Annotated in this window: 55 protein-coding genes (2 of these 55 only partly in view); 18 read left to right on the top strand and 37 right to left on the bottom strand. The window is 67.4% G+C overall.

Annotated elements, in window-relative coordinates; genetic code table 11:
• Nucleotides 1-706, bottom strand: the 5' end (the start) of a protein-coding gene (locus FFS49_RS06480; RefSeq protein ID WP_039367407.1) for a methyl-accepting chemotaxis protein. 1,094 nt of this gene lie to the left of the window's left edge; only the first 706 of its 1,800 coding nucleotides appear in the window; its start codon is at nt 704-706; its stop codon lies off the left edge, out of view.
• A 342-nt stretch (nt 707-1,048) separates the two neighbouring features.
• Nucleotides 1,049-1,303: a DUF3562 domain-containing protein gene (locus FFS49_RS06475; protein ID WP_039367404.1), complete on the bottom strand. Its 255-nt coding sequence runs from the start codon at nt 1,301-1,303 to the stop codon at nt 1,049-1,051.
• A gap of 555 nt (nt 1,304-1,858) precedes the next feature.
• On the opposite strand from FFS49_RS06475, the gene FFS49_RS06470 reads away from it, so the two are divergent.
• A complete protein-coding gene (locus FFS49_RS06470; RefSeq protein WP_105815263.1) occupies nt 1,859-2,293 on the top strand; it encodes a hypothetical protein in 435 nt (144 codons plus the stop codon).
• A 117-nt stretch (nt 2,294-2,410) separates the two neighbouring features.
• Here the strand turns inward: FFS49_RS06470 and FFS49_RS41905 are convergent, their stop codons facing one another.
• The 6 genes from FFS49_RS41905 to FFS49_RS06440 form a co-directional block, all read right to left on the bottom strand.
• A complete protein-coding gene (locus FFS49_RS41905; RefSeq protein ID WP_171026726.1) occupies nt 2,411-2,560 on the bottom strand; it encodes a hypothetical protein in 150 nt (49 codons plus the stop codon).
• 284 nt (nt 2,561-2,844) lie between these two features.
• On the bottom strand, nt 2,845-3,780 hold the full coding sequence (locus tag FFS49_RS06465) for a universal stress protein (RefSeq protein ID WP_105815264.1): 936 nt from the start codon (nt 3,778-3,780) through the stop codon (nt 2,845-2,847).
• A 219-nt stretch (nt 3,781-3,999) separates the two neighbouring features.
• Entirely contained in the window at nt 4,000-5,382 is a 1,383-nt protein-coding gene (locus FFS49_RS06460; protein ID WP_105815265.1) for an amino acid permease, read from the bottom strand.
• 443 nt (nt 5,383-5,825) lie between these two features.
• A complete protein-coding gene (locus tag FFS49_RS06450; protein ID WP_105815266.1) occupies nt 5,826-6,851 on the bottom strand; it encodes a DedA family protein/thiosulfate sulfurtransferase GlpE in 1,026 nt (341 codons plus the stop codon).
• A 185-nt stretch (nt 6,852-7,036) separates the two neighbouring features.
• Nucleotides 7,037-7,543: a cupin domain-containing protein gene (locus tag FFS49_RS06445; RefSeq protein ID WP_105815267.1), complete on the bottom strand. Its 507-nt coding sequence runs from the start codon at nt 7,541-7,543 to the stop codon at nt 7,037-7,039.
• A 363-nt stretch (nt 7,544-7,906) separates the two neighbouring features.
• A complete protein-coding gene (locus tag FFS49_RS06440) occupies nt 7,907-8,377 on the bottom strand; it encodes a universal stress protein (protein WP_039367391.1) in 471 nt (156 codons plus the stop codon).
• Between the two features lie 322 nt (nt 8,378-8,699).
• On the opposite strand from FFS49_RS06440, the gene FFS49_RS06435 reads away from it, so the two are divergent.
• On the top strand, nt 8,700-10,808 hold the full coding sequence (locus tag FFS49_RS06435) for a PAS domain S-box protein (protein WP_105815268.1): 2,109 nt from the start codon (nt 8,700-8,702) through the stop codon (nt 10,806-10,808).
• Nucleotides 10,805-11,452 (top strand): response regulator transcription factor, encoded by a 648-nt coding sequence (locus tag FFS49_RS06430; RefSeq protein ID WP_039367385.1) that lies wholly within the window; start codon nt 10,805-10,807, stop codon nt 11,450-11,452. Before FFS49_RS06435 ends, FFS49_RS06430 begins: the two co-directional genes overlap by 4 nt.
• A 108-nt stretch (nt 11,453-11,560) precedes the next feature.
• Here FFS49_RS06430 and FFS49_RS06425 read toward each other — a convergent pair whose 3' ends face one another.
• From FFS49_RS06425 to FFS49_RS06390, 8 genes are all read right to left on the bottom strand, one after another.
• The gene (locus tag FFS49_RS06425; RefSeq protein WP_039367382.1) at nt 11,561-11,965 is read right to left on the bottom strand and encodes a lysozyme inhibitor LprI family protein; all 405 of its coding nucleotides are present in this window, start codon (nt 11,963-11,965) and stop codon (nt 11,561-11,563) included.
• Nucleotides 11,966-12,111: 146 nt separating this feature from the next.
• A complete protein-coding gene (locus tag FFS49_RS06420; protein WP_105815269.1) occupies nt 12,112-13,299 on the bottom strand; it encodes a DUF4919 domain-containing protein in 1,188 nt (395 codons plus the stop codon).
• Nucleotides 13,300-13,509: 210 nt separating this feature from the next.
• Nucleotides 13,510-13,839, bottom strand: a complete 330-nt coding sequence (locus tag FFS49_RS06415) for a DUF4148 domain-containing protein (protein WP_105815270.1) — start codon at nt 13,837-13,839, stop codon at nt 13,510-13,512.
• A gap of 223 nt (nt 13,840-14,062) precedes the next feature.
• A complete protein-coding gene (locus FFS49_RS06410) occupies nt 14,063-14,944 on the bottom strand; it encodes a PilZ domain-containing protein (protein ID WP_105815271.1) in 882 nt (293 codons plus the stop codon).
• Between the two features lie 79 nt (nt 14,945-15,023).
• Nucleotides 15,024-17,612 (bottom strand): transglycosylase domain-containing protein, encoded by a 2,589-nt coding sequence (locus FFS49_RS06405; protein ID WP_105815272.1) that lies wholly within the window; start codon nt 17,610-17,612, stop codon nt 15,024-15,026.
• A 174-nt stretch (nt 17,613-17,786) separates the two neighbouring features.
• A complete protein-coding gene (lhpH, locus tag FFS49_RS06400; protein WP_039367367.1) occupies nt 17,787-18,794 on the bottom strand; it encodes a trans-3-hydroxy-L-proline dehydratase in 1,008 nt (335 codons plus the stop codon).
• A gap of 65 nt (nt 18,795-18,859) precedes the next feature.
• Nucleotides 18,860-19,981 carry a branched-chain amino acid ABC transporter substrate-binding protein gene (locus tag FFS49_RS06395; RefSeq protein WP_071332623.1) on the bottom strand — a complete coding sequence of 374 codons (1,122 nt, stop codon included), beginning with the start codon at nt 19,979-19,981 and terminating at the stop codon, nt 18,860-18,862.
• Between the two features lie 121 nt (nt 19,982-20,102).
• Nucleotides 20,103-20,840 carry a GntR family transcriptional regulator gene (locus FFS49_RS06390; RefSeq protein ID WP_105815273.1) on the bottom strand — a complete coding sequence of 246 codons (738 nt, stop codon included), beginning with the start codon at nt 20,838-20,840 and terminating at the stop codon, nt 20,103-20,105.
• A 262-nt stretch (nt 20,841-21,102) separates the two neighbouring features.
• On the opposite strand from FFS49_RS06390, the gene lhpI reads away from it, so the two are divergent.
• From lhpI to FFS49_RS06375, 3 genes are all read left to right on the top strand, one after another.
• Entirely contained in the window at nt 21,103-22,038 is a 936-nt protein-coding gene (gene lhpI, locus FFS49_RS06385; protein WP_137950998.1) for a bifunctional Delta(1)-pyrroline-2-carboxylate/Delta(1)-piperideine-2-carboxylate reductase, read from the top strand.
• 168 nt (nt 22,039-22,206) lie between these two features.
• Nucleotides 22,207-22,611, top strand: a complete 405-nt coding sequence (locus FFS49_RS06380) for a response regulator transcription factor (protein WP_105815275.1) — start codon at nt 22,207-22,209, stop codon at nt 22,609-22,611.
• Nucleotides 22,612-22,627: 16 nt separating this feature from the next.
• A complete protein-coding gene (locus FFS49_RS06375; protein ID WP_039367352.1) occupies nt 22,628-23,407 on the top strand; it encodes a helix-turn-helix domain-containing protein in 780 nt (259 codons plus the stop codon).
• Nucleotides 23,408-23,446: 39 nt separating this feature from the next.
• Here the strand turns inward: FFS49_RS06375 and FFS49_RS06370 are convergent, their stop codons facing one another.
• From FFS49_RS06370 to FFS49_RS06345, 6 genes are all read right to left on the bottom strand, one after another.
• Nucleotides 23,447-23,797: a hypothetical protein gene (locus FFS49_RS06370; protein ID WP_039367349.1), complete on the bottom strand. Its 351-nt coding sequence runs from the start codon at nt 23,795-23,797 to the stop codon at nt 23,447-23,449.
• Between the two features lie 155 nt (nt 23,798-23,952).
• Entirely contained in the window at nt 23,953-24,192 is a 240-nt protein-coding gene (locus FFS49_RS06365; RefSeq protein ID WP_039367346.1) for a hypothetical protein, read from the bottom strand.
• A gap of 16 nt (nt 24,193-24,208) precedes the next feature.
• The gene (locus FFS49_RS06360; protein WP_039367343.1) at nt 24,209-24,499 is read right to left on the bottom strand and encodes a DUF1488 domain-containing protein; all 291 of its coding nucleotides are present in this window, start codon (nt 24,497-24,499) and stop codon (nt 24,209-24,211) included.
• A 138-nt stretch (nt 24,500-24,637) separates the two neighbouring features.
• A complete protein-coding gene (locus FFS49_RS06355; RefSeq protein WP_105815276.1) occupies nt 24,638-25,036 on the bottom strand; it encodes a DUF488 family protein in 399 nt (132 codons plus the stop codon).
• Between the two features lie 161 nt (nt 25,037-25,197).
• On the bottom strand, nt 25,198-26,400 hold the full coding sequence (locus FFS49_RS06350) for an amino acid aminotransferase (RefSeq protein WP_105815277.1): 1,203 nt from the start codon (nt 26,398-26,400) through the stop codon (nt 25,198-25,200).
• A 46-nt stretch (nt 26,401-26,446) separates the two neighbouring features.
• A complete protein-coding gene (locus FFS49_RS06345; protein WP_039367334.1) occupies nt 26,447-27,832 on the bottom strand; it encodes an amino acid permease in 1,386 nt (461 codons plus the stop codon).
• Between the two features lie 319 nt (nt 27,833-28,151).
• Between FFS49_RS06345 and FFS49_RS06340 the strand changes: the two genes are divergently transcribed.
• Nucleotides 28,152-28,625, top strand: coding sequence for an Lrp/AsnC family transcriptional regulator (locus FFS49_RS06340; protein ID WP_039367332.1), 474 nt, complete (start codon nt 28,152-28,154; stop codon nt 28,623-28,625).
• 30 nt (nt 28,626-28,655) lie between these two features.
• Here FFS49_RS06340 and FFS49_RS06335 read toward each other — a convergent pair whose 3' ends face one another.
• Nucleotides 28,656-29,567, bottom strand: coding sequence for an EamA family transporter (locus tag FFS49_RS06335; RefSeq protein ID WP_105815278.1), 912 nt, complete (start codon nt 29,565-29,567; stop codon nt 28,656-28,658).
• 349 nt (nt 29,568-29,916) lie between these two features.
• Between FFS49_RS06335 and FFS49_RS06330 the strand changes: the two genes are divergently transcribed.
• On the top strand, nt 29,917-31,590 hold the full coding sequence (locus tag FFS49_RS06330; RefSeq protein WP_105815279.1) for an alkaline phosphatase family protein: 1,674 nt from the start codon (nt 29,917-29,919) through the stop codon (nt 31,588-31,590).
• Between the two features lie 95 nt (nt 31,591-31,685).
• Entirely contained in the window at nt 31,686-33,107 is a 1,422-nt protein-coding gene (locus FFS49_RS06325) for a cytochrome c peroxidase (RefSeq protein ID WP_105815280.1), read from the top strand.
• A 34-nt stretch (nt 33,108-33,141) separates the two neighbouring features.
• On the opposite strand, the gene FFS49_RS06320 is transcribed toward FFS49_RS06325, so the two are convergent.
• The 5 genes from FFS49_RS06320 to FFS49_RS06300 all read right to left on the bottom strand — a co-directional run bounded on the left by FFS49_RS06320 (nt 33,142) and on the right by FFS49_RS06300 (nt 37,533).
• Nucleotides 33,142-33,873 (bottom strand): class I SAM-dependent methyltransferase, encoded by a 732-nt coding sequence (locus FFS49_RS06320; RefSeq protein ID WP_105815281.1) that lies wholly within the window; start codon nt 33,871-33,873, stop codon nt 33,142-33,144.
• A 79-nt stretch (nt 33,874-33,952) separates the two neighbouring features.
• Nucleotides 33,953-35,263: an FAD-binding oxidoreductase gene (locus FFS49_RS06315; protein WP_105815282.1), complete on the bottom strand. Its 1,311-nt coding sequence runs from the start codon at nt 35,261-35,263 to the stop codon at nt 33,953-33,955.
• On the bottom strand, nt 35,260-36,015 hold the full coding sequence (locus FFS49_RS06310) for an amino acid ABC transporter ATP-binding protein (protein WP_039367318.1): 756 nt from the start codon (nt 36,013-36,015) through the stop codon (nt 35,260-35,262). Before FFS49_RS06310 ends, FFS49_RS06315 begins: the two co-directional genes overlap by 4 nt.
• A complete protein-coding gene (locus FFS49_RS06305; RefSeq protein ID WP_105815283.1) occupies nt 36,012-36,668 on the bottom strand; it encodes an amino acid ABC transporter permease in 657 nt (218 codons plus the stop codon). Before FFS49_RS06305 ends, FFS49_RS06310 begins: the two co-directional genes overlap by 4 nt.
• 88 nt (nt 36,669-36,756) lie before the next feature.
• The gene (locus tag FFS49_RS06300) at nt 36,757-37,533 is read right to left on the bottom strand and encodes an ABC transporter substrate-binding protein (RefSeq protein ID WP_105815284.1); all 777 of its coding nucleotides are present in this window, start codon (nt 37,531-37,533) and stop codon (nt 36,757-36,759) included.
• Between the two features lie 161 nt (nt 37,534-37,694).
• Here FFS49_RS06300 and FFS49_RS06295 point away from each other — a divergent pair, with 161 nt between their 5' ends.
• Nucleotides 37,695-38,486, top strand: a complete 792-nt coding sequence (locus tag FFS49_RS06295) for an IclR family transcriptional regulator (RefSeq protein WP_046547749.1) — start codon at nt 37,695-37,697, stop codon at nt 38,484-38,486.
• A gap of 54 nt (nt 38,487-38,540) precedes the next feature.
• Here FFS49_RS06295 and FFS49_RS06290 read toward each other — a convergent pair whose 3' ends face one another.
• Both FFS49_RS06290 and FFS49_RS06285 read right to left on the bottom strand, forming a co-directional pair.
• Nucleotides 38,541-38,993: a type VI secretion system amidase immunity protein Tai4 gene (locus FFS49_RS06290; protein WP_047850030.1), complete on the bottom strand. Its 453-nt coding sequence runs from the start codon at nt 38,991-38,993 to the stop codon at nt 38,541-38,543.
• Nucleotides 38,990-39,421, bottom strand: coding sequence for a type VI secretion system amidase effector protein Tae4 (locus tag FFS49_RS06285; RefSeq protein ID WP_224755674.1), 432 nt, complete (start codon nt 39,419-39,421; stop codon nt 38,990-38,992). Before FFS49_RS06285 ends, FFS49_RS06290 begins: the two co-directional genes overlap by 4 nt.
• Before the next feature lie 46 nt (nt 39,422-39,467).
• On the opposite strand from FFS49_RS06285, the gene FFS49_RS06280 reads away from it, so the two are divergent.
• The 4 genes from FFS49_RS06280 (at nt 39,468) to FFS49_RS06265 (ending at nt 43,576) form a co-directional block, all read left to right on the top strand.
• Entirely contained in the window at nt 39,468-40,178 is a 711-nt protein-coding gene (locus FFS49_RS06280; RefSeq protein ID WP_105815285.1) for a GntR family transcriptional regulator, read from the top strand.
• A 72-nt stretch (nt 40,179-40,250) separates the two neighbouring features.
• Nucleotides 40,251-41,057, top strand: a complete 807-nt coding sequence (locus FFS49_RS06275) for an SDR family oxidoreductase (RefSeq protein WP_105815286.1) — start codon at nt 40,251-40,253, stop codon at nt 41,055-41,057.
• Between the two features lie 35 nt (nt 41,058-41,092).
• Nucleotides 41,093-42,025 (top strand): 3-keto-5-aminohexanoate cleavage protein, encoded by a 933-nt coding sequence (locus FFS49_RS06270; protein ID WP_105815287.1) that lies wholly within the window; start codon nt 41,093-41,095, stop codon nt 42,023-42,025.
• 222 nt (nt 42,026-42,247) lie between these two features.
• On the top strand, nt 42,248-43,576 hold the full coding sequence (locus tag FFS49_RS06265) for an MFS transporter (protein ID WP_105815288.1): 1,329 nt from the start codon (nt 42,248-42,250) through the stop codon (nt 43,574-43,576).
• Between the two features lie 65 nt (nt 43,577-43,641).
• Here FFS49_RS06265 and FFS49_RS06260 read toward each other — a convergent pair whose 3' ends face one another.
• The 5 genes from FFS49_RS06260 to codA all read right to left on the bottom strand — a co-directional run bounded on the left by FFS49_RS06260 (nt 43,642) and on the right by codA (nt 49,152).
• Nucleotides 43,642-44,964, bottom strand: a complete 1,323-nt coding sequence (locus FFS49_RS06260) for a TIGR00366 family protein (RefSeq protein WP_039367294.1) — start codon at nt 44,962-44,964, stop codon at nt 43,642-43,644.
• Nucleotides 44,965-45,322: 358 nt separating this feature from the next.
• Nucleotides 45,323-45,670 (bottom strand): DUF1493 family protein, encoded by a 348-nt coding sequence (locus FFS49_RS06255; RefSeq protein ID WP_039367292.1) that lies wholly within the window; start codon nt 45,668-45,670, stop codon nt 45,323-45,325.
• Nucleotides 45,663-46,100 (bottom strand): STM2901 family protein, encoded by a 438-nt coding sequence (locus FFS49_RS06250; protein WP_039367291.1) that lies wholly within the window; start codon nt 46,098-46,100, stop codon nt 45,663-45,665. The genes FFS49_RS06255 and FFS49_RS06250 overlap by 8 nt, the downstream gene beginning before the upstream one ends.
• A 300-nt stretch (nt 46,101-46,400) precedes the next feature.
• Entirely contained in the window at nt 46,401-47,735 is a 1,335-nt protein-coding gene (locus FFS49_RS06245) for a chloride channel protein (RefSeq protein ID WP_105815289.1), read from the bottom strand.
• A 175-nt stretch (nt 47,736-47,910) separates the two neighbouring features.
• Nucleotides 47,911-49,152, bottom strand: coding sequence for a cytosine deaminase (gene codA / locus FFS49_RS06240; RefSeq protein ID WP_105815290.1), 1,242 nt, complete (start codon nt 49,150-49,152; stop codon nt 47,911-47,913).
• A 429-nt stretch (nt 49,153-49,581) separates the two neighbouring features.
• Here codA and FFS49_RS06235 point away from each other — a divergent pair, with 429 nt between their 5' ends.
• Complete coding sequence (locus FFS49_RS06235) at nt 49,582-50,724, top strand: porin (RefSeq protein WP_105815291.1); 1,143 nt, start codon at nt 49,582-49,584, stop codon at nt 50,722-50,724.
• Between the two features lie 215 nt (nt 50,725-50,939).
• On the top strand, nt 50,940-51,242 hold the full coding sequence (locus tag FFS49_RS06230; RefSeq protein ID WP_039367282.1) for a DUF4148 domain-containing protein: 303 nt from the start codon (nt 50,940-50,942) through the stop codon (nt 51,240-51,242).
• 137 nt (nt 51,243-51,379) lie between these two features.
• Here the strand turns inward: FFS49_RS06230 and FFS49_RS06225 are convergent, their stop codons facing one another.
• Nucleotides 51,380-52,327: a LysR family transcriptional regulator gene (locus FFS49_RS06225; protein WP_039367279.1), complete on the bottom strand. Its 948-nt coding sequence runs from the start codon at nt 52,325-52,327 to the stop codon at nt 51,380-51,382.
• Nucleotides 52,328-52,527: 200 nt separating this feature from the next.
• Here FFS49_RS06225 and FFS49_RS06220 point away from each other — a divergent pair, with 200 nt between their 5' ends.
• Both FFS49_RS06220 and FFS49_RS06215 read left to right on the top strand, forming a co-directional pair.
• Nucleotides 52,528-54,711: an FUSC family protein gene (locus tag FFS49_RS06220; RefSeq protein ID WP_105815292.1), complete on the top strand. Its 2,184-nt coding sequence runs from the start codon at nt 52,528-52,530 to the stop codon at nt 54,709-54,711.
• Between the two features lie 137 nt (nt 54,712-54,848).
• Complete coding sequence (locus FFS49_RS06215) at nt 54,849-55,061, top strand: hypothetical protein (RefSeq protein WP_039367272.1); 213 nt, start codon at nt 54,849-54,851, stop codon at nt 55,059-55,061.
• Between the two features lie 129 nt (nt 55,062-55,190).
• Here FFS49_RS06215 and FFS49_RS06210 read toward each other — a convergent pair whose 3' ends face one another.
• Nucleotides 55,191-55,836: the 3' portion of a P1 family peptidase gene (locus FFS49_RS06210; RefSeq protein WP_039367269.1), read on the bottom strand. It continues 464 nt past the right edge of the window; only the last 646 of its 1,110 coding nucleotides appear in the window; its start codon lies beyond the right edge, outside the window; its stop codon occupies nt 55,191-55,193.

The following is a 55,836-nucleotide window of genomic DNA, read 5'->3' as shown; positions in this document are numbered from 1 at the left end:
CCGTCACCTCGACGGGCGCGGTCGCGGCCGCGATCGTCGCGCCGTTCGTCGCGCCGAGTTCCGGCGACACGTCGGCGACCGGCTTCAGCGTGAGCTTCGGATCCGGGTGCGCGACCACGTGGCCGTTGCTGTCGATCAACATCCCGAAACTCGCGGGGGTCGGATGAATCGACTTCACGTTCGCGATCACGGTGTCCATCGCGACGTCCGCTGCGACGACGCCCTTCAGCGCGCCGTCACGCAGGATCGGCACCGCGAACGTGACGACGAGGTTGCCCGTGCCGGCGTCGACGTACGGCGGCGTGACGACCGGCTTGCCGGCCTGCGCGGCCTGCTTGTACCACGGGCGGCCGGTCGGATCGTAGTCGGGCGGAATGCCGGTCGGGTCGGAGAAGTGGAACGCCTTGTCGGCGTAGCCCGCGTAGACGTTGGTAAAGCCGCCGGCCGTGGCCATCTGCTTGAACACCGGCAGCGGATCGGGCGTCAGTGCGGCGTCCTGCAGCGACGCGATCATCCGGCTGCGGGTGGCGACCCAGTCGGCGATCCCGACCACATGGCCGCTGGCGACGGAGGTCAGGTTGCGGTCGATCGCGTCTTCGTTGTACGAGCGCGCGATGAAATAGTTGATGAGCGTGGTGGCGACCAGCGCAAATACGACGATGGCGACGCACGCGGCAAGGATGCGAGCGCGGATGGACGAGAGCATGGCAACGACTCGGTAAGGGAGCGGGAACGCCCGGTGGACGAATTGACCGGGTAAACGGCAATCGCGCCACTTACTTGAGGCTGCTGTGACAATTCAGTGAAACGTATGACAAAACGCAAGGCGGGTTGTCAGCAGATCGTCAGGATGACCGCGATGCGCGGCGCGGTGCGTGCACCGCCCCGGACGCGACGGCAGCACCGTCGATCCCGGGCACGGCGATCAAAAAAGGCTTTGGAACGGGCCGGTTTGCTGTCGACCAACGCAGGAATGTCGATCACGATCCGGCCCCGGCCCGGCGATGGATCGTGTGACGCCCGCGGCGTCGGCCGCGGCGCTCGCCCGTCACAGGCGATGGCTCGGACGCGGATCGGCGTCCGCGGGCGGCCCGTCGGCACGCGTGTCGTCGTGGAGATCGTCCTGCCGGCGCATCCGTTCGCGCAGGTGCCGGATCGCGAATACGTGGATGTAGTCGTGCACCCGCGCGTCGGACGACAGTATGCGTACTTCGTCGTCGAGCATCGCACGCAGCTGATCCGAACCGATCGCGCGCTGTTTGGCGGCTTCCTTGAGTGAATCGAGCAAATTGTCCTTGGACATCGACGGACTCCTGACAGTCGAGGAACGAAAAGAAGAAGGTACCGGAAGATTAAAGACTGAACGGCGACGCGGCGTGCGATGCGCCGGCGCGTGTTTGCGCGCGATCAACGGCACGTTGCGTGCCGTCGTGCCGGTTCGCTCCCGAACCGGCCGCGCAAGGTCCGCGGCGCAAACTGCCCGCGAACGAGACTGGAAGCCCTGCCACGCCACCCCGGGGCGCGGCATCGGCTGACGGATGAGCGATGAAACGCTGCTCGACGCCGATGCACCCTCCAAGTTAGACCGGACGAAATCATGCGTCAAGCGACCTCCTCGACGCGCTGCCCATTCATCCGAACGAACGGGCCGGCGCGTCGCCGCGACAGCCGATCGGCCGCCCTGCGTGTCAGCGGATTCCGATAGGCGCCGCGCAATACCTGACAGCGACTTCAGCGCGCGCCGCTTGGCAGCGCATGGGCGCGACACGATACTGGTGACATGGACGAAACGTTCATACGGGTCATCGCTCAGCCGGCCGTCGAGCCGGCATGCGGGGCCTGGCGCAGGAGACCAACCATGGCACATCGCAACTTACCGGGCCGGGACGGCCAGCGGCACGCGTCGGGCAAAGCGCGCGCCCAGCCCACCCAGGCCGTGTCGGCCGGCAATCTTCCGTCCGACAATATCGACACCTTGCTTGCGCTTGCACGCGAAGCCGGGTTGCTCGTCACGCTGGACGGGCAGATCGGCCGCGAAAAGTACCAGAGCGTCGCGGGCTCGGTGCTCGCGTTGCAACGGTTCGCCGCGGCACTCTGCGCGCGGGCCGCACCCGGCGTGCCGGCCGATGCCGAGCCACGTCGCAACGCGCGCCCCGGCTGGCCGCACGCGAACCGCCTGCGCAACCGCATGTGCAGCGCGTGTACGCCGCTGCATGTCGGGCGCCAGCGTCCGCGGGTGCGCCGCGGTGTTGGCCGACGGCACGACCTCCGGTCGATGCTTCGCTTCACCTGAGCATGCAAGCATGCCGCTGTACGGCACGGGGGCCGTGCAACGGCTGCGCATCTCACAAGGTCAGCAGCGCATGCCGCACGCCGTGCCTGAGCGGCAGCGGTACGCATGCCGCGACCCTCACCGATCCGCATCGGCGCCACTGCGCGCCATCACGCATCGTGACGCGCCGTTCGACACGGCCGCCATGACGACGATTCCTGCGGGGAAGGCAATCCAGACGGGGCCAACAAAAACACGAACGAGGAAAGCGGACGGGGTGGCTTTCACCCCGCCCGTCCTCCAAGGCAACCGTAGCTGCCTACCCTCGTGCCAGAGAGTTCTCGGTCGGATGGCGCGCGGTGCATCGCACGTTGCGGCTCCGGAAATCGATGCAACGGCTGTGAAGGCACCGTCGATCACCGCCATCAACGCGCATGTTGCAGCGTGGCTGCGCGGTACATGCACGACAGACCCACTGCGTTGCCGGATGTTCCGTCAATGTCTCACGCGCGAAGTGCGCGGTTTCTGATGCAGGTCAAGCCAAGTGCGCTTCGATCGCGACACCGCGCGAATTATTCGGTACCGCGCACGAGCAGCACCGGCACCTGTGCGAGATGCGCAATGCGGCGCGCAACGCTGCCGATCAGCCAGGCGGCGATGCCGCGCCTGCCATGCGTGCCGACCACCAGCAGTTCGGCGCGCCAGTGCACGGCGTCGCGCATCAGCGCATGGGCCACGTCGTCGCTGGTCGGGCGGGTTTCAATGACACTGCGCTTGCTCGGGTTCCCGGTCGCATGGAACAGCGGGCCGATCTTCGCGAGCGCATCCTCGCCCTCCGCGCGATACGCATCCTCGAGCGCGCGCACCGGCACGATATCCGTCAGACGAACCGCGCGATCGATCACGTAGGCCGCGTACAGCAACGTCGTCGGCGTCGCGAAGCCGAGCCCGACGCGCACCGCGTGCAGCGACGGCTCGCTGCCGTCGACCGCGAACATCAGCCGCTGCAGGCCGCCGTCCGACGGCCGCGCATAGGCGGCTGGCACGATCAGCAGCGCGCAGCGCACGCGTGTCGTCAACGTGTCCGACATCGCGCCTTCGACGAGCCGCAGCAGCCCGTGATGCGGATTCGCACCGACCACCAGCACGTCCGCTTGCCATGCCGACGTATCGCTCACCAACGCATCGGCTACCGAGCCGCCCGTCACCGACGTATCGATGATGGCCTGCTCGACTTCGATGCCGCTGCCGGCGAACAACGCCGCGATCCGTTCGTTGATGGCCTGCGCTTCGCGCATCAGGTCCTCGCGCGCGGACGTCAGCAGTGCGTCGATGCGCGGGATGTCGGGCAATACGAGGCGCGGGTTGTCGATGACGCAGATGATGCGCAATCGCATGCCGGGGCGCAGCAGCGTGCGTGCATAGCGCGCGGCGGACAGCGATTCGGGCGTCGGGTCGACGGCCAGCGCGATCCGCGCAAGCGTCGGGATGGGCTGGGCAGGCTGCATGGCGAAGGCCTCCGTACGTGCGCGTCGTCGCGAAACGACGCCGGGAGCTTCGCGCGGAAGCGGCGCACGGCAGCCGAACAACCGCCGCGGTCGCGGGCGGTCACGGAAATCGGCGGGTTGCCACGCGAAGCGCGGACAATCGATTCGTCCAGCATAGATCGTCCGGCCCGCGCGTGCATGATTGCGATCAAGGGTCGCGCGGGCCCCTGCCCTTGCTGCCTACGACTTCGTCGGCACCGATGCCGCCGGACGGTTCGCGTAGAACAGCGCATACGTGATGCCGAGCAGCACGATCCATACCGGCCCGATCACGAGTGCGACGCGCGTATCGGGCGTGAACGCCATCAGCACGACGACGAGCACGAGAAAACCGAGCGCGACGAACGAACCGAGCGGATAGAACGGCACGCGGATCGGCAGGCGTGCGATCTTGTCGGCCGACAGCGTGCGGCGAAAGCGCATCTGCGCGATCAGGATCACGCACCACGTCCAGATCGCGCCGAATGTCGACACCGACGTGAGCCACGTGAACACGTGCTGCGGCGCGAGATAGTTGAGCAGCACGCCGATCAGGAGCAGCGCGACCGACACGATCACGCCGTACACCGGCACGCCGTTGCGATTGACCTTGCCGAGCGTGCTCGGCGCTTGGCCCTGCTGCGCGAGGTTGTAGAGCATCCGCGCGGTGCTGAACAGGCCGCTGTTGCACGACGACAGCGCCGCGGTCAACACGACGAAGTTGATGATGCCGGCGGCGGCCGGGATGCCGAGCCGCGAGAACGTCATCACGAACGGGCTGCCCTGCGTGCCGATCTGGTCCCACGGATACAGCGACATGATCACGAACAGCGCACCGATGTAGAAAATCAGCACGCGCCAGAACACCGAGTTCACGGCCTTCGTCAGCGACTTCTCCGGGTTGCGCGCCTCGCCGGCGGTGAGGCCGAGCATTTCGACGCCGAGATACGCGAACATCACGATCGGCAACGCGGCGACCACGCCATTGATGCCGTTCGGCATGAAGCCGCCGTGCGCCCACAGGTTCGACAGGCCGATCGCGACACCGCCGTTGCCGATGCCGAACGCGATCATCAGCCCGCCGCCGATGATCATCAGCACGATCGTGACGATCTTGATCAGCGCGAACCAGAACTCGAATTCACCGTACAGCTTGACCGCGATGAAGTTCACCGAGCCCATCGCCATGAGCGCCGCGAGCGCCCAGATCCAGTTCGGCACGCCGGGGAACCACATGTGCATGTAGACGCCGACCGCCGTGATTTCCGCCATGCAGGTGACGATCCACACGAACCAGTAGGTCCAGCCGGTCAGATAGCCGGCGAGCGGCCCGAGGTAATCGCGTGCGTAGCGGCTGAACGCGCCGGCGACGGGATTGGCGATCGCCATCTCGCCGAGTGCGCGCATGATCAGGAAAATGGCGACGCCGCCCAGCAGATAGGTCAGCAGGATGGCCGGGCCGGCGACGCGGATCGCGGTGGCCGAGCCGAGGAACAGGCCGACGCCGATCGTCGCGCCGAGCGCCATCAGGTTGATGTGCCGCTCTTCCAGCCCGCGGTGCAACTGGTCTTCTGGTTGTGTCAAGTCCGTCTCCTGGCAGCCGCGAACGGGCCGCCGTCATTGTCGATATCAATGCGCGACCGTTCATGCCGATCCCGGCATGCCGAAAACGAAATAATCTCCGCCGTCGTTTTCCAAATAAGAAACGACACGGATACTGCGTCAATCCGATTGGAATCGCCGCGGATTATCCGTATGTTCCGGAACAATCCGGAAAACGGATCGGGCCTTTCACGGAATACGCCCGCGCGGCCCGTGTGACGCGGCTGTGCGCGTGACGGACGGCGACGGGATCAATCGCTTTCGGCGCGAACGAACACGCGTCGAATGTGCGCGATCAGGCGCACGCAATATGCAGGCGGGATTATAGGGAGGATCAGCGGTTTCGCGCCAGTCGATTTTCGGAAGAATCGCAGGGTTTGAAACCGGTAATGGAATTCGAATGCGCGCGACGCTCGCGTGCGGATTTATTTCGACAGCGTCGCGCGCACCGTATATTCGCCTTCGATTGCTCCGTGCTCGGGACGTACGAAATAACGCGACGAATCCAGATCGGCCGGCAGCGGCTCGACCGGATAGCCGTGCTTCTCCCACGCGTCGAGTCCGCCCTTCAGCGCGCGGATGTTGTGGATCATCTTCTTGCGCTGCATCTTCGCGATCAGGCGCTTCGCGGTGGCCTCGTTCGGGCACACGCAATACACGACGATCGGCCGCTTCAGCATTTCAGGATCGAGCAGGTCCGGCGAATCGAGATCGACCGGCACCGCGCCGGCGATCCGGTACGGTTCGCGCTCGCGGATCGCTTTCGGCCGCGCGTCGAAGATCAGCGGCGGCTCGTCCGACGTCATCATCTCGACGAGCTGCGGCGGCGAGATGCGCACCTGCGCAAGATAGCGGCGGAACTGCACGCGACGCACCCAGCGGTACAGCAGGAACGTGATGAAGATCGCGAGGAATGCATCGAGGATCGTGCCGCCGCTCGCGCGCACCCACAGCACGAACTGGACGATCTGGTCGTGAATGGCCGCGCCGCCGATCAGCCAGAACGCGGCCCACAGCGATGCGCCGGCCAGATCCCAGAACAGGAACACGCCGACGCCGATCGCGGTCGTGCCGAGCAGCGGCGCCGACACGAGGCCGAGGCCAGGCAGGAATTTGGACAATACGAGCAACGGCGCGCCGTATCTTTCGAATACGTTACGTGCGAACCGCAGCGTCGTGTCGAGCGACAGCGAGAAGCGCACGAGGCCGTTCAGCAGGCGCCGGCCGCGCGTGCGGCCCATGAAGAACCACAGCGAATCGGCCAGCATCGTCGCACCGATCGCCGCCGCGAACATGCTGACCCAGGACGCCTGCCCCATTGCCGCCATCGTGCCGCCGAGAATCAGCATCGGCACGGCCGGCACCGGCACGCCGAGCTGCGTGATCAACACGCTCGCGAACACGGCCCATGGGCCGAGCGACGATGGAATAGCGATGGGAAAGTGCCACACGGCGGCGCTCCTGGAAGGCATGCAGTGGCGCGACGGGGGCCGTCGGCACGGCGGGGCAACGGCCGCCGCGGCACGCCCGCAGCCGACCCGATGCACCACGGCATTCTAAACGGGTTTGGCCGCGACCGCGCGGAACACGCACCGCCGGCACGGGCTTGGCGCCCTTGATGGCACGGCCGTGACAGTCACATGTCGGTGCGCTGGGCGAGCTGCCCGACGTGTTCCGCGTAGTCGGGAAACGCGGCGGCCAGCGCGGTCGCGTCGGCCAGTTCGAATTCCGCGAACTCGAAGCCCGGCGCCACCGTGCAGCCGACGAGCGCGACATGCTCCGGCAACGCGCAGCGCGCGCCGAACCAGCTCCCGGCCCGCACGACCGCCTGGAACACGGTGCCCGGATGCGTGAGCGGGTTGCCGAGCCGGTGGATCGTCAGCCCGTCGCGCTCGTCGAGCACCCACACTTCGATCGGGTCGCCCGCGTAGAAATGCCAGACTTCGTCGGAGCGGATCCGGTGCCACGACGAATACGCGCCGTCGCACAACAGGTAGTAGATCGCGGTCGACGCGGCGCGTGGCGCGCCGTCGGCCGGACGCACGACCGAATCGGTCGCACGGTAGGTTTCGCGGAAATAGCCGCCTTCGGGATGCGGCTGCAGGTCGAACTGGCGAATCAGGTCGGTAGCGGAGATCGGCATGGCGGATGACGTCGGTAAGGTAAGGAACCGGGCAGCCGGCGTACGGCCTCGCTTCGCTCATCGCGATCGCATGTCGCCGGATGCTGCTGCGTCGATCGCCGCGGCCATGCGCGCGGCGAACAAGCGGACACCGGTCGATGCTGCCAGAACTGCGTGTCCGGATGCAACCGCCGGCACGCGATTGTGCGCGCGAGGGACACCGGGCATGCCGCGCTCGCGCGGTCGATGCGACGGCAGCGACAGCCGCGCTCACACGCCGTGCGCGTGGCGTTTCCGTTTCATCCGGCCGTCATCCGACGAATGCGCGAGACGGTCGCCGCCCGCAACCGCTCGTGCGTCCACGTCAGCGCCGTACCCCGCGCGTCACGCAGCCGCCGGCGTGCCGGGCTCGCTGTGCCGCACCAGCAGCACGGGCCGGTCGGCCGCGCGCAGCAGCGATTCGGCGACACTGCCGAGCAGCAGCCGGCGCAGGCCATGCCGCCCGCTCGTGCCCATCACGATCAGGTCGGCATCGGCTTCGGCCGCCGTGCGCATCAGCACCGTGGCGACGTCCTCGCCGTAAGCGTCGAGCGCGCGCACGGTGCCTCGCACCTGCTCGTGCGCGAGCGCCGCCTTCGCGTCGTCGAGCACCGGCGTCGCCGCATCGGCGGCGGCCGCATCGCCGTCGCGCGCGGCCGCGAAGCCCGCATCGACGTCGACCAGTTGCGGCCGGTGCTCGACGACGTACGCGCAGGTCACTTCGCCGCCGGACGCCGCCGCGATCCGGATCGCCTCGTTCAGCGCGAGACGCGCGCTCGGGCTGCCGTCGAGCCCGACGAAAATCCGCTTGTACATGGTCCGTCCCTCCGACCGGGCACGCACCGCGCGTCGCGCGACGGCGGCCCGTTATCGCCACCCGGCCCGGTGCCGGGTGGCCTGCCGAACAGTCTGCCCCACGTGCCGACGCGCCCGTTGATGCGCGTCAAGCGCGGCCGGCGCGCCCCCTGCTCCACGCCTGGCTGCCGCTATTTCTAGTGACCCCATTACAAAAAACGTGTAAATCGCGCACAATTTCATCTTGAAAATAGACGTTGCGTGCAGCCCGTGCGAGTTTGCCCGGTTTTGCTGCGCTGCCCCCGTGCCACGGGGCGGCCCCCGACAACAGAATGGCCATCGAATGACCGCAAGTGGAACCCCGACGCGGGACGCCCGAGGGCCTACGCGCCTCCAGATCATGTTACGCCAGCCGCTCGCGACCGGCGTCGTTGCACTATGCGCCGGCGCCGTGCTGTCGCTCGGCGTCGCGCTGCTCGTGCGCGAGCAGTGGCAAGGCGCCGTCCATACGCGTTTCGAACGCCGCACGACGCATGTGACGGCGATGCTCCGCCATGAGCTGCAATCCGGCGCGGCCGTGCTCGAAGGCGCGCGCGGCGCGTTCAACCTCGTCCCGGGCATGACGCCCGAACAATGGCGCCGGTATGCGGAGATGCTCGACCTCGACAGCGGGCGCTCGCCGGTCCGCCAGATCGGCTATGCCCCGCTGCCGCCCGCGACGCGCACCGCTCTCGCCGGCGCGAAGCCGCTGCCGGCCGGCACGCTCGCGACCGCCGCGCTCAGTGCCCCGGCGTCGAATTCACCGGTCGTGCGCTTCGGCGCGTCCGACGCGGCGCCGCTCGCGCGTGCGCTGCAGACTGGCGACGTCGCGCTCGGCGTCCACCCGGCCGACGACGACACGTCCCGCGAGGCCCGCACCTTTACGCTGTTCCTGCCGGTTGCCGTGTCGCCGCGTGCGGCCGCCACACCGCCCGGCCCGCGCGAAAACGGCGCCGACGGCGTGCTGTTCGCGGCGTTGAGCCCGCGGCGCCTGGTCGAGCGTGCGCTCGACGCGGAACGCGGGATCGACGTGTGGATCACCGCCGGCGGCGATCGGCGCGCGATCGTCAGCGTCGAAACGACGACCGACGAGGCCTCGGCTTCGCCCGACCTGATGCGGCGCACCGACGAGCTGAATTTCGGCGGCACCGCGCTGACGCTCGCGTATTCCGCGGACGGCCGCCCGAGCGCCACCGGCGCGCAGCGCGCGGCCGGCACCGTGCTCGCCGCGGGCCTGATCGCGTCGATCGCGTTCGCGGTGCTGATCCATGCGCTGCTGCGCAGCCGCTCCGCCGCCGATCCGGGCGCAAGCAGCCGCGGCATCCTCAACGAGGCGCGGATGATGGGCATCATCCGTTCGTCGATGGAAGCGATCATCACGATCGACGAAAAGCAGACGGTCGTCATCTTCAATCCGATGGCCGAGCAGGTGTTCGGCGTGTCCGCGATGGAGGCGATCGGCGCGCCGCTGTCGCGCTTCATCCCCGAGCGGTTCCGCGCCGCGCACGCCAAGCACGTCGACCAGTTCGGCGTGACGGGCGTGTCCGAGCGGCAGATGGGCCGCCAGCGGGTGCTGTTCGGGCTGCGCGCCAACGGCGAGGAATTCCCGATCGAGGCGTCGATTTCGCAGATCCGCGACGCGTCGGGCAAGCTCTATACGGTGATGCTGCGCGACATCACCGAGCGGCAGCGCGCCGATAACGCGCTGAAGCAGTCGCGTGAAGAATTGCGCGAACTGTCGGCGAACCTGCAGAACGTGCGCGAAGAGGAAAAGACCCGCATCGCGCGCGAACTGCACGACGACCTCGGCCAGCAGCTCACCGCGCTGAAGATGGATCTGTCGGTGGTCGAACAGCAGCTGCGCGTGCCGGGTCGCACACAGCCCGACGAAGACGTGCAGACGCACCTGCAGGGCATGCGGCGGCTGATCGACGCGACGGTCGCGTCGGTGCGGCGCATCGCGGCCGACCTGCGGCCCGTGATGCTCGACGATCTCGGCCTCGTGCCCGCGATCGAATGGCTCGCGAACGATTTCACGAACCGCTACGGGATCGATGTCGAGCGGCACATCGAAACCGGCGGGCTCACGTTCACGAGCGCGGGTGCGACCACGTTGTTCCGGATTGTCCAGGAAGCGCTGACGAACGTCGCGCGCCACGCGGATGCGACGCGCGTCGCGCTGCGGCTCGACGTCGAGGAAGGCTTCTGCGTGTTGCGCGTCGCGGACAACGGCCGCGGCTCGGCGCCCGGCGGCCCGGCCCATGAAGACAAATCGTTCGGCCTGATCGGGATTCGCGAACGCGCCCACATGCTGGGCGGCTCCGTGACGATCGACACCGCGCTCGCGCGCGGTTTCTCGATCACCGTCGCGTTCCCGCTCAGTACCGTCCAACAGGAAACACCCATCACATGATCAAGGTGCTCATCGCCGACGACCATACGCTCGTACGCGACGGTCTGCGGCACATCCTCCAGAACGCCACCGGATTCGAAGTGGCCGGCGAAGCCTGCGACGGCCCGTCGACGATCGCGCTCATACGCGCCACGCCCGCGCAGGTGCTCGTGCTCGACCTGTCGATGCCGGGCCGCAACGGCGTCGAACTGATCAAGCAGATCAAGGACGAGAAGCCCGCGCTGCGCGTCCTCGTGCTGACCATGCACGCGGAGCAGCAATACGCGGTGCGCGCGTTCCGCGCCGGCGCGTCGGGCTACCTGACGAAGGAAAGCGCGAGCGCCGAGCTGGTCGGCGCGGTCACGAAAGTGGCGTCGGGCGGCGTCTACGTGAGTCTCGCAATGGCCGAGCAGTTCGCGCAGAGCCTGAACGAGCCGGCCGAGACGCTGCCGCACCAGCGGCTGTCCGATCGCGAATTCGACGTGTTCCGGCGGATCGCCGCCGGCCAGACGCTGACCGAGATCGCCAACGCGCTATGCGTGAGCGCGAAGACGGTCAGCACGTACAAGACGCGTATCCTGGAAAAGATGCAGATGCCGCACGAAGCGGCGCTGGTGCGTTACGCGATGCGGCACAAGCTGCTCGACGAAACGGACGACGTGTAACGGAGGTCGTGTAACGGATGACGCCCGGCAGCGGCTGGATGGCAGGTGCCGCCGGCCGCCCGGCATGCGCCCGGCCGGGCGGCGCACCCCGCTTACCCGTTTATCCGCTTACTTGGCCGGCACGGGGCACGCGAGATCGCCTTCCTCGCACGACAGATAGCCCTTCAGCGTGTCGGTGCGCGCTTTCGTCAGATCGTCGAGGCAGGTCGACACGACCATCGGATACACACTGCCGCCCTCGGCGTTCGCGCTGGAGAAGTTGCATTCGGCATCGCGGTACGCGATCCACGCACGCTGCGCATTCACGAGTTTGTCGGCGAGCGGCCGCGCATCGCGCAGGCGCGCGGTGACGGCCTGGTAGGTCCGGTTCAGTTCCCCGTCGGATTTCTTGTACGCGCGATCGGCGCACGCCGTCATCGCCGCCTGATCCGTCGCGTCGGCACAATTCGCCTGCGCATGGGCGACGTTCGCCGCCAGCGCGAGCGAGCACAGCAGACCAGTCAAGACACGCATGGATGCTCCTTGTTGTTCGTTGAAGTCGTGGAACCCGGTGCGTTGCGGCGCCCCGTTTGCATCGGTCACCCTGCGGCAGTGACATCGACCGCGATGCTAGCGCACGCGGGCCGGATTGTCAGCGGGCGCCGCGCGACCACCGGCCGCTACGACGGGTTCGCCGCCGGCTGATAGCGCTCGAAGAACGGCGTCACGTCGAAATAGTAGCGTCGGGACTGCCCGCTCGCGTCCGTCGCCGTCATCTCGTCGTAGCGACGGTCGCCCTTCCGGATCAGCGCCTGGCCGGTCACACGAAGCTGTTTCACCGCCAGCCACGAATACTCTTCATTGACGGCGACCACATGAACGGCTGTCTCGGGCGTCAACCCGTCGCCGCTGTGCGCGATTTCCTGCGTAATGCCGAACAGATAGAGGCGCATGTCGGCTTGCGCGGCTGTGTCTCCCGCCTTCCCCAGCAACGCACTGTAATTCGAAATCAGGCTGAATACCGGAATGTCGCGGATGGGCCGGATTCGTTCGATTTCGCGAATCTTCGACAACGCACCGGCGATGTCGCCTTGCTGTTCGAGCTGGATCGCCTGCTTCTGCGAATCCTGAACCAGCTGCATCAGTTCGAGGTAGTTGAAGCTCCGGTCCGACAGGAATCGTGCGCGTTGTGCCCGGGCGTCCTTCCATGCGACCGCATATTTTCCATCCTGGTCCGATACCGGCAGCGGCTTGAAGATATCCCGGCTGGCCTGGTTGATCTCGGCGCGCTCTCGAGGATTCATCACGAAGTACGCAACCGCGGCGCCGCTTCCCGCGCCCGAATAGGTCACCTTCTGAAGACTCGCGCCCTGATGCTGAATCGCCTCGACACCGGTGGCATGAACCTGCCGCAAGCGCAGCCACTCCGCGATTTCGCCGACCCGGACGACCCGCACCGGATCGTCGGGCGTGCTTCCGCTGCCGGAGAATTTCAACAGGATCGCCGCAAAGCCGGCCGCACGGCGCCGGCACGCACCGGCCTCGGGCTCCTTGGCAAGGCTCTTGTATATGTCGAAACAAGCGGCCTGAACGGCGTAGTCGGGATATCGATCCAGCGGTGCGTACTTCTGCAGTTCGAGCAGTTTGTCCAGCGCCTGCTGGCTGGCGCCCGATTGATTCAGCGCATTGGCCTGGCCGGCGATTGCCTGTGTGTCGCGGGAAAACGCCTGAAGATCGATGTGTTCATCGTTCGCGATGCGCTGCCTTTCCGTCTGCAGCGTGTCGATCAGCGACGAAGCGTCCTGAGCGAACGCGCTTGCGGCAGCAAGCCCCAGAAGCAAAACTGCCCAACATCCGTTGAATCGCATGACGCCCCCGTTTTATTTCATTTGCGCCGCTCACGCGCGGCTTGTTCGATGGGCTCGAATCTATCATCGTTCGGACGGTTTGCAATTCGGATGGCGGCGCCGGCGGCCGGCACGTTTCGGCGCAAAAAAGCCCGCACTCGAATGAACCGGGTGCGGGCTTCTCGATACGGCCAAGGCGGCGGCTCCGAAGACCGCCGTCCGGCAACGGGCTCAGTGGCCGAAGAACACCGACGAACGGTCGGATGCGGCGGGGACGACCACGCGCTGGCCCGACTGCGACGCTGCGGCAGGGTTCGAACCGTAGCCCGTTGCATCAGCTTGCGCACCGGTGTTCTGCGCGGCGGCGATCTTTGCCTGTGCGGCCTGGATGTTTTCCGGGTAATTGATCCAGTCGTTCGGGTTGTAGCCGGCCTTTTCGAGCTGGACCAGCTCGGCGCGCACTTGGGCGCGCGTCAGCGGCTGCTGGTTCGATTGGGCGAACGAGACGACCGGTGCGGCCACCAGGGCGGCCAGTGCAACTGCCTTGATCAGCGATTTCATGATGCGTTACCTCCAGGATTGTTTTGTCAGGCGCTTCGGACTCGGGGTCGTTGCGCATGAGTAGAAGTCTAGGAGGCCGCACTATCAGGGTAAATACTTAAATCACGAATTCACTGTTGACGGAAAAAAGACAATCGCTGCGGAACATGCCGAATCATCAGATGATTAGCGGCATTCACGCACTGAATACCGTGGCGCGGCACCCGGTGCGCGCAGCCCTGCATCAGCGCCGCCGGCCGGTATCCGGCGACGCCATCAACCGGTCGAACAGCAGCGCCTTGAGGCGGATCAGGTCGTCGGCGCCTGTTTCGCCGAACGCCGCGTGATGCAGCGTCAGCGCGGGCGCGGCCGGATCGGCATGAACGGCGCGCACCGTGCCGTCGAGCGCCAGCAGCTCGACCCGATCGCCCGCCGCGTACGGAAGCTGCACGCGCAAGGTTTCGCCGATGGCGGCGATCGGCCGGTCGACGGCAATCGACAGGCCGCTCACGCTGATGTCGTGCACCATCCCGATGCCTTCCGCGCCCTCCGACCCGCCCGCGCAGCAGGCGGCGATCCGCACCGGCACGCGCGGTTCCGCGCGCGTGCGCAGCCGGTCGACGAAGCCGGGCGACGACAGCACCAGGAACCGCGCGGCGCCCGCTTCCTGCACCGACTCGACCGTCGCGCCGAAACGCGACACCGCGGCACGGCCGATTGCCACGGCCTCGATGTCGTCGCCACGCGCGAAGTCGAGCGCGGCCGCCGGCTGCGGCTCGACGAACAGCGCGCCCGATGCGGCGATGCCGATCAACCGGCAGCGCTGCAGCCCGCGGGTCGTGCCGACCCGGCGGCGGATGCCGATCGAAGCGCCCGGCGACAATCCCATCCGCTGCGCGTGAGGCACCGCGGCAGGCGCGCGCGGCTCGGCCGCGGCTTCGGCATCGTCGCGCCGTCGTACCGGACGGAAATGGTCGAACAGGAAAGCATGCTGCGCGGCATCGTGCAGCGTCGTGCCGGCCGGCAGCAGCGCGGCGCCGTCGGCATCGAAGAGATCGAAGCCGAGCGGGACGCCGGCGGCGAGATCGTCGCGCGCGAGCGGGACGTAGTCGGTAGATAGCCTCATCGGGGCGGCGCGGAGCGACCGCGCGAGCTGTCATGACAACATGATTACGGCAGCATCGCGCGAATTCTGAACGGCTCCGCTACTGCGAAGCGCCGGGCGCGTCGGGTGCGGCCTGCACCGGCGCTGGGGACGGTGCAGCCGAAGGGGCGGCAGCCGGTGCGGCGCCGAGGCCCGTGCTGCTTCCGCCCGCCGCACTCGCCCCCGCCGGCGGCTGCGCGGGTTGCGACTGCGATGCGCCCGCCGACAGCGCGGCGGCCGACGCGACCACTTCGGACGCCGGCACCCATTCCTCGACGATGCCGCCCGATGCCGCTTCGGGTGCCGATGCGGCTGATGCGGCCGACGCCGCGCCCGTATCAGCGTCGGGCGCACGCTCCACCCGCTGCGTCCTGACCGGTGCGGGGGCCTTCTTCGCCTCGGGCGGGAACCACGTGTCGACCAGATCCGTCACGCGCTCGCGCAGCGACGCGAACCAGCCGGGCGACGGCTCGGTATCGAATTTCGCCTTCGTGTCGACGATCCGGGCGCGCTGCGCACGCTGGAAGAAATCGCCGACGATCGGCAGCGCACTGTGCGCGCCCTGCCCCCAGTAGTCGCTGCGCAGCGTCACGCGGCCGTCGTCGAACCCGACCCACGCACCGGCGACGAGGCCGGGCTGCATCAGGATGAACCAGCCGTCCGCGTTGTCCTGCGTCGTGCCCGTCTTGCCGGCCACGTCACCCCGGATCCCGAAGCGCGTGCGGATGCTGCCGCCCGTGCCGCGCGTCACGACGTCGCGCATCACGCTGAGCAGCGTCTTGTCGGTTTCGGCGTCGAGCGCGCGCTCGGGCGGTGCCGGCGCGTATTCGGCGAGGACGTCGCCCTGGCGGTTCTCGATGCGCGTGACCATCTGCGGCTCGACGTACAGGCCGCCGTTTGCGATCGTCGCGTACGACGCGACCATCTCCTTCAGCGTGACCGGGCTCGTGCCGAGCGCCAGCGACGGCACGCGTTCGAGCGGGCTTTCGCGCACGCCCATGTCGCGTGCGAGCCTGGCCACGGCAGCCGGCCCGACCTTCTCCATCACCTGCGCGGTGATCCGGTTGCGCGACAGCGCGACCGCGTCGCGCAGCGTCATCGGTTTGCCGGTGGGCGGCACGTCGTCGTTCGGCCGCCAGATCTCGCCGCCCTTCAGCGGAATCTCGACCGGCTGGTCGATGAACGTGTCGTCCGGCTTCATCCCGTTCGCGAACGCGACGCCATAGACGAACGGCTTGAACGTCGAGCCCGGCTGGCGCCGCGCCTGCGCGACGTGGTCGAACGGTTCGTTGGTGAAGTCGCGGCTGCCGACCCACGCACGGATCTGCCCGTCGCGCGGATCGATCGCGAGGAAGCCGGCCTGCACGTCGGTCTTCGTCTTGCACAGCGCGCGCATGAAACCGCGGTCGGCCGCGAGCAGCTTCATCGCGGCCGCGTCGTCCTTGCCGGCGTCCTGCGCGGCCTTGTACTCGGGCGACTCTCGCATGAAGGTGCGGAACACCTCATTGTCGGTGCCGCAGCCGTCGCGGCCGCTCCACGCGCTGTTCGCGATGCCCTGCAACTGGTTGCCCTGCAGCGTGAGCGCCTGCGTCGCCATCTGCTGCAGGCGCGAGTCGATCGTCGTGCGCACGATCAGCCCGTCCGAGTAGATGTTGTAGTCGTTGCGGTCGGCCCATGCGATCAGCCATTTGCGCAACTGCTGCGCGAAGTGAGGCGCCGGCCCCGGCGGCTCCTTCTGGCGCTCGAAGTCGATCCGCAGCGGCCGGCGCTGCAACTGCGCGAACTGCGCGGGCGACAGCTTGCCGTACTTCACCATCTGGCCGAGCACCGTGTTGCGCCGCTGCAGCGCACGCTCGGGGTTCAGCACCGGGTTGTAGTAGCTGTTGCCCTTCAGCATCCCGACCAGCGTCGCGCTGTCGAGCACGTCGAGCTCGTCGGCCGACTTGTCGAAATAGGTGCGCGCGGCCATCTCGACGCCGTACGCGTTGTACAGGAACGGCACCGTGTTCAGGTAAGTCTCGAGGATCTGGTCCTTGCTGTAGACCGCCTCGATCTTCAGCGCGGTGATCGCCTCCTTCACCTTGCGCGTGAGCGTCGGCGCACGGCCAATCTCGTCCGGATACAGGTTGCGCGCGAGCTGCTGCGTGATCGTCGAGCCGCCCTGGCGGCTGCCCGAGAACGTATGGAGCGCGGCCGATGCCGTGCGCTTCCAGTCGAGGCCGTGATGCTCGTAGAAACGGTGATCCTCGGTCGCGATCAGCGCGTCGACCATGTGCGGCGAGATCTGCTTGAGCGGCACCCATTCGCGGTTCGACGGCTTGAATTCGGCCAGCAGCTTGCCGTCGGCGGACAGCACCTGCGCGGGCTGGTCGACGCGGGCCTTGCGGATGTCGCCGATGCCCGGCGTGAACGGAATGAGCACGACCACGTACACCACGAACAGCGCCGGCACGGCGGCGCCGGCGAGCAGGACGCCGCGGCGCGTCGGGTGGCGGACATGCTGCCACGCGGTGGCGGCGAGGGGCTTGACCCGCGCGACGGCGGCAGCCGCGACGGGTTGGGCGCGCGCGACCCATCTGGCACAGAAGGCACGCACTGACGACACGTTTCGGCGATTCACGCGGGTGGAGCTCGGCTGAAAAGGGTGCATCGTACCAAACTCGCGCGGGCCGCCGGACGGCGATGGCGTGGCGGCGGCACACACCGGGCGGCCGAGCGGCCGTTCACACGCAAAAAAGGCGCGCGCCCCGTGACGGGAACGACGCGCCAAGCCTGGTACGACAAACGGGCGGCCGCGCCGGGCGCAGCCGATCGGCGCGGCAACTCAGCGCACGAGAAAACCGTAGGTCAGCGGATCGCGCTCGTCGACGATCCAGTTCGCGAACCCGCAGATATGCGCGCTGCCTTCCACTTCCGGAATCACGGCCGGGATGTCGCCGACCGTCGTTTCGCGCAGCACGCGCCCCTTGAAGACCGTGCCGACGATCGATTCGTTGACAAGCGTATCGCCCGCCGCGAGCAGCCCGCGCTGGTAGAGCTGCGCGACCCGGCCGCCGGTGCCGGAACCGGTCGGCGAGCGGTCGACCTCGCGATCCGCGAACACGCAGCAGTTCGCCTGCGTCGAGCCCGGGTGGCGCGGCGCGTTGGCGATGATCGTGCCGTAGATGTGATTGATTTCCGGGATCTCCGGATGCACGACCGGGTACTTCGCGTTCGCGGCGGCCTTCACTTCCGCACCGAAACGGATCAGCTTTTCCACCGCCGCTTCGCGCACCGGCAGGTCGAACGGCGCACCGTCGACGTAGAAGTAGAACGCGCCGCCGTACGCGATGTCGCCGGTCACGGTGCCGAACGACGGCGTCTCGACCGACACGTCGCGCTGCCAGATGAACGACGGCACGTTGACGAAGCGCACCGGCCCCGCATGCTCGCCGTCCCACTTGACGAACGCTTCGATGAAGCCGCACGGCGCATCGATGCCGACCCGCGTTTCCGGCACCGTGCGCTGCACCCAGCCGAGCTCGACGGCCGCGGTCGACAGCGCGATCACGCCGTGCCCGCAATGGTCGCTGTAGCCTTCGTTGTGCACGAAGATCACGCCGAAATCGGCGTTCGGCGACACGGGCTCGGTCAGGTAGCCGCCGTACATGTCGGCGTGGCCGCGCGGTTCGAACATCAGCGCGCGGCGGATCTCGTCGGCGTTTTCCTTGAGCCACGCGCGGCGCTGGACGATCGTGTCGCCGGGCGCGCGCGGCAGCCCGCTCGTGACGATGCGGAACGCTTCGCCGCCGGTGTGGACTTCGACGGTGGAAAGGGATCGGGAAATTTTCATGGGGGAATCGAAAGCGTTGAAACGAAGGACGGCGGCCGCGCCGCCGTCCGATGGCTGGCTGGCCGTTACTTCGCGTACGGTTCCGGCAGGCCGTTGCGGATCACGTAGACGGTGGTCGGCGCGCCCTTCAGGTCGCCGTTCGCGTCGAACGAATAGGTGCCCGCGACGCCCGTGTAGTTCGACTTCGCGAGCTGCGCGATCAGCTTCGCCTTGTCGGAGGTCGTGCCGGCCTTGACCATCGCGTCGGCGAGCAGCTTCATCCCGTCGTAGTAGTTCACGCCATAGACCTGCGTATCGGTGTGATACGTGTCGTGGTACTTCTTCAGGAATTCGCGGCCGGCCGCCGTTTTCTCGAGCGCAACGCCGCCCTGCGCGCAGTAGACGATCGACGCCGCGTCGCCCGCGACCTTGCCCATGTCGGCCGAGCAGATGCCGTCGCCGCCGAGCAGCTTCGCGCGCAGCCCGCGCTGCTTCATCTGCTTGGCCATCGGCGCGCCCTGGGCCGCATAGCCGCCGAGGAAGATCACGTCGGGGTTGCTGGCCTTGATCTTGGTGAGAATGCCGAGGAAATCGGTGGCCGACGAGTTCGTGAATTCCTGGTCGACGATCTTGATCCCGTTCGCCTTCGCGACGTTCATGAACTGCTCGGCCACGCCCTGCCCGTACGCGGTGCGATCGTCGATCACGGCGGCGGTTTTCGCGTTCAGCGTCTTCGCGGCGAAGGTGGCCATCGTGCCGCCGAGCTGCTCGTCGCTCGCGCCGATCCGGAAGATGTTCTTGAAACCCTGCCTGGTCAGCGCCGGGTTCGACGCGACCGGCAGCATCGGCACGCCGGCAGTCGAGTACACGCGCGATGCGGGAATCGCGACGCCCGAGTTGTACGGCCCGAGCACCGCGACCACGCCCTTGTCGACGAGGTTCTGCGCCACCTGCACACCGGCCTTCGGGTCGGCCTGGTCGTCGTCGGAGACCAGTTTGAACGTGACGGTCTTGCCGGCGACCTTGATGCCGGCCTTGTTGAGTTCGTCGACGGCCAGCCGCGCTCCGTTTTCATTGTCCTTGCCGTTCGCGGCCTGCGGGCCGGTGAGCGGCGCCGAATGGCCGATCATCACGACTTCCTGCGCGTGCGCGGAAGTCAGCGCGCCGGCGGCGATGGCCACCGAGAGCGCGGTAACGAGGTGTCGCATGATGTCTCCTGATTGGTTTTGTGTGAAACCAATGTAGGATACGCGTGGTCACCATGCAAGCAATTTCAAAATAAAAACTTCGATTCTGGTCATTTTTCAGACCAGAACGAGCCCGGCACGGTCACTTCGGCGTGATGTCGCGCCGCACGCGGCGGATGTGCTGCTCGACATAGAACGCCGCCGCATCGGCGTCGCCGGACACGATCGCCTCGTAGATCAGCCGGTGTTCGGACACGTAGAGCCGGATCCGGCCCGCATCGTAGATGCCGTCGTCCTTCAGCCGCTTCCACAGCGGCTGGTCCATCGTCTTCGCGACTTCGTCCGCGATCTTCACGATCAGCGCGTCGCCGGTCATCAACGCGAGTTGGCGGTGGAACAGCCGGTCGCTCTCGTTCCACAGCGCGCGCTGATGCGGATCGTCGACGTCGGTGATGGTCTCCATCTGGGCCAGATAGCGTTCGGCGCCGGGGTCGGCGCGCCCGTGGGCGGCCGCGAGGCGCGCGATCGCGGGCTCCAGGATCAGCCGCACGTCGAGCGTCGACGTCGGGCTGAAATCGGGCTCGGACGCCCGGTGCGCGTCGCCGCGCTCCGCGAGCACGTCGAGCGGCGACGCGACGACGTAGGTTCCCGAATTGCGCTTCGTGAACACGAGCCCCTCGTTCTGCAGTGCGCCGAGCGCCTCGCGCACGGCCGGGCGGCCGACCTGGAACAGCCCCGCGAGCTCGCGCTCGGACGGCAGCCGCGACTCGGCGGCGTAGCGCCCCGCACGGATCTCGTCGCGGATCTTCTCGGCCACCTGCTCGTAGATCTGCAGCGGCCTGAAACCGCCTTCGAGTGTGTCGGGACGCGCGGACATCATCGTATGGCTCCTGCCCGGTCGCGGGCGTGAATCTGGAATGGGTTCGCACTATACCGGAGCGCGCGGCATCGAGGCCATGGCGGCCTTTCTGGACAGATATTAGAACCAAAACTGGCGAGGCGCTTTATTTTCTGGGTTGCTAGCGCGCCATCAAGTGGTATAGATTCGATCCACACTGCCCTGTGTCACGGTATCCGGCAGCCCTGTGGCGGGTGCGGCATGCGCCCGCCGTCCACGCTCACCGACGCATGCGACGTACACGATGACCGCTCTCTCCCCGATTCCCGTTTTCGATGCGGCCGACACGGCCGCGCTGCTTGCCTATCCGGCGCTGCTCGCCACGCTCAGGCAGGCCGTCGCCGACTATGCGGCGGGCGAGATCGTCAGCCCCGAACGCCTGGTCGTGCCGCTGCAGGCGGGCGGCGTGATGTTGTCGATGCCGTCGAGCGCACGCGACCTCGCGACCCACAAGCTCGTGACCGTGTGTCCGGGCAACGGCGCGCGCGGGCTGCCGACGATCCTCGGCCAGGTCACCGCATACGACGCGACCACCGGCGAGATGCGCTTCGCGCTGGACGGCCCGACGGTCACCGGGCGCCGCACGGCGGCCGTCACCGCGCTCGGCATCCAGGCGCTGCACGGCGCCGCGCCGCGCGACATCCTGCTGATCGGCACCGGGAAACAGGCGGCCAATCATGCGGAAGCGCTCGCCGCGATCTTTCCCGAAGCACGCCTCCACGTGCGCGGCACGAGCGCCGACAGCGCAGCGGCATTCTGTGCCGCGCACCGCGCGCAGGCGCCGCGCCTCGTGCCGCTCGATGGCGACGCGATTCCCGATGCGATCGACGTCGTCGTCACGCTGACGACGAGCCGCACGCCCGTCTATCGCGAAGCCGCGCGCAAAGGCCGGCTCGTGGTCGGCGTCGGCGCGTTTACCGCGGACGCGGCCGAGATCGACGCGAACACGGTGCGCGCCAGCCGGCTGGTCGTCGACGATCCGGCCGGCGCGCGCCACGAAGCCGGCGACCTGATCGTCGCGCAGGTCGACTGGCAGCACGTCGCGTCGCTCGCCGACGTGCTGGCCGGCACATTCGACCGCAGCGGGCCGTTGCTGTTCAAGAGCGTCGGCTGTGCGGCGTGGGATCTCGCCGCGTGCCGTACGGCACGCGATGCGCTGGCTGAGCGCCAGGCCGGCTGATCCGGCAGCGCTACCCGTCTGCCGCGCTCGCGACGTCGCCACCTCGGGGCCGCTCCGGCGATTTCCCGTACGCGTTGTAGGAATTGCCCTACAACGCGTCGCAGCGGCCTACATCAACTTCCAATTCGGCCGATTTCATTTTCGGCGGCGCAACACGATACTGCCGGCATGAATGCCAGCCAGTTACCCGCCGCGCTCCGGGTGTTTCTCGTCGATCATGCCGCCGCCGTCCGGCAGCGGATCGCGCTGCTCGTCGGCGCGATCCGCGGTGTCGCCGTCGTCGGCGAGGCGGAAGACGGCCAGGAAGCGTTGGCGCATATCCGCGGCAGCCAGGCGGACGTGGTGATCGTCGACCTGCGGCTGGCGGACGGCAGCGGCCTCGACCTGATCGGGACGCTGTCGAAGGCCGCGCCGCGCATCGTCACGATCGTGCTGACGAATCATTCGGCGCCGGCATTCAGAGAGGCATGCGCATCGGCCGGAGCCGACTACTTCTTCGACAAGACCGTCGAATTCGACGCCGCATGCCAAGTCATCGAATCCCTGGTGCACGCTCGCGTGCACCGCCCCTGACGAGCCGGAGTGACTCATGTCAACAGCCACCCCCTGCGCCGCCGACGTATCCATCACGCCTCGGCCGACGATTCCGCTTCGCGCGGTCACGCGCGCCGACGCCGCCAAACATCCCGCCGCACGCTGCTCGGTATGTGCGATGCGCTCGATGTGCCTGCCGCCGCACCTGACCGCGGCCGAATACGGCCGCCTCGACTCGATCATCTGCACGACCCGGCAGGTGCGCCAGGGCGAAGCGCTGTTCCGCACCGACGACGCGTTCCATAGCATCTATGCAGTGCGCGCGGGTTCGTTCAAGACGGTGATGATGCATCGCGACGGCCGCGAGCATGTGACGGGCTTCCAGATTGCCGGTGAAACGCTCGGGATGGACGGCATCGGCGGCGGCCAGCATTGCTGCGACGCGATCGCGCTCGAGGACAGCGTCGTGTGCATCATCCCGTTCGGTGCGCTCGAAGCGGCGTGCCGCGAAATCAAGCCGATGCAGCACTTCCTCTACCAGATGCTGAGCAGCGAGATCGTCCGCGAATCGAGCCAGATGCTGCTGCTCGGCACGATGTCGGCCGAACAACGCGTCGCGCATTTCCTGCTGAACCTGTCGTCGCGCTTCGAGGCGCGCGGCTATTCGGCGACGGAATTCAACCTGCGGATGACGCGCGAGGAAATCGGCTGCTATCTCGGGATGAAGCTCGAAACCGTGAGCCGGATGTTCTCGCGGTTCCATCGCGAAGCGATGGTCGAAACGCGCGGCAAGCGCGTGCGCATCATCGACTCGCAAGCGCTCGCACGGGTCTGACGGATCCGGGTTACACCTGGCGGCGCAGCGCGCGATGCATCATCGCACCGCGCCGCCGGCCGCCGCGTTGCGCAGCCCCACCCTTGCACCGGCCGCCTGGCACGCGATCAGCACCTGTTCGGCCTGCGTGAACACACGGCGCAGCACGTCGTCCATGTCGTCGCCCACGCACGGCGGCAACGGCCAGCGCGCCGTGTCGTGCGTCACGAGGTCGAGCCGCGCGTCGTAACAGCGTGCGCCATCGGCGGCGGCTAGCGATTCGATCGTGAGATGGCAACCGGTGATCAGCGCGCGAAACCGCTCGAGCCGCACCAGCTGCGCGCCGGCTTCGGCTTCGACCGCGGCGGTCCCCGCGAATCCAAGGCAGGCGATCTGCATGCCCACGCCCATGTCGTGTCTCCTGACGGGGCCGCCCGCTCGTCGACCGCCTTGCATGTGCCGCCTGCATCGAAAGGCGGCGGCACGTGTTGCCCGTGGCACGGCGCGATTTCTCCGATCGCTGCCCGGCCGATAGTCTGCCCGCGCCGTCGCCGGCGCGGGTCCGTTCATACGTTGAAAGTTTGCGACGTCTTCATCTCGATCCACGTCATGCCGGCCCGCAACCCTTCGATCATCGCCTCGCGCTCGGTCGGATACGCGTGGCTGTGCTCGAACGTGTGATGAAAACGCGCGGCGCCGGTGCCGTGCTCGACCGACACGCGGCAGCGGAATTCGCCCGATTCGCACGGGCGCGTCTCGACTTCGACGGACCAGTCGCGTTCGTGGATGTTGCCCTGCAGTGTCATGCGCCCTCCTGCGGTATCAGTCTCCGAGCCGGAAGTGGCCGCTGTGCAGCAGCACCGGCCGGCCGCCGATTTCCTCGAGCATGCGTCGTGCCATCGCCTCGATCGCCGACCGGTGCGCGTCGAACGCAGCCAGCAAGTCGCGTTCGAGCAGCGACGGCGCGCCGAAATGATCTTCCAGCGCCTCGGCCGTGACCGCGCACTGTACGCAACGTCCGTCGACCAGTGCCGAAAACGCCACGACCAGATCGCGTGCGCAATATTCGGGTGGTTCCGGCGGGAAGGCAATCTGCATCTGTCCGCCTGTCATCGTCGTAATCGCTCCATGACGAGAGCATAGTGGCGCGCGCGCCCGCACGCTTGACCCACGTCAACCGGTTCGCTGCGCCGCACGATAACGGCACGGCAGCGTGCCGGCGCGGCCGCGCGGCATCGCCACGAACGGCTTTCAGCCCGCGTCGGGCTCGATCGCCGCGCCGCGCTGCGCGAGCAGTTCGCGCAGCACGCTGCGGTGGCAACGGCGCTCGTCGTCGCAATAGCAGCCGATCGAAAACGCTGTGGCCGCCGACAGCGCGGCCAGCAGGTCGAGCACCTTCGGCGCATCGCCCTGCGCCATCTCCGCACGGAAGTGACGCCGGAACGCGTTCCATTCGGCATCGGTTTCGGCGGCCTGCGCCTGGGCGACGAGTTCCGGGCTCGGCGACAACGTCGGCAGCCATACATCATAGTAGTTGCGCGACGCGAATTCCGCCTTCGGCACGCCGCGCGGCGGCCGCCGCACCGTGCCGATCCGCAGGCCCTCGCCGGCCGCGCGCGGCGTGCCGAGCTGGATGATCCGGATGCCCATGTGCTTCCTTCCGAGTCGCGTTGGATGCCGTGATCGTACGCCCGCGCCGCCCTCGCGTCAGCCGGGTGGCGCACATTGCGGCCGCACAACGAAAAACCGGCTGCCCCCTTGCGGAGACAGCCGGTTCGGCCAGCCGCGTTGCGCGCCGGGGCGCGCCGCGCTCAGACGCCGCTCTTCAGCACCTTGCCGATGGCATCCGCGACGATGGCGACGTTCGAGTCGTTCAGGCCCGCGACGCACATCCGGCCCGAACGCAGGATGTACACGCCATGCACTTCGCGCAGCGCATCGACCTGCGATTCGGTCAGGCCCGTGTACGTGAACATCCCGCGCTGCTTCACGTAGCGCGTCAGTGCCTCGCCGCTGACGTGGTCGCGCAGGCCGTCATGGATCGACTGGCGCATCCGCGCGATGCGGCGGCACATCGCCGCCAGTTCCTCTTCCCACTGCTTGCGCAGCGCAGGCGTGCCGAGCACGGTTGCCACGACCTTCGCGCCGTAGGTTTGCGGGTTGCTGTAGTTCGAGCGCACGGCGCCGGCCAGCTGGCCGAGCACGCGATCGGCCGCGGCGGCATCCTCGCAGACGACGCTCAGGCCGCCCACGCGCTCGCCGTACAGCGAGAAGTTCTTCGAGAACGAGTTCGCGACCAGCACCGGCACGCCGCGGCGGGCCAGCTCGCGCACCGCGAACGCGTCCGCGTCGAGGCCCGCGCCGAAGCCCTGGTACGCCATGTCGACGAACGGCAGGAGCCCGCGCGCCTCGATCACGTCGATCAGCTTCTCCCACTGGCCTTCGTCGAGGTCGACGCCGGTCGGGTTGTGGCAGCACGCGTGCAGCAGCACGATGCTGCGCGCCGGCAGCGCATCGATCGCCGCGAGCATCGCGTCGAACTTCAGGCCGCCCGTCGCCTCGTCGTAGTACGGGTACGAGTTCACCGTGAAGCCGGCGCGCTCGAAGATGAAGCGATGGTTTTCCCAGCTCGGATCGCTGAGCCACACCTGCGAATCCGGGAAATAGCGCTTCAGGAAATCGGCGCCCACCTTCAGTGCGCCGGAGCCGCCGAGCGTCTGCAGCGTCGCGATGCGGCCGGCCGCGCGGGCCGGGTGATCGGCGCCGAACACGAGCGCCTGTACGGCGTCACGATACGCGGCCAGGCCGACCATCGGCAGGTACGGCTTCGCGCTGCTGTCGCGCTGCAGCGTGGTTTCGGCTTCGCGCACGGCGCCCATCACCGGAATCCGGCCTTCTGCGTCGAAGTAGATGCCGATGCTCAGGTTGACCTTCTGGTCGCGCGGATCTTTCTGGAAGTTCTCGTTGAGCGTCAGGATCGGATCGCCCGGGTACGCGTCGATGTGTTCGAACATGGCTTGAGTCGGTCTCGTTTGGAAGAATGATCGGTCGTGGCCTGCGTCAGCGTGCGGATGCGCCGTCGTGCACCGCATAGCCTGCATTCTTCTGACGGAAGCGATACCCGACCGCGAGCACCGCGAGCCATACCGGGATCAGGTACACCGACAGGCGGAGATCCGGCGTCAGGTACATCACGACGAGAATGCCGGCCATGAATGCCAGGCACAGGTAATTCGTGAAAGGATAGCCCAGACTGCGGAAGGAAGTCTCCTCCCCGGCTGCACGCTTGGCCTGGCGGAACTTCAGGTGGATCAGCGTGATCATCGCCCAGTTGATGATCAGCGCCGACACGACGAGGCCCATCAGCACCTCGAACGCCTTGCCCGGCATGAAGTAGTTGACCAGCACGCACAGGCCGGTCGCGAGCGCCGACGCGCCGAGCGCGGCGAGCGGAATGCCGCGCTTGTTCACCGAGCACAGCACCTTCGGTGCGTTGCCCTGCTGCGCGAGGCCGAACAGCATCCGGCTGTTGCTGTACACGCCGCTGTTGTAGACCGACAGCGCGGCCGTCAGCACGACCACGTTCAGCACGTTGGCCACCACGTTGCTGCTCAGCGCGTGGAAGATCAGCACGAACGGGCTGCCGCCGGTGACGACCTTCTCCCACGGATACAGCGACAGCAGCACCGCGAGCGCGCCGATGTAGAAAATCAGGATGCGGTAGATCACCTGGTTGGTCGCGCGCGGAATGCTGCGCTTCGGATCGTCGGCCTCGGCCGCGGTGATGCCGATCAGCTCCAGCCCGCCGAACGAGAACATGATCGCGGCCATCGACATCACGAGCCCCGACACGCCGTTCGGGAAGAAGCCGCCGTGCTGCCACAGGTTCCGGACACTTGCCTCCGGCCCCGCATGGCCGCTCGCGAGCAGCCAGCCGCCGAAGCCGATCATCCCGACGATCGCGGCGACCTTGATGATCGAGAACCAGAATTCGGTTTCGCCGTACGACTTCACGCTCGCCAGGTTGAGCAGGTTGATCGCGACGAAGAAGACCAGCGCCGACACCCAGGTCGGCACGCCCGGCCACCAGTACTGCACGTAGATCCCGACGGCCGACAGCTCGGCCATGCTGACGAGGATGTACAGCACCCAGTAGTTCCAGCCCGACAGGAAGCCGGTGAAGTGGCCGACGTACTTGTTGGCGAAGTAGCTGAACGAGCCGGCGACGGGCTCGTCGACGACCATCTCGCCGAGCTGGCGCATGATGAAGAACGCGACGATGCCGGCCACCGCGTAGCCGAGCAGCACGGACGGGCCCGCCATCTTGATCGTCTGCGCGATGCCGAGGAACAGCCCCGTGCCGAGCGCGCCGCCGAGCGCAATCAGCTGGATGTGCCGGTTCTTCAGCCCGCGCTTCAGGCCGTCGCTCTCGTTTCCAGAAACCATGTCTTCTCCACTCTGTCCGCCTCCGCCTGCAGCGGGGTGCGGCGCGCCTCGGTGTGCCGGGCGCTGTTTTGGTGTGCCGGGGCCGTTCGTGGAGCCGCCGGGTTGGGGACTGCAATCTTCGCGTGGCGGCGCCCGATTCGCGTCGGCGTGCCCGCCAGACCGGCCGCCGACTGTCGCCGCGCCCGCATTGCTGCGTTCGCACACGAAAATCCGGCGTCAGTTTAGCGTCGCGACGGCGAAATCGGGTTTCGTAACCCGTTCATGCAAACCCTACATTATGAGATAAGATTGCATCCAGGAGACAGATGAGGAAACAAAAATGCATGAACCGGTTCTGGATCGCCTCGATCGCCACTTGCTCGCGATCCTGCAGGAGAACGGCCGCGCGTCGAACCTCGATCTGGCGAAGGCCGTCGGCCTGTCGCCCGCGCAGACGCTGCGCCGCCACCGGCGGCTGGAGGAGATCGGCGCGATCCGTCGCTACGAAACCCGGCTGTGCCCCGACACGCTCGGTTTCGGCGTGACCGCTTTCGTGCACGTGACGATGGAGCGCGGGCATATCCGCGACCTGTCGAAGTTCCAGAAACTGGTGTCCGATCTCGCGCAGATCCAGGAATGCTTCTCGGTGACGGGCGACATCGACTACGTGTTGAAGGTCGTCGCGCACGATCTGAAGGGCTTGTCGCGATTCCTGCTCGAGACGCTGATGCGCATTCCCGGCGTGAGCGGCGTGCATTCGAGCGTGTGCCTCGACGAGATCAAGTGCACGAGTGCGATGCCGGTCGAGGCCTGATGTAGCGGGCCGTGCGCCAGGCCGGCCCCGTCATCTCGCCACTTCGAATGCACTGATCAGCAACGCCCCCGCCGCGATCACCGCGCAACCGGCCGCGCGGCGCGGCGTCAGCCGCTCGCCGAGATACACGCGCGCGATCAGCGCCGCGAACACCACGCTCGTTTCCCGCAGCGCCGACACCGGCCCCATCGGCGCGCGATCCATCGCCCAGATCACGATGCCGTACGCGAGCGCCGCGAACACGCCGCCGCACGCGGCCTTAGCCGTTTCACCGACCTCCTGCGTCAGCCGCAGCGGCCCCGCCCGCAGCCGGTAGTACGCGGCCATCATCGCGCCCGTCAGCACGAACATCCACGCGGTATAGCCGACCGTGTTGCCGCTTTCCCGCACGCCGATCCCGTCGACCACGCTGTAGGCCGCGATCGACACGCCGGTCGCGAACGCGGTCGGCAGCACCTGCATCATCCGGTGCTTCGCGCCGCGCCCGCGCTCCAGGCCGATCGCCAGGATGCCCGCACAGATCAGCACGAGCCCGCATTGCGCACCGACATTCAGGTGCTCGCCCGCAAACGCCGCCGCGCCGAGCGTGACGAGCAACGGCGCGGTGCCGCGCGCGACCGGATACGCGACGCTCAGGTCGCCGTGCTCGTACGCGCGCACCAGCAGCAGCGTATAGACGACGTGCAGCACGGCCGACGCGACGACGCATGCCCAGCTCGCAGGCGTGATCGGCGCCGCGGCCGGCAGGAACAGCAGCGCGAACAGCCCGATCGCGATCTGCAGCACCGTGGCCGACCGGAGCCGGTCGCCGCTGCTGCGGACGAGCGCATTCCATGACGCGTGCAGGAACGCCGCACACAGAACGGCAAACAGAACGGGGATCGGCACGATGAATTCTCGCTGACGGTCGGCCACGCGAATTCGTCGCCGCAGGGCATTCATCGTAGAAATACGTCATCCGATTGTCAAAAAACTCGCGCTGCGCCGCACCGTGCGCCGACCGGTCGATGGCGCCGCGTCCCCCGCCCCGCGCGGCATCCGCGGCAATCGGCCCGCGCGCCTCGGGATGTGACGCGAAGATGGCATGCGGTCCGCCCCTTTCCGTTCACTTTCGCATCACATTCCGCCGTAATGAAATCGATACCGCAGCGCAATCGCGACGAAACCACTCCGTCCCCATATCTTCATACGGGGCTGTTCCAATGCGCGTGCTCTCTCACGAGCTTCGCGCCGAACCGACACGGCGACGGGGCCGCTCTCCACCATCGAAGACCTTACCTGGAGTTTCCCGATGTTCCGTCAAGCCTTGCTCGTCACCGCCTGCGCAGCCGCGGCGCTGGCGCTGTTCGCCTGCGGCGGCAGCGACGATCCCACGTCGACGCCTGCCGTGTCGTCGCAGGATGCGCTGCAGACCGCCACGCCGATCAAGCACGTCGTCGTGATTTACGGTGAAAACATCTCGTTCGACCACTACTTCGGCACCTACCCGAACGCGACGAACCCGTCGGGCGAACCGGCGTTCACCGCCAAGTCCGGCACGCCGACGATCAACGGGCTGACGGGCACGCTGCTCACCGCGAACCCGAACTTCACGAACACGGCCAACGGCACCGACGCGGCGAACCCGTTCCGCCTCGACCGCACGCAGGCCGCGACCGCCGACCAGAACCACGCGTACACGGCCGAGCAGCAGGCCGAGGACAACGGCCTCGCCGACCTGTTCCCGAAATACACCGGCAAGGGCTCGTCCGGCGGCGCCGGCGCGTTCGGCACGAAGGGCCAGGTGATGGGCTACTTCGACGGCAACACCGTGACGGCACTGTGGAACTATGCGCAGCGCTTCGCAATGAGCGACAACACGTTCACGACGGTCTACGGCCCGTCGACGCCGGGCGCGCTGAACGTCGTGTCGGGCCAGACCAACGGGATGCAGATCGTCAAGACGTCGAAGCAGCCGTCGACGCTCGCCGCGACCTCGTACTACATCAATGATGGCCAGGGCGGCTTCACGATGATCAACGACGTCGACCCGGGCTTCGACGTGTGTTCGAGCACGACCGACCAGGCGATGATGACCGGCAAGAACATCGGCGACCTGCTGAACGCCGCGAAGATCACGTGGGGCGGCTTCATGGGCGGCTTCAACCTGTCGACGACGAACGGCAACGGTACGACGGGCTGCGCGCGCAGCACGGTCGCCACCGCCGTGAACGCCGCGACGGCCGACTACATCCCGCACCACAACTGGTTCCAGTACTACGCATCGACCGCGAACCCGCAGCACACGCGCCCGAGTTCGGTCGCGGCGATCGGTTCGAGCTTCCAGGCCGACGGCAAGACCGCCGAACCCGCGAACCACCAGTACGACTCGGACGACTTCTTCGCGGCCGTGAAGGCCGGCAACTTCCCGTCGGTCAGCTACCTGAAGGCGCCGGCCGCGCAGGACGGGCATGCGGGCTATTCGGATCCGCTCGACGAGCAGGCGTTCGTGACGAAGGTCGTCAACTTCCTGCAGCAGCAGCCGGACTGGCAGAACACGGCCGTGATCGTCACCTATGACGACTCGGACGGCTGGTACGACCACGTGTACACGGCACCGACGCACGCATCGTCGGACGCGGTCGACCAGGTCAACGGCAGCGGCAAGTGCGGCACGGGCGGCACCACCGGCGTGAACGGCGCGACCGTGAACGGCCGCTGCGGCCCGGGCGTGCGCATTCCGCTCGTCGTGATCTCGCCGTACGCGAAGCAGAACTACGTCGACCACACGATGCTCGACCAGGCGTCGGTCGTGCGCTTCATCGAGGACAACTGGCTCGGCGGCCAGCGCATCGGCGGCGGCTCGTTCGATGCGACGGCAGGCGACCTGCGCGCGTTGTTCGACTTCACGTCGAAGCCGAACACGACGCCGCTGTATCTCGACCCGACGCTCGGCACCGCTTTGAGCTCGGCGCCGGCGATCTGACCGGTATTGCCTGACCGCATGGCCGGCGCATCACGCGCCGGCCGTTTCCATTTCAACGCGCCGCTTCGTGCGACGCCCGTTTTTCGACCGACAGCATGACAGCTCGCCCCGCGTTTCCGTCTCCCGATGCCGCCGGCACGCCCGCGCCGCGCCCCCCTTCCCGCCTGGTGCGCCGTGCGGCGTTCGTGCTCGGCGCGGCCGTGATCGGCTATGGCGCATTCGCGATCGCGTTTCCCGCGCGGGTGCCGGCGGCGATCGGCACCGTGGTCGCCGACTGGACGGGCGCGAACCCGCATCCGGTCGTGCTGCAGCGGCCCGCCGCGCAACCGCTGTCGGCGGTCGCGCAGCTCGGCCGCGCGCTGTTCGCCGATCCGTCGCTGTCCGCGTCGGGCAAGCAGTCGTGCGCGTCGTGCCACAGCCCCGATCATGCGTATGGCCCGCCGAACGCGCTCGACGTGCAGCCGGGCGGCCTCGCGATGACGCAGCAGGGCTATCGCCCGCCGCCGTCGCTGATGTACCTGTACCGCCAGCCGAACTTCAGCATCGGCCCCGATGCCGGTGAAAACGACGCCGCGCCGAGCGTCGCGCAGCAGGCCGCGTCGGCGGCCGGCGTCGTCAAGGCGCAGAAGGTGGCCGGCACGTCGGCCGCGCCGCAGCTCGTGCCGCAGGGCGGGATGTTCTGGGACGGCCGCGCCGATACGCTGCAGCAACAGGCGTTCGGCCCGCTGCTGAATCCGGTCGAGATGGCGAACGCGAGCGTCGACGACGTCGCGCGCAAGCTCGCGCAGTCGTCGCATCGCGCGCAATTCGAGCAGTTGTTCGGCGCGCGCGTGTTTTCCACGCCGCAGCTCGCGGTGTCGGAGGCCATGTTCGCGATCGCGCGCTACCAGGTGGAGGATCCGTCGTTCCATCCGTACGACAGCAAGTACGACCGCTGGCTCGAAGGCCGCGCGCGCCTCACGCGGGCCGAACTGCGCGGGCTGCGCCTGTTCAACGATCCGGACAAGGCGAATTGCGCGGGCTGCCACCTGTCGAAACCCGGCAAGGACGGGCTGCCGCCGATGTTTACCGACTACCAGTACGAGGCGCTCGGCGCGCCGCGCAACCGGGCGCTCGCGCAGAACCGCAACCCGGCGTTCTACGATCTCGGCGTGTGCGGGCCGTTCCGCGACGACCTGAAGGACCAGACGCAGTATTGCGGGATGTTCCTGACGCCGACGCTGCGCAACTCGGCGACGCGCCACGTGTTCTTCCACAACGGCGTGTTCCACACGCTCGACCAGGTGATGGCGTTCTACAACGAGCGCAGCATCGCGCCGCAGAAGTTCTATTCGCGCGGCGCGGACGGCAAGGTCGACGAGTACGACGACATCCCGCCGAAGTATCGCGCGAACGTCGACGTGACCGATGCGCCGTTCGATCGCAAGCCGGGCGACAAGCCCGCGATGACGGCGCAGGACATCAAGGATATCGAAGCGTTCCTCGGCACGCTGAACGACGAGCCGGTGCGGCACTGAGTGCCGGTTGGCCGCCGCGTCGGGGCGCGTCGCGTCAGCAGCGCGCGCGGATGCAGAGAAAGGCCGGGGCCAGCGACAGCTCCGCATGAAGCCGCTCCGATGCGGCCTTCATCTCGGGCAGCGGCTTCGGCTCGACGAACCGGTCGAGCCGCCAGCCGCTGTCGGCCACGGCGTTCAGGATGTCGGCGAGCGGCCGCCGCCACGCCTCGACATAGGGTTTCGGTTCGCCGAAACCCGACCAGTGAAAGCCGAAGCGGGACGTATCGAAATAGCTGCCCTCGCCGCGCGTGCGTTCGTCCATCCAGTCGCGCATCGGATGCGCCATCGAAAACACGAGCGTGGCGCCCGGCCGTGCGACGCGCCGGAATTCGCGCAGCGTCGGCAGAAGATCGCGCACGTAGTCGAACGCGAGCGAACAAACGACCTTGTCGAATGCTGCGTCGGGCAGCCAGGCCAGCGGCCCCTCCAGATCGCCTTCCACGATGTCGACCGCGAGGCCCGCGCAGCGCGTTTTCGCGAGCGCGACCATCTCCGGCGTGACGTCGAACGCATGCACCGTCGCGCCCTGGCGTGCGAGGTGCGCGCTGCAGATGCCGGGCCCGCAGCCGGCATCGAGCACCGTCAGGCCGGCTACGTCGCCAAGCAGCGCCATCGTCGCAGGTCGCTCGTAGAGCGCGTTGTGCGCCTTCGTCGGCGCGATGTCGGCATAGCGTTGCGCGAAGCTCGCGTACGCCCGGCGGGCGGGTGGTTCGTTCGGATCGGTCATGCTGGCTCCGTCGGCGGAAACTGGAGGTGCCGATTCTGCCCGATCGGATGCCGGATGGCGACTCGGCGTCCCGCCTGCGTCACGACAGGCTGTCGAGCAGCCGATACCAGGCCACGCCGGCCGCGATATAGAAACGCTGCAGCCCGTGAAACGGAATGGGCCGGATCGGCGTGCGCCGCAACGGCAGCGGCAGTTGCGCGTCGCCCGACAGGTGCGCGGCCAGATGCTTGCCGAACGTCGTCGCCATCGCGATGCCGCGCCCGTTGTAGCCGAGCGCGATCGTCACGCCCGGCGCGGGCTCGTGCACGTGCGGCATGAAATCCGCGGTGATCGCGACGCGCCCGGCCCAGCGGTATTCGAAGCGGACCCCCTTCAGTTGCGGATACAGCAGCGTCGTCGCACGCTCGAGATGGCGCCAGTCGCTCGCCGCACGCGGCTCCGCGAACGGGCCGCGGCCGCCCATCAGCAGGCGTCCCGCGGCATCGCGCCGGAAGTACAGCAGCAGGCGCCGCGCATCCGATGCGACCTCGCCGCCGGCGAGGATGTCGCGACCGAGCTCCGGCGCGAGCGGTTGCGTCGCGACGATGAAGCTGTTCGCGGCGATCACCGACTGGCGCAGGCCGGGCCACAGCCCGTCCGTGTACCCGTTGGTCGCGATCACGACGCGGTCCGCCGATACCGTCGCGCCGCCGGCCGTCGCGACCTGCCAGCGGCCGTCGACACGCGTCAGCCCGACGGCGCGCGTCAGCCCGTGCACGACCGCCCCGCTCGCCTGCGCCGCGCGCACGAGGCCGCGCGTATAGCTGAGCGGCTGCACGCTGCCCGCGCGTCGATCGATCCAGCCGCCCGCGTACGCATGCGTGCCGAGGCGGCGCGCGACGTCGTCGCGACCGAGCAGTTCGACCGGTGCCCCGCGCGCGGCCCACTGCTGCGCACGCCGGGCGACCGTGTCGAGCATCGCGGCAGTCGGTGCCGGCTGGATCCAGCCGTGGCGTCGCGCATCGCAGTCGATCGCGTACCGCGCGATCAGGTCGAATACCGTGTCGGCCGCACCGCCGACCACGGCGGCAAGCTGCTCGCCGGCTTCGTCGCCGAACCGGCGGACCAGTTCGTCGGGGTCGTATTTCAGGCCGGGGATCACCTGGCCGCCGTTGCGGCCGGACGCGCCCCAGCCCGGCTGCGCGCCGTCGATCACGCGCACGTTCACGCCGCGTTCGGCCAGGTGAAGCGCGGTCGACAGGCCCGTGAAGCCAGCACCGACGATCGCCACGTCGCACGACGCGGACGCGTCGAGCGCGGGAGTATCGGGCGCCGGCGCGGCGGTCGCCGCCCACAGCGAGTCCGGCCACCGGGAGTCGGGCCATCCGGGTGCCGCGTTGCTTGCACTCATGTTCGATCCGGGGTGGCGGCGTCGTCCGACGCCAGCAGTCGACGCAGGAATTCCTGCGTGCGGGGATGTTTCGGCTGCGTGAGCACGTCGCGTGCGGATCCGCTTTCGCAGATGGTGCCGTCGTGCAGGAAACACACGCGGTCGGCCACCTCGCGCGCGAATGCCATTTCGTGCGTGACGACGACCATGGTCATGCCGTCGCGCGCGAGTCCGCGCATCACGCCGAGCACTTCGCCGACGAGTTCGGGATCGAGCGCCGACGTCGGTTCGTCGAACAGGATCGCCTGCGGCTCCATCGCCAGCGCGCGTGCGATCGCGACGCGCTGCTGCTGCCCGCCCGACAGCTCGGACGGATACGCATTCATCCGGTGCGCGAGCCCAACCTTGTCGAGCAGCGCGCGGGCCTGCTCGCGCGCTTGCGCGGCCGGCGTGCGGCGCACGTGGACCGGCCCTTCCATCACGTTCTCGAGCGCCGTGCGATGCGAGAACAGGTTGAAGCGCTGGAACACCATGCCGACCCGCATCCGCAGCTCGTGGATCCGTTTCGAATGCGCGTCGACCTTCACGCCGTCGATCGTGATCGCCCCTTCATCGTAAGTCTCGAAGCCGTTGATACAGCGCAGCACGGTCGATTTGCCCGAGCCGGACGGCCCGATCAGGCACACGACCTCACCCTGCTGCACGTCGAGGCTGACGCCCTTCAGCACGGCGTGCTGCTGAAACCGCTTGTGTATCGCGTCGATCCGGATCATGCGCCTCTCCTCAGCGAGAGTCGCTTGCCGAGCCGGTGCACGCCGAACATCAGCGGCAGGCCGAGCGCGAGATACAGCAACGCGACGAGCGTATAGACGCTCATGTTCTGAAATGTCGACGACGCGATCAGCTGGCCGGCGCGCGTGATCTCCGCGACGGTGATCGTCGACGCGACCGATGAATCCTTCAGCAGCATCACCAGCGTGTTGCCGTACGGCGGCAGCGCGATGCGGAACGCCTGGGGCAGCACGACGCGCCGCATGATCATCGGCCCGCGCATGCCGATCGCGTGCGCGGCTTCGATCTGGCCACGGTCGATCGCCTCGATGCCGGCGCGGAAGTTTTCCGCCTGGTAGGCCGAATACGCGATGCCGAGACCGAGCACACCGGCCTGGAACGCCGACAGCTGGATACCGAGATCGGGCAACACGAAGTACATGTAGAACAGCTGCACGATGATCGGCAGGCCGCGAATCACGTTGACGACCGTGCTCCCGACCGTCGACACGGCACGGTTGGGCGACACCTTCAGCAACGCGAGGATCAGCCCGAGCACCGAGCTGAGCACGAACGCGCATGCCGTGATCTCGATCGTGACCACCGCTCCCTTCAGCAGGATCGGCAGGAAATCGATCGCATTCTGAAAAAACATGAGGTCTCCTATGCGACGGCCCGGCGGCACGCCGCAGTGGGTGCCCGCGATGCGCGGGCGATACCGCCCGGGAATCCCGGGCGCGCGCTCAGCTCATGTGCCACTTCTGCAGGATCTGCTGCAGCGTGCCGTCGACCTTCATTTTCCGGATCGCGCCGTTGAGCTGCTCGAGCGTCGCCGTGTCGCCCTTGCGCACGATGAAGCAGACCTGCCCCTTCACGACGCTCTGGTATTCGGGCACGAGCCGCACCTGGCGGCTGACGCCGTGTTCGATCTGGTACGCGACGATCGGCTGGTCGGCGAAGCCGGCCTTGATGCGGCCGAGCGCGACGTCGCGCATGATGTCGGCGATCGAATCGTAGGTCCGGACTTCCTTGAAGATGCCCTTCTTGTTGAGCGCGTCGACGAACGCCGTACCGACCTGCGCGCCGACCACCTGCCCCTTGAAATCGTCCATCGACGTATAGCGGCCCGGGTCGTCCGCCTTCACGATCAGGCCTTCGCCGAACGTATAGACCGTGTCGGAGAAGTCGACGACCTGCTGGCGCGCCGGCGTTTTCAGCATCGCGGCCGAGATGATGTCGATCTTCTGCGTGGTGAGCGACGGGATCAGCGCCGAAAATACCGTCTGCTGCACGTCGACGCGAAACCCGGCCGACTTCCCGGCCGCGGTGATCGCATCGACCATCATCCCCTGGATCGAATTGCTCTTGACGTCGAGAAACGTGAACGGCACCCCGGTGGCCGTCGCGCCGACCTTCAGCGTGGGCTCGGCCGCGACGGCGCCGGCCGATGCGGCGGAGAAAGCGATGCAGATGGCGAAACCGGCGGCCAGTGCGCCGAACCGCTTGATGAACGAAACCATGGTGTCTCCTTCTCGGGTACTTCGGTGCGCCGGCCGGTCGCGGATCGACACTGCGACGATGACCCGATCTTAAAGCGAATCAAAAATATCGCCAAAAGATTTATGCGTATCGATATGCGATACGATATGATGCGATATCGAATCGATTCGGCCTCTTGTCCATGGAAACGTCGCCCGACCAGTCAAACGACCTGCTGTTCAACCAGTCGCTGGAGAAAGGGCTGAACGTGTTGCGCGCGTTCAGCGCGAAGCGCCGCACGATGACGCTGGCGGAAGTGGCCGATGCGGCCGGCATGACGAAAAGCTCGGCGCAGCGGATGGTCTATACGCTCGAGAAGCTCGGCTACATCCGCAAGCATCCGGTTACGCGCCGCTACCAGCTCACGCCGCACGTGATGCGGATCGGCTTCAACTATCTCGCGGCCGATACGCTGATCGACGTCGCGAATCCGTTCCTGTCCGAACTCACGAACCTGACCGGCGAAACCACCAACCTCACCGAGCCGGACGAGGATGAAATGGTGTACGTCGCGCGTTTCGTGTCGACGAAGTTCGTGCCGATCCACATGCCGATCGGCAGCCGCATCCCGATGTACTGCACCGGCTCCGGCCGCGCGTTCCTGAGCGCGTTGCCGCCGGAAGAAGCGCGTGTGCGGCTCGACGGCATGGCGCGCACGCCGCATACGCCGCGCACGGTCACGGCGCTCGACGAACTCGTCGCGCTGCTCGACAGCGCGCGGCTCGAAGGCTACGCCACGAACCAGGAGGAACTGTTCATCGGCGACATGTCGATTGCAGCGCCCGTGCTCGGCAGCCAGGGGCAGCCAGTGGCCGCCGTGCACGTGGTGGCGCCGACGAGCCGCTGGACGCTCGACGACGCGCGCCGCAAGCTCGCGCCGGCCGTGATCGACTGCGCGCGCGGGATCAGCAATTCGATCCGGACGCTCGAGTAGCGTCGGCGAAATGGCACACCGCGCGCCGTTGCATGGCGCAACGGCGTTCGCTCGCTACTGCGGCTTTGGCGAATGCTCGGTTCGATAGGTACTGTTCGGGCGCAATACAAGCTTCTTCGCTGCGGCGTCCAGTTCCTTGCCGTGATACAGATCGATGCATTTCAGGAAGTCGAACTTCACATCCCTGACTTCCGATTCAACCACCGGATTCCGATAATCGCGGGCCAGATACTTCGAGACCAGCGCCTGAATGACGTCCGGCGCACGCTCCATGTCGTAGTAGGTCCAGTCGCGCAACGCGCTGGTGCTGCTGCCGATGTCCTTGCTCACGCCGGGCTCGCGCTTGTAAGCGGTAGCCAGGCAGTTGGCGAGCACCATGTCCTTGAAATTCTGGATGTAAGTCCGTGAACCGGCCTCCGGCGACGCTTGTGCGACGTCCTTCGCCACGGCTATCGCCGGTTGAAACACGAAGCAGGCCAACGCGGCAGCGACCCAGGCTTCCCTCATGACAGACTCCAGAAATTTGCGCGATCGGTACGATACCGCGCACCCGGCTCGTTGAAGTAGCAATGGTCGTAACACGTGCGCCCGTTGAATAGTGTGGCGTGGCCCTGTGCGTCGCTCCATCCCGACACCTCGAACAGGATGACACCCTGTCGCCCTGCGAGCGACCCGCCATTTGATGGTGGATATTCGACGCGCTCGGCTTTCCCCCACCGTTGTTCGAGCAAACGAATCAAATCCCTGACACGAAAAAAGTATTGCCGATCGTCTCCGCCCGATACCGTTTGCCCGGGGATTCGCGGCATCACCATCCCTGCTTCGCCGAGGATATAACTCAACTTCCCGGACGCCGATTTCTTTCTACTCCCCCGCGTTTTCCCCGATCCCGTTCGACTTGACTCGATGCCTTCGATCGTCAACACTTCGCACATCGCAAGTGTGATCACACATCACAGATCAAACCTCGGAGAACGCGTCTTGGCGCCTCGCATCGTCCCGCCCGCACTGAAAGTCGTTGAACAGGAAACGATGGCCGACAAGGTCTACCAGCAACTGCGCGAAGCGCTGATGAGCGGCCGTTTCGCGCCCGGCCAGGCATTGAGCCTGCGCAGCGTCGCCGAGGCGGTCGGCTCGTCGACGATGCCCGTGCGCGCCGCACTCACCCGACTGCACGCGGAGCGCGCGCTGGTCGATGGCCCGAATCGCGCGCTCGTCGTGCCGCCGATGACGCTCGACATGCTCGACGAATTGCGCGACGTGCGCATCGCCCTCGAGGGCTGCATCGCCGAACGCGCGTGCGGACGCATGAGCGACGCGCAGATCGCGGCCGTGCGCAAGATCTGCGAGACGATGCAGGCGCACGTCGAGGCAGGCCGCTCGCGCGCTTACCTGCAAAGCAATTTCGCGTTCCACAGCGCGATCTACGCGCACGGCGCAAGCGAAAGCACGCTCGCGATCGTCGAGAACCTGTGGATGCGCGTCGGCCCCTTCCTCAACATGGTCGCGCTCGATATCCCGCACATGCGGCGCTCGATGGATGCGCACCGCGCCATCGTCGATGCGCTCGAACGGCGCGACGGCGCAGGCGTGCGGGCAGGCATCGCGCTCGACATCGGCGGCGCGGCACACGATCTCGCCGAGACGCTGCGGGCGGAACAGGCCCCGCGGACCGTGAACGCGAAGCCGTAGCGGCCGCCTGCCGCGGGCGCCCGGTCGCGAGCGTCCGCGATCCGACTACATCAACGATGGAGACAACCCGGCATGACAGCTTCCGACCTGCTGAAACCCTATGACGGCCTGCGCGTCCTCGTGACGGGCGGCGCATCGGGCATCGGTCTTGAAATCGCGGACGCGTTCGCCGAATGCGGCGCGCACGTGCATGTATGCGACGCGTCGCAAGCCGCGATTGCAGCGCTCGCCGACCGGCCGCCGCGCGCCGGAGCCGGCGCGATCAGTGCGACGCTGGCCGACGTATCCGATCCGGCCGCCGTCGAACGCGTGTTCGCCGACGTATCGGCCACGCTCGGCGGGCTCGACGTGCTCGTCAACAACGCCGGCATCGCCGGTCCGACCGGCGGCATCGACGAAATCGACCCCGTGCAGTGGGAACAAACGGTCGCGATCAACCTGACCGCGCAATTCCAGTTCGCACGCCACGCGGTGCCGCTGCTGCGCGACGCGCAACACGGCGGCGCGATCATCGCGCTGTCGTCGGTCGCAGGCCGGCTCGGTTACGCGTTCCGCACGCCGTATGCGGCCACCAAATGGGCCGTGGTCGGCCTCGTGAAGAGCCTCGCGATCGAACTCGGGCCGCTCGGCATTCGCGTGAACGCCATTCAACCCGGCATCGTGCGCGGCCCGCGGATGCGCCGCGTGATCCAGGCGCGTGCACAGCAGCTCGGCATCGGTTACGACGAGATGGAGACCCGCTACCTCGAGAAGATTTCGCTGCGACGCATGACCGATCCGGCCGAGATCGCCGCGACCGCGCTGTTCCTGTGCTCGCCGGGCGGGCACGGAATCACCGGGCAGGCCATCTCCGTCTGCGGCAACGTCGAAGTGCTCTGACGCACCCTGCATCGTTCACCGAAAGGAATCCATCAGTGGCCAACGCTCGCAAAGTCATCATCACCTGTGCGCCGACCGGCGCGATCCATACGCCGTCGATGTCGCCGTACCTGCCTGTCACGCCGCACGAGATCGAAACGGCCGCCGTCGCGGCCGCCGAGGCCGGCGCGGCGATCCTGCACCTTCACGCACGCAATCCGTCCGACGGCAAGCCGACCCAGGATCCGGCCGTGTTCGCCGAATTCCTGCCGCGCATCAAGGCGCGAACCGATGCGGTGATCAACCTCACGTCGGGCGGCAGCCCGCACATGACGGTCGACGAACGCCTCCAGCCCGCGCTGCATTTCCAGCCCGAAGTCGCATCGCTGAACATGGGCTCGATGAACTTCGGGCTGTACCCGATGCTCGAGCGTTTTCGCGAGCTGAAGCATCCGTGGGAACGCGAACATCTCGAGAAGAGCCGCGACCTCGTGTTCAAGAACACGTTCGCCGACATCGAAACGATTCTCACGCGCTGCGGGGCGAACGGCACGCGCTTCGAATTCGAGTGCTACGACATCTCGCACCTGTACAACCTTGCGCATTTTGTCGACCGCGGGCTCGCGAAGCCGCCGTTCTTCGTGCAGAGCGTGTTCGGCCTGCTCGGCGGGATCGGTGCACACCCGGAAGACCTGATGCACATGCGCCGCACGGCCGACCGCCTGTTCGGCAGTGATTACGTGTGGTCGATCCTCGGCGCCGGCCGCAACCAGATTCCGCTCGCGACGATCGGCGCGGCGCAAGGCGCGAACGTGCGCGTCGGGCTCGAGGATTCGCTGTGGATCGCGCCGGGCAAGCTCGCGGAATCGAGCGCCGCGCAGGTCCTGAAAATGCGGCAGGTGCTCGAAGGCCTGTCGCTCGAGATCGCGACACCGGCCGAGGCGCGCGCGATGCTCGCACTCAAGGGCGGCGACGCGGTGAATTTCTGATCGCCGGGTAGCACCCCAACACCAGAATCCGCAAGCGCAGTGACAAGGCGCCGGCCCGAGCCGGCCGGCGCCAGGACGCCCATCATCGCCCCGCTCCGTTCGAGTGCTGCCGGCGCGGCTCCGTCGTCTGCCCATCCGCTGCATGCATCGCAGCGGCATCTGCCGAACGCGGCGCACCGTGCTTGCCGTGCGCGCCGGTTCGCCCTTACCGGAGTCGTCCGCATGTCCACTCATCACGCCCAGGCCCTGTCTTCCGCCGCCGGCGACGCGAGCGCGTCGCTGAACCGGCTGCTGTTCCGCAAACTCCTGCCGCTGCTGATCGCCGCGTATGTGATCAGCTTCCTCGACCGCACCAACATCGCGTTCGCCAAACATTCGATGGGGGTCGATCTCGGCATTTCATCGGCCGCGTACGGACTCGGCGCCGGGCTGTTCTTCCTGACCTATGCGCTCTTCGAAATTCCGAGCAACCTGATCATGCATCGCGTCGGCGCGCGCTTCTGGATCACGCGGATCATGATCACGTGGGGGGCACTGTCGGTCGCCATGGCGTTCGTCAGCGGCGAGACGTCGTTCTACGTGATGCGCCTGCTGCTCGGGGCCGCCGAAGCCGGCCTGTTTCCCGGCGTGATGCTGTACCTGACGTACTGGTTCGGCCGCGAGGAGCGTGCTCGCGCAACCGGCTATTTCCTGCTTGGCGTGTGCATCGCGAACATCGTCGGCGGCCCGCTGGCCGGCGCGCTGATCGAGCTCGACGGCACGCTCGGCTTCCACGGCTGGCAATGGCTGTTCGTCGTCGAAGGCATTCCGGCGATCCTGCTCGCATTCGTCGTGTGGACACGGCTGCCGGATCGTCCGAGCACCGCACCGTGGCTCGCCCCGGAAACCGGGCGTGCACTCGAACGCACGCTGGCCGCCGAGCAGGATGCGGGGGCCGGCGCGCACGGCGGCCATGCATTCGGCACCGCGCTGCGCGATCCGCAGATCTGGCTCGCGATCTTCGTGTACTTCTGCCACCAGTTGACCATCTACACGGTGATTTTCTTCCTGCCGGGCATCATCGGCGCATCGGGACGCTTCTCGCCGTTCGCGGTCGGGTTGTTGACCGCGCTGCCCTGGCTCGCGGCCGCGTGCGGCGCCGCCACGCTGCCGCGCTTTGCGCGCGAGTCGCGTCATTCGCGCCGGATGCTGTGTGCGGGGCTGGTCGTGATGGCGGCCGGGATGGTCGGCGCCGCGCATGCGTCGCCTGCCGCGGGGCTCCTGTGCGTGTGCGTGGCCGCATTCATGTTCTTCGTCGTTCAGTCGATCGTCTTCACGTTTCCCGCGTCGCGGCTCGCCGGTAACGCACTGGCAGGCGGACTCGGGCTGGTGAATACGTGCGGGTTGCTCGGCGGTTTCGTCGGGCCGACCGTCGTCGGTGCGATCGAACAGGCAACCGGCAACGCGAAGAACGGGCTGACACTGCTGGCGGCCGCGCTCGTCATCGCGGCGTTCGCCAGCCTCGCGTTGCGGCACGGACACGAGCGGCCAGGCGCACGGTCGCCCGGCTGACGGCAGGCCGGATTCGGGATCGCGAGAGGCGGACGCATACGCTGCCCGCCTCTCGCGTCGCCCCGTCAGAACAGATACATCCCTGCGACGAACACGACGCCCGAGAACAGCAGCGTCGTCACGCAATAGCCCATGATGTCGCGCACGCCGAGCCCGGCGATCGCCAGCGCGGGCAGCGCCCAGAACGGCTGCGCCATGTTGGTCCAGGCCTCGCCGTACGCGATCGCCATCGCGGCCTTGCCGAGATCGGCGCCGAGCGCCTGGGCCGCCGGCATCACGAACGGGCCCTGCACGACCCAGTGGCCGCCGCCGGACGGCACCGCGAAATTGATCACGGCCGAGCTCAGGAACGCGAGCAGCGGGAACGTGTGCACGTTCGCGATATCGACGAACCACTTCGTGATCACGCCCGCGAGCCCCGAGTGATCCATCAGCGCCTGGATGCCCGCGTAGAACGGGAACTGGATCATGATCCCCGATGCGCCGCGCGCCGCACCGGCCACCGCGCGCGCATAGGCCATCGGCGTACGGTGCAGCAGGATGCCGGCCGCGAGGAACGCGAGGTTCACGGTATCGATGTCGAGCGCGAAGCCCTTCTGCACGAACTTCAGCACGAGGAACGCCGCGCACAGCGCCGCGACGAAGACCGACAGCAAGCGGCTTTCCTCCAGCCGTTCCGCGAACGTCGCATCGGGCCCGAGCTGGCGCTCGACGCTCGGCGGTTCGGCCAGCAGCGCCGGATCGACACTGACGACGTCACCCGGCTTCGGCATCATCATGCGCGCGAGGAACGGCAACATCACGATCAGGCCGATCGTGATGAACGCGTTGTAGCCGGTGAAGATCGTCTCCGACACGGGAATCAGCCCGATGGTTTTCTCCATCGGATTGCCCTTCGTGGCCGCGACGAGCGGGACCGATCCCGACAAGCCGCCGTGCCAGCTCAGGAAGCCCATGTAGGCGGACGCAACGAGCAGCCGGTAATCGCTGCCGGCGACACGGCGCGCCACTTCGCGCGCGAGCATCGCGCCGAGCACGAGGCCGAAGCCCCAGTTGATCGCGCACGCGAGCGCGCCGACGAACGCGACGAGCATCACGCCCTGCCCGGGCGTGCGCGCGGTGCTCGCGAGCGCCACGAGCATGCGCTTCACGGGCGGCGAACTCGCGAGTGCGTGACCGGTGACGAGGATCATGACCATCTGCATCGAGAACGCGAGCAGGTTCCAGAATCCCGAACCCCACATCGTCGTGAGCTGCACAGGCGTGTTCGGCGTGAGGCCGAACGCGAGCGCGAACGTGACGATCGTCAGCAGGATCGCGAAAATCAACGGGTCGGGCAACACGCGGTGGACCACCTGCGTGAAGAATTGGGAAATGCGCTGAATCAACTTGAGCTCCTCGTTTCCTGATAGGGACGTCCGCGCGTGTCGTTGTTGGTTGAGGCGCGGAAACGCGCGGATTCTTGCACAGAACCGCGCAGTCTGCCTTGATGCCTTTGGTGGCCATTGCGCCGGTCAATTTCAGGTTCTCGAATCCGTCACAGGGGCGTCACGGAGTTCGGGCGTCGGAACACCCATCTGTGAATCACCGCCGATAGCGGGCGCAAACCGGAATCGATGGCGGAAAGTGCAAACGCAAAAACGCCCGCCTGGATATGAATCTGGCGGGCGTTCTGCGTTTCATGAAGCGATCCGGCGTGGTTCGCATGAACAGGTGTCAGGCCAGTAGCCTGCGACCTTCAGAAGGTTACGATTCCCAGCGCCCGCGCTCCATCGCCTCTTTCAGCATTCCGAGTGTCAGCGACCTGCCGCCCAACTTCTCGCGCGCATCAAGGCTAAACGGCGATTTGACAACCGCAGCGAGAAACGAACCCATGCCGAGCTTCGCGGACGGGTAGTAATGGTGAATGTCGAACGCGGACAGGTCGACACCGAACGCCTCCCCCCATCGCTTGATAAGCGTGTCGATAGCGTCCGGCTCCATGTCGAGATCGTGATAGAGATCCGTGTCCCGATTCAGTTCGATTCGACGGACTGGAAGCGCGCCGATATCGCCCGTGATAAATGCTTCGAGACGCTTCCATGTGTCAGCCATACAGACGATCCTCGGGCTTCACGATGCCGTTGTAGGTCTTTACCGTGTGATAAGTGATCAGCGATACATCGGTTGCCAGCATTACCCATCCGACGCCGGGAATCGCACGCCCGACGAACGCACCGATATTCCGCGTAAATTTGATGCGCAACATGATAAGGCTAGTGAACGAGGTAACGGTAGGCAATATCCGGTGCTTTAGCTCGTACGGCAACATACGACGCGCAACGACAGACGCGATGGAGGTGCCCTTGACTGCGTTCGCGAACTTGCCGCGCGTGGGAATGAAACGCTGCCCCAGCAATACCATCGCGATGCCAACCGCATCATCTACACCCAACGCCTTGCCGGTTTCTTCGATGAAGATCAGCAAGAGCAATTCTTCACGGCGCAGGCCCTCATGAATGCCGTACTTGTACGAAGTTGCCATTTTCTCTCGGACAGTTTGAGTTTGAGCGAACTGGCAAAGCTATCGTGAATAACGCAGGGAGGACAACGCGTCCGCCGGGTCGGCGACCGCTGCAGAACCGTGTCGGGATGCAATAGATCGATTACGCGCGGTTCGCTTCAGCGATGTTCGGCTTGAACTTCCGATCGTTACGGCTTCGTCGTCCAGCACGAGCGTCGCGGCAACGGTATTCACCAGAACGGATACAAACCGTCAATTTTTCTGGTGGCTCGCCGGTTTCTGATGGTGGTGCGTTTCCTGCTTCCTGACCACTCATGCGCGTCAGCGCATAGCCGCTGCGTGTTCGCGCACCGTTGCAACCGCACTTTCCCGCCGCTCCGCCAGCCGCTGCGCGAACCGGTACGCGACGAGCGAGCCGGCCACCGCAAGCAGCATCGGCACGAGGCTGTCATGATCCGCGCGCGTGAATTCGAGCAGCAGCACGACCGCCGTGATCGGCATCTGCATCGACGCGGCGAGAAACGCGGTCGCACCGATCAGTGCGCATCCGCCGATCGACGCGCCCGGCCACACGAGGCTCCACAGCCCGCCGAGCACGACGCCGAGCAGCGCGCCGTTCGCGAGGCCCGGCGTCAGCAGGCCGCCTTCCGCACCCGCCCGCAGGCTGCCCGCCTCGATCAGCACCTTCAGCACGAGCAGCGCCGCAGCGAGACCGATCGTCAGTGTGCCGTCGAAGCCCAACGACGCCGGGCCCTTGCCGTTGCCGAGCAATTGCGGAAACCGCATCGCGAGCACGCCGATCACCGTGAAGTTGACCAGCGCGAGCACCGGCAGCCGCCAGTCTTTCGGCGCGTTCGCCCGGGCCTGGGTCGTGAGCCGCACGAAGCCGTACGCGGCAAGACCGAACAGCGGCCCGCAGACGATCGACCACACCACGAGCGGCGTGCTCAGCACGAACGGAGGCACCGTGTACTGGTGTTCGTTGCCGAGGCCGATCCACGCAACGGCCGCCCCGATCGCCGACGTCGCGACCGCGATGACAAGCGCACGCAGTTCGAACGTGCCGAGCAGCACTTCGAGCACGAAGATCGCGCCGCCGAGCGGCACGTTGTAGACGGCCGCGAGGCCCGCGCCCGCACCGCACGCGACCATCAGCCGGCAGTCGTCGGGCGTAAGCCCCGCCGCATGCGCCAGCCGCCCGGCAAGCAGCGAACCGATCTCGCGCGGCGCGACTTCGCGGCCGAGCGGCGAGCCGAGCGCGACGGTGACGATCTGCAGCAGCGCGTGAACCGTCGTGCTGACGACCGGCATCCGCGGGTCTGCCGCGCGCACCGCGCGGCGGATGCTGACGAGCGGCCGGCCATACCGGTACAACGCCCACCAGCCGCCGCCGGCGACGATCCCGCAGGCGACCAGCACCGCGAGGCGGCGCAGCGGATCCGCGCCGCTCGCGCCGGTCAGGAAGCTCTCGGTGCCGATCACGTGCGCGACGCTGTAGCCGTACGCGACGTGCTGGATCGCATGCAACAGCAGCGCGAGCAGCATGCCGCCGAGGCCCGCGCCGACGCCGGTCAGGATCGTGACGACGGCCACGCGCGCGAACGGGCTGGCGGCCGGCGAGGAGGATGCGGGAGCGGACGGGAGATCGGGGCGCATGGGGTCGGCGAATGGAGTCGAAAAGACGGCGCGCAACACGCACGCCGCCGTCAGGACCGCATCGTAGGCCGGCGCCCATCATGAGACAAACGTATTTTTCGAATTGACTGATGCATTCCATGAATACATGCCGCCGGACGGGCCGGGATCGCCCGCCGCGTGCGTCAAGTCCGCGTCAATCCGGATACGTGACGCGCTCCGGTTCGCGCCGCAGGATCACTTTCCCGTGGCGGATCGACAGCGTCGCCTTGGCCTGCCGGCGCATCGCTTCGTAGTCGCTGTCCGCGTCGAGCACGACGAGATTCGCCGGACGCCCGACCGCGATGCCGTAGTTGTCGCCGAGATGCATGGTCGTCGCGCTGTGGTCGGTCACGAAGTCGAGGCAGCGCTGCAGGTCCTGGTAGCCCATCATGTGGCAGATATGGAGGCCCGCATCGAGCACGCGCAGGATGTTGCCGTTGCCGAGCGGATACCACGGGTCCTTGATCGAATCCTGCCCGAAGCACACGTTGATGCCCGCGCGGTCGAGCTCCGCGACGCGCGTGACGCCCCGCCGCTTCGGAAATGTGTCGAAGCGCCCTTGCAGGTGGATGCTCTCGGTCGGGCACGAGATGAAGTTCAGGCCCGCGCGCTTCAGCAAGCGGAACAGCTTCGAGCAGTACGCATTGTCGTACGAGCCCATCGCGGTCGTGTGGCTCGCCGTCACGCGCGAGCCCATCCCGCGCACGCGCGTCTCTTCCGCGAGCACTTCGAGGAAGCGCGAATGCGGATCGTCGGTTTCGTCGCAATGCACGTCGACGAGGCAGCCGGTGCGCTCCGCGAGATCCATCAGGAAGCGGATCGAGCTGACACCCTGCTCGCGCGTGTTCTCGAAATGCGGAATCCCGCCGACGACGTCCGCGCCCAGGTCGATCGCCTGCTCCATCAGCGCGCGGCCGCCGTCGAACGATTCGATGCCTTCCTGCGGAAACGCGACGATCTGCAGGTCGATCAGCCCGCGCGCCTCGTCCTTCACCTCCAGCATCGCCTTCAGTGCGGCGAGCGTCGGGTCCGTGACGTCGACGTGCGTGCGCACGTGCTGGATCCCGTGATCGCGCAGCATGCCGATCGCCGCATGCGCGCGCGCCTTCGTGTCCTCGTGCGTGATCGTCGCCTTGCGTTCGGCCCAGCGCTCGATGCCCTCGAACAGCGTGCCGCTCATGTTCCATGCGGGCTCGCCGGCGGTCAGCACCGCGTCGAGGTGAATATGCGGCTCGACGAGCGGCGCAATCGCCAGGCGGCCGCCCGCGTCGAGGTCCGCCGTGCCCGTGGGCGCGACCGGTGAAGGCTGCGCGTCGACCCGCGCGATCGTGCCGCCGTCGATGCCGATCGTGAACAGGCCGTCGCGGCCGCGCAGGCGTACGTTGAACAGATTCATGTGAAGTCTCCCCGTGGCATCCATGAAAACGGCCGCGCGCTTTGCGCCGACGGCCGTGCGACCCAGTTGACGAGTATCGACGAGACTCGGCGATCGGTGATGCGCACGCGTCTTCTCATTCGTGTGACACCCGTCGCCGGCGTGAACGCCTCATTCTCCGCGCGCCGGTCACGCCGATCAACCGCCGTGCCGCGCCCCGCGCATGTTGCAACGACGCGACAGCCGGTCACCGAGGAGCGGATGCCATCCGTGCACGATCGCGCAAAAACCGCCGGCCTCAGGCGCGCGCGGCACATCGTGTCAGTTTTGTGAAGGACTCTTGCCGGATCCGGAAAGGTGCGCTCGCGGCCCCGGCGGCCTCGCGCGCGCGATGCGTTCCTATACTTGCGCCGAACTTTCGTTCCCAGTCCCACACGCAGGAGCCTTCACTTGAAAAAAACCCTCATCGCCGGCGCATGCGCCGCCGCACTGTTCGCCCCGCTCGCTCACGCACAGAGTTCGGTCACGCTGTACGGCCTGATCGACGCCGGCATCGTCTACACCAACAACGCCAACGGTGCATCGCTGTGGCGCCTGAACAGCGGCACCGTCAACGGCAGCCGCGTCGGGTTTCGCGGCACCGAGGATCTCGGCGGCGGCCTGAAGGCGCTGTTCGTGCTCGAGAACGGCTTCAACGTGAACAACGGCGGGCTCGGGCAGGACGGCAAGCTGTTCGGCCGCCACGCGTACGTCGGCCTGAGCCAGACCGGCTACGGCACGCTGACGCTCGGCCGCCAGTACGACACGATGGTCGACTTCGTCGCGCCGCTGTCGGCCACGGCCGGCGACTTCGGCGACGCGAGCTTCGCGCATCCGTTCGACAACGACAACCTGAACCACTCGCTGCGCATCAACAACGCGGTCAAGTACACGAGCGAGACCTATGCGGGCTTCAAGGTCGGCGCGATGTATGCGTTCTCGAACGCGACCAACTTCGGCGCGAACCGCGCGTACAGCGTCGCGGCGAGCTACACGAACGGCCCGTTGAAGCTGGCCGGCGCGTACCTGCAGATGAACGGCACGAAGGGCTCGACGAGCGCGAGCCCCGGCGCGACCGATGCGGTCGAAGCGAAGAGCCTGAACCAGGGCGGCTGGTCGATCGGCTCGGACCGCATGCGTTCGTACGGCGGCGGCATCAGCTACGGGTTCGGCCCGGCCACCGTCGGCTTCGTCTATACGCGTTCGCAGTACGACAACACGGGCTCGTTCGGCTCGACCGGCCAGGTCGCGTTCAACAACTACGACGTGAACGTGCGCTATGCGGTGACGCCGGCCGTCAGCGTCGGCGCGGCCTACGTGTACACGGACGCCAGCGTGTCGAACCCCGACAGCAAGCACGGCACCGATCCGAAGTGGCACCAGGTCGACCTGCAGGCCGTCTACAAGCTGTCGCGCCGCACGGACGTCTATGCGGAAGCGATGTACCAGCACGCAGCGGGCCGCGGCTACCAGGCGTTCATCAACGGCTCGGGCGGCGCATCGAGCACCGCGAACCAGATCGTCGGCACGATCGGCATGCGCACGCGCTTCTGACCGGCGTGATGCCTCGTCGCCCGACGGCCACGAACCTGCGTCCGCACACGGGTTCGCCGGCCGCGGGCGGCCTGCCCCAATGTTGTTCCATCTGGAAGGCAGCGTGCCTGGAATCGGGGTTTTTACGCGCGCGGGCGCTGCGTAGACTGCCAGCAAAGGTCGGGGCACGCATCGCGCGTCGAACCGGCCGCCCACCCCGCCCCCAGGAGAACCTCGTGAAATCGCTCGTCGTTACCGCCGCCGCTGCCGTCCTGCTCGCTGCACCGGCGCTGTCTTTCGCCCAGTCGGCCCAGTCGCCCGTCACGCGCGCGCAAGTGCTGCAGGAGCTGATCGATCTCGAGTCGGTCGGCTACAACCCGGCGCGCGGCGAAGTCAACAACTATCCGGACGACATCATGGCGGCGCAGGAACGACTCCACGAAAAGCGTCTCGCGCAACGGAAGGCTGCGCAGGCCGCCTATGGTCACGCCGGCGAACCGACGACGGAATCGGGCGCGGCTGCCAAGCCCGCGCTGTAACGGCATGACGCAGCGCCGCTGCCCGCGTGAACGATGTCATGCAGGCGCGGCGCGGGTTGCGTTGGCTTCGATTGGCTTCGATTGGCTTGAAGAGAAGACACCGGCAGTGCGGCCATGCGCCGGTGCAAACCCGCCGCTCAGGCGGCCTGCGGTTCGCGATCGATCGCGTTCAGCATCTCGACGTCGCGCGCGATCATCCCCGGCACCTGGGCACGCAGCATCTCGACCCAGGTCCGCACCTTCGCATCGACGAAGCGGCGCGACGGATACAGCGCGTACACGTTCATCTTCTGCAGGATATGCGCGGGCAGCACGCGGACGAGCGTGCCGTCGCGCAGCGCGTCGATCGCCGAATACAGCGGCAGCATGCCGATCCCGATGCCGTCGCGGATTGCGAGGGCAAGCGATTCGGCCGTATTGGTCTGCACCGGCCCCGCGACGTGGATCTGCTCGACACCCTCCGGCCCCTCGAGCACCCATTCGTGCGTCGGGAACGCCGGCGTGCACAGCGTCAGGCACGCGTGCGCGGAGAGATCCTGCGGGCGTACCGGTGCGCCGTGGCGTTTCACATAGTCGGGCGACGCGCAGAGGATGCTGAAGGTCGAGCCGAGCAGGTGCGACACGAGTTCCGAATCGGGCAGCGACGACGCTGTCACCACGGCCATGTCGCTCGTGCCGTCGAACAGGTCGGGCATGCGCTGCGACAGCGACAGTTCGATCGACACGCCCGGAAACTGCGCGTGATAGCGCGTCAGCGCGGGCAACACATAGTGATGACCGACGCTCGCGAAGCTGTGCATGCGCAGTACGCCGGCCGGCCGTTCGTGCGCGCAGCTCGCTTCTTCTTCCGCGCGGTCGACGTCGGCGAGGATCTGGCGGCAGCGCCGCAGATAGCTTTCGCCGGCCGACGTGAGCGCGAGACGGCGCGTCGAACGATTCATCAGACGGGTGCGCAGGCGCGCCTCGAGTTCCGACACCGCGCGCGACATCGCGCCCGTCGTCGAATTCAGCGATTGCGCGGCGGCGGTGAAACTGCCCGTCTCGACGACGCGCGAAAACACCCGCATGTTTTGTAGCGTATCCATTCCTGTGAGCAACCTGTAGCGGAGCCGCTATTTTCCTCTACGGGATGCGACAGATTGTTACTCCGGCTGCAACTATCGTTTCCCCGCAGCTGCGTTAATGCGCGGGCGCCGCCCTCCTACAATCGGCGCCTCAACAGTCGAACGGACCCGTTCGGACGCGCCGCGCACCGTGCGTGGCCCCGTACCGGTCCCCTCTTTTCATGAAGCCACAACCTGCGATCGAGCCTCCTTCCATCGAACCGGCACGATGGAGAGCCTGGCTCGATCCACTCGGCGACGCGGCGCGCGACTGGGCCGCGAGCGACGGGCTGATCTGGCTGCACCTCGCGAAAACCGTGTTCGCGGCGCTCCTCGCGATGGGCATCGCGATGCGCCTGGAGATGTCGCAGCCGCGCACGGCGATGACGACCGTGTTCGTGCTGATGCAGCCGCTGTCGGGGATGGTGTTCGCGAAGAGTTTCTACCGCGTGCTCGGCACGGTGGCCGGCCTCGTCGCCGCGCTCGCGCTCGGCGGGCTGTTCGCGCAGCAGCCCGAGCTGTACATGGCCGGCATCACGCTGTGGATCGGCACCTGCATCGCGCTCGCGGTGCGCAACCGCCACTTCCGCTGGTACGGCTTCGTGCTCGCCGGCTACACGGCCGCGCTGATCGGCCTGCCGGCCGTGATGACCCCGCAGACGCTGTTCCAGTCCGCGCTCACGCGCGCCGCGGAAGTCGCGCTCGGCATCGCGTGCTCGGGCGCGGTCAGCGCGCTGATCCTGCCGCTCAGCTCCGCGAAGGCGCTGATGCGTTCGCTGGGCACGCGCCATGCGACGTTCGCGGCGTTCACGGCCGGCGCGCTCGCGGGCGACGTCGCGCGCGGCGATTTCGAGCGGCGCTTCGCCGATTTCGTCGACGACATCGTCGGCTTCGAGGCCAACCGCGCGTTCGCGTCGTTCGAGGATCCGCACATTCGCGCGCGCAGCCGCCGCCTCGCGCGGTTGAACAGCGAGTTCATGAACGCGTGCACGCGGCTGCATGCGCTGCACCAGCTCGTCAAGCGGCTGCGCGCCAATGGCTCGGACGCGGTCCTCGATGCACTGGCGCCGCACATCGACGCGCTCGCGCAGCGCTTCGCCGCACTGCGCGACGAGCGGCAGCGCGGCGTCTCACCGGCCACCGGCGCACTGCTCGAGCTGCGTCGCTTCCACAGCGCGTTGCCGAAAGCCGCGCGCGCATCGCGGCGCGACATCGAAGCCCATGCGGCCGGCGGCCTGCTCGACTTCGATACCGCGATCGAGCTGCTGTACCGCTTCATCGGCGAATATCTCGGCTACGCCGACACCTATGCGTCGCTCGACCAGGACGATCACGCGTTCGAGCGCTCGGTCACGCACTACGCGGTGAAGACCAATTCGTTCTTCGTCGGCTTCGCGTTCCTGCGCACGATCGTTGCCGTCGGCGCGATGAGCGCGTTCTGGATTGCGTCCGAATGGCCGAGCGGCCCGCTCGCCGTGATCGCCACCGCGATCGCGTGCGCGCTCAGCTCCACGTCGCCGCGCGCGCCGAAGTTCGTCGCGCAGATGAGCGTCGGCGCGGCGTTCGCGACCGCGGTCGGCTACGTGTTCCTGTGCTACGTGTATCCGAACATCGAGGGCTTCCCGCTGCTGTGTGCCGCGCTCGCGCCGGTGCTCGGCCTCGGCGCATTTCTCGCGATGCGGCCGGGCTTGTCCGGCTACGGGATCGGCTTCGCGGTGTTCTTCTGCCTGCTCGCGGGGCCCGACAACGCGATCGCGTATACGCCCGAGGTGCTGATCAACAACGGCCTGGCGATCGTCATCGCGATGCTCGCGTGCTCGCTCGTGTTCGCGGTCGTGTTCCCCACCCACATGCCGTGGCTCACGGGCCGCATCGCGCATGACCTGCGCCGCCAGGTCACGCTGGCGTGCGAAGGGCCGACGGAGCGTCTCGCGCAGCGCTTCCAGTCGAGCACGCACGACCTGATGGCACAACTGCGCACGCTGCTCGTGCGGCGCACGCGACAGCATCGCGACGCGCTGCGCTGGATGCTGTCGACGCTCGAGGTCGGCCATGCGGTGATCGACCTGCGCGACGAGCTGAACGCGTTCTGCGAATCGAAGCCGCCGCAAACGCTGCGCTGGACCGGTTCGATCGACGCGGTGCTGCACGAGCTGCCGCGCTTCTTCGACGATCCGACGCCCGGCCACCACGCGCGCACGCTGAAATCGGTGAACCTGGCGATCCGCGCGGCGCAGCACACGCTGCAGTCGTGGTATGCGGTGCCCGACGAGCGGCACCGGATGCAGCGGATCGTCGGCTGCCTGCACTTCATGCGCAGCGCGCTGCTGGACAAGGACGCACCGTTCAACCGGCACCGCCATTGACGATCGGTGCGCGCGCAACGAGATCCTTGTTCCGGATGGAAATAAGCTCTACAGCCGTGGTGATTAATCTTTAAGCAGTGCGAGCCTATAGTTTCCTCACTGCCAGCGAGACTGGCACTCACCCCGGAGAAACCAAAATGAAGCCGCTGCACCTCGCCCTCGTTGCCCTGTCGCTCACCGCTGCCGTTGCTCACGCACAGCCGGCGCCGGCAGACGCCGCACAGCAACCGGCGAACCGCGCTGAAGCCGTGAAGGCCGCAGGCCGCGTCGATCGTTCGCAATCGAAGCAGGAAGACCCGAACGCGTGTGTCGGCCCCGTCAGCTTCTGCAACATCTACTTCGGCAGCTAAGCATGGCGCCGCGTCGTCACGGCCAGGCCCGCGCCGCCCGCATCGCATGCGCGGGCGAGCGGCGGCCCGGCCGATCGCGGCATCGCCACGCCACCCCACGCCGCTTCGATTGAAGCGGCGCATGCCGTTTCAGGCGCCGCGCCCCGGCCGCCAGCCCACCTCGCGCAACGCATCCAGCAACCGCGCCTGCCCCAGCCCTTCGACCCGCGCCCCGCGCGACTCGACGTCGCCGCCCGCGACGAGCGCATTCACGATCGCTTCCTCCACCGCTTCCGCCGCTGCGACGAACAGCGCGGAAATATGGTCGTTGTTGACCATCTTCACGCCGGTGGTCGGTGCGCCCTTGCTGCCGTAGTTCGCCGCCGGCAGGCCGTCGTTGCCCGTTGCGAACGCCAGGAAGATGTCGCCGCTCGAATCCTCCGTACCGCCGCCGGCCCGCGCCAGCCCGACGCTCGCGCGCTGTGCAAGACGCGTGCACTGGTGCGGCAGCAGCGGCGCGTCGGTCGCGATCGTCACGACGATCGACCCCATCCCTGCCTCGCCTTGCGCGTCCGGCGCGCGGAACGGCGACGGCACGTGCCGCAGCACTTCGCCGACCGGGTAGCCGGCCACGCGCAGCATCTCGCGCACGCCGTAGTTCGCCTGCACGAGCGCGCCGACGGTCCAGCCGCCCGCATCGGCCGCGAGCACGCGCGACGCGGTGCCGATGCCGCCCTTGAACTCGTGGCAGATCATCCCCGTGCCGCCGCCCACGCCGCCTTCGGCGACCGGCCCT

Origin of the sequence: Burkholderia sp. 4NA327C6 (assembly GCF_005502655.1) — a bacterium.
GTDB classification, from domain to species: Bacteria; Pseudomonadota; Gammaproteobacteria; order Burkholderiales; family Burkholderiaceae; genus Burkholderia; species Burkholderia contaminans.
This window is presented reverse-complemented; position numbering and strand designations above follow the sequence as displayed.

What these genes read in the sequence shown, in the direction of transcription:
- FFS49_RS06475 (WP_039367404.1), bottom strand. Translation starts at nt 1,303, where the DNA reads ATGTCCAAGGACAATTTGCTCGATTCACTCAAGGAAGCCGCCAAACAG.
- FFS49_RS06470 (WP_105815263.1), top strand. Translation starts at nt 1,859, where the DNA reads ATGGCACATCGCAACTTACCGGGCCGGGACGGCCAGCGGCACGCGTCG.
- FFS49_RS06465 (WP_105815264.1), bottom strand. Translation starts at nt 3,780, where the DNA reads ATGCAGCCTGCCCAGCCCATCCCGACGCTTGCGCGGATCGCGCTGGCC.
- FFS49_RS06445 (WP_105815267.1), bottom strand. Translation starts at nt 7,543, where the DNA reads ATGCCGATCTCCGCTACCGACCTGATTCGCCAGTTCGACCTGCAGCCG.
- FFS49_RS06440 (WP_039367391.1), bottom strand. Translation starts at nt 8,377, where the DNA reads ATGTACAAGCGGATTTTCGTCGGGCTCGACGGCAGCCCGAGCGCGCGT.
- FFS49_RS06435 (WP_105815268.1), top strand. Translation starts at nt 8,700, where the DNA reads ATGACCGCAAGTGGAACCCCGACGCGGGACGCCCGAGGGCCTACGCGC.
- FFS49_RS06430 (WP_039367385.1), top strand. Translation starts at nt 10,805, where the DNA reads ATGATCAAGGTGCTCATCGCCGACGACCATACGCTCGTACGCGACGGT.
- FFS49_RS06425 (WP_039367382.1), bottom strand. Translation starts at nt 11,965, where the DNA reads ATGCGTGTCTTGACTGGTCTGCTGTGCTCGCTCGCGCTGGCGGCGAAC.
- FFS49_RS06420 (WP_105815269.1), bottom strand. Translation starts at nt 13,299, where the DNA reads ATGCGATTCAACGGATGTTGGGCAGTTTTGCTTCTGGGGCTTGCTGCC.
- FFS49_RS06415 (WP_105815270.1), bottom strand. Translation starts at nt 13,839, where the DNA reads ATGAAATCGCTGATCAAGGCAGTTGCACTGGCCGCCCTGGTGGCCGCA.
- FFS49_RS06410 (WP_105815271.1), bottom strand. Translation starts at nt 14,944, where the DNA reads ATGAGGCTATCTACCGACTACGTCCCGCTCGCGCGCGACGATCTCGCC.
- FFS49_RS06405 (WP_105815272.1), bottom strand. Translation starts at nt 17,612, where the DNA reads ATGCACCCTTTTCAGCCGAGCTCCACCCGCGTGAATCGCCGAAACGTG.
- lhpH (WP_039367367.1), bottom strand. Translation starts at nt 18,794, where the DNA reads ATGAAAATTTCCCGATCCCTTTCCACCGTCGAAGTCCACACCGGCGGC.
- FFS49_RS06395 (WP_071332623.1), bottom strand. Translation starts at nt 19,981, where the DNA reads ATGCGACACCTCGTTACCGCGCTCTCGGTGGCCATCGCCGCCGGCGCG.
- FFS49_RS06390 (WP_105815273.1), bottom strand. Translation starts at nt 20,840, where the DNA reads ATGATGTCCGCGCGTCCCGACACACTCGAAGGCGGTTTCAGGCCGCTG.
- lhpI (WP_137950998.1), top strand. Translation starts at nt 21,103, where the DNA reads ATGACCGCTCTCTCCCCGATTCCCGTTTTCGATGCGGCCGACACGGCC.
- FFS49_RS06380 (WP_105815275.1), top strand. Translation starts at nt 22,207, where the DNA reads ATGAATGCCAGCCAGTTACCCGCCGCGCTCCGGGTGTTTCTCGTCGAT.
- FFS49_RS06375 (WP_039367352.1), top strand. Translation starts at nt 22,628, where the DNA reads ATGTCAACAGCCACCCCCTGCGCCGCCGACGTATCCATCACGCCTCGG.
- FFS49_RS06370 (WP_039367349.1), bottom strand. Translation starts at nt 23,797, where the DNA reads ATGGGCGTGGGCATGCAGATCGCCTGCCTTGGATTCGCGGGGACCGCC.
- FFS49_RS06365 (WP_039367346.1), bottom strand. Translation starts at nt 24,192, where the DNA reads ATGACACTGCAGGGCAACATCCACGAACGCGACTGGTCCGTCGAAGTC.
- FFS49_RS06360 (WP_039367343.1), bottom strand. Translation starts at nt 24,499, where the DNA reads ATGACAGGCGGACAGATGCAGATTGCCTTCCCGCCGGAACCACCCGAA.
- FFS49_RS06355 (WP_105815276.1), bottom strand. Translation starts at nt 25,036, where the DNA reads ATGGGCATCCGGATCATCCAGCTCGGCACGCCGCGCGCGGCCGGCGAG.
- FFS49_RS06350 (WP_105815277.1), bottom strand. Translation starts at nt 26,400, where the DNA reads ATGTTCGAACACATCGACGCGTACCCGGGCGATCCGATCCTGACGCTC.
- FFS49_RS06345 (WP_039367334.1), bottom strand. Translation starts at nt 27,832, where the DNA reads ATGGTTTCTGGAAACGAGAGCGACGGCCTGAAGCGCGGGCTGAAGAAC.
- FFS49_RS06340 (WP_039367332.1), top strand. Translation starts at nt 28,152, where the DNA reads ATGCATGAACCGGTTCTGGATCGCCTCGATCGCCACTTGCTCGCGATC.
- FFS49_RS06335 (WP_105815278.1), bottom strand. Translation starts at nt 29,567, where the DNA reads ATGAATGCCCTGCGGCGACGAATTCGCGTGGCCGACCGTCAGCGAGAA.
- FFS49_RS06330 (WP_105815279.1), top strand. Translation starts at nt 29,917, where the DNA reads ATGTTCCGTCAAGCCTTGCTCGTCACCGCCTGCGCAGCCGCGGCGCTG.
- FFS49_RS06325 (WP_105815280.1), top strand. Translation starts at nt 31,686, where the DNA reads ATGACAGCTCGCCCCGCGTTTCCGTCTCCCGATGCCGCCGGCACGCCC.
- FFS49_RS06320 (WP_105815281.1), bottom strand. Translation starts at nt 33,873, where the DNA reads ATGACCGATCCGAACGAACCACCCGCCCGCCGGGCGTACGCGAGCTTC.
- FFS49_RS06315 (WP_105815282.1), bottom strand. Translation starts at nt 35,263, where the DNA reads ATGAGTGCAAGCAACGCGGCACCCGGATGGCCCGACTCCCGGTGGCCG.
- FFS49_RS06310 (WP_039367318.1), bottom strand. Translation starts at nt 36,015, where the DNA reads ATGATCCGGATCGACGCGATACACAAGCGGTTTCAGCAGCACGCCGTG.
- FFS49_RS06305 (WP_105815283.1), bottom strand. Translation starts at nt 36,668, where the DNA reads ATGTTTTTTCAGAATGCGATCGATTTCCTGCCGATCCTGCTGAAGGGA.
- FFS49_RS06300 (WP_105815284.1), bottom strand. Translation starts at nt 37,533, where the DNA reads ATGGTTTCGTTCATCAAGCGGTTCGGCGCACTGGCCGCCGGTTTCGCC.
- FFS49_RS06295 (WP_046547749.1), top strand. Translation starts at nt 37,695, where the DNA reads ATGGAAACGTCGCCCGACCAGTCAAACGACCTGCTGTTCAACCAGTCG.
- FFS49_RS06290 (WP_047850030.1), bottom strand. Translation starts at nt 38,993, where the DNA reads ATGAGGGAAGCCTGGGTCGCTGCCGCGTTGGCCTGCTTCGTGTTTCAA.
- FFS49_RS06285 (WP_224755674.1), bottom strand. Translation starts at nt 39,421, where the DNA reads ATGTGCGAAGTGTTGACGATCGAAGGCATCGAGTCAAGTCGAACGGGA.
- FFS49_RS06275 (WP_105815286.1), top strand. Translation starts at nt 40,251, where the DNA reads ATGACAGCTTCCGACCTGCTGAAACCCTATGACGGCCTGCGCGTCCTC.
- FFS49_RS06265 (WP_105815288.1), top strand. Translation starts at nt 42,248, where the DNA reads ATGTCCACTCATCACGCCCAGGCCCTGTCTTCCGCCGCCGGCGACGCG.
- FFS49_RS06255 (WP_039367292.1), bottom strand. Translation starts at nt 45,670, where the DNA reads ATGGCTGACACATGGAAGCGTCTCGAAGCATTTATCACGGGCGATATC.
- FFS49_RS06250 (WP_039367291.1), bottom strand. Translation starts at nt 46,100, where the DNA reads ATGGCAACTTCGTACAAGTACGGCATTCATGAGGGCCTGCGCCGTGAA.
- FFS49_RS06245 (WP_105815289.1), bottom strand. Translation starts at nt 47,735, where the DNA reads ATGCGCCCCGATCTCCCGTCCGCTCCCGCATCCTCCTCGCCGGCCGCC.
- codA (WP_105815290.1), bottom strand. Translation starts at nt 49,152, where the DNA reads ATGAATCTGTTCAACGTACGCCTGCGCGGCCGCGACGGCCTGTTCACG.
- FFS49_RS06225 (WP_039367279.1), bottom strand. Translation starts at nt 52,327, where the DNA reads ATGGATACGCTACAAAACATGCGGGTGTTTTCGCGCGTCGTCGAGACG.
- FFS49_RS06220 (WP_105815292.1), top strand. Translation starts at nt 52,528, where the DNA reads ATGAAGCCACAACCTGCGATCGAGCCTCCTTCCATCGAACCGGCACGA.
- FFS49_RS06215 (WP_039367272.1), top strand. Translation starts at nt 54,849, where the DNA reads ATGAAGCCGCTGCACCTCGCCCTCGTTGCCCTGTCGCTCACCGCTGCC.